38 protein-coding genes and 5 pseudogenes are annotated in these 43,571 nt (G+C 70.6%); 26 read left to right on the top strand and 17 right to left on the bottom strand.

Annotated elements, in window-relative coordinates:
- The coding region (locus MKK88_RS21005; RefSeq protein ID WP_244003122.1) for an aldo/keto reductase at positions 1–422 on the top strand (422 nt) is incomplete at its 5' end.
- A gap of 335 nt (positions 423–757) precedes the next feature.
- Here MKK88_RS21005 and MKK88_RS21000 read toward each other — a convergent pair.
- The 3 genes and pseudogenes from MKK88_RS21000 to MKK88_RS20990 all read right to left on the bottom strand — a co-directional run bounded on the left by MKK88_RS21000 (position 758) and on the right by MKK88_RS20990 (position 4,420).
- Positions 758–1,987 (bottom strand): ABC transporter substrate-binding protein, encoded by a 1,230-nt coding sequence (locus MKK88_RS21000; RefSeq protein WP_244003120.1) that lies wholly within the window; start codon positions 1,985–1,987, stop codon positions 758–760.
- Positions 1,988–2,258: 271 nt separating this feature from the next.
- On the bottom strand, positions 2,259–3,296 hold the full coding sequence (locus MKK88_RS20995) for a TerC family protein (protein ID WP_244003118.1): 1,038 nt from the start codon (positions 3,294–3,296) through the stop codon (positions 2,259–2,261).
- A 136-nt stretch (positions 3,297–3,432) separates the two neighbouring features.
- Positions 3,433–4,420 (bottom strand): annotated as a pseudogene (locus MKK88_RS20990) (GlxA family transcriptional regulator).
- 82 nt (positions 4,421–4,502) lie between these two features.
- Here MKK88_RS20990 and MKK88_RS20985 point away from each other — a divergent pair.
- A pseudogene (locus tag MKK88_RS20985) lies at positions 4,503–4,919 on the top strand (phosphohydrolase); the annotation flags it as partial.
- Positions 4,920–4,939: 20 nt separating this feature from the next.
- On the opposite strand, the gene MKK88_RS20980 reads toward MKK88_RS20985, so the two are convergent.
- Positions 4,940–6,454: an MDR family MFS transporter gene (locus MKK88_RS20980; RefSeq protein WP_409566688.1), complete on the bottom strand. Its 1,515-nt coding sequence runs from the start codon at positions 6,452–6,454 to the stop codon at positions 4,940–4,942.
- 346 nt (positions 6,455–6,800) lie between these two features.
- Here MKK88_RS20980 and MKK88_RS20975 point away from each other — a divergent pair, with 346 nt between their 5' ends.
- The gene (locus MKK88_RS20975) at positions 6,801–8,018 is read left to right on the top strand and encodes a TIGR03862 family flavoprotein (protein WP_244003128.1); all 1,218 of its coding nucleotides are present in this window, start codon (positions 6,801–6,803) and stop codon (positions 8,016–8,018) included.
- A gap of 191 nt (positions 8,019–8,209) precedes the next feature.
- Here MKK88_RS20975 and MKK88_RS20970 read toward each other — a convergent pair whose 3' ends face one another.
- A complete protein-coding gene (locus MKK88_RS20970; RefSeq protein WP_244003116.1) occupies positions 8,210–8,971 on the bottom strand; it encodes a collagen-like protein in 762 nt (253 codons plus the stop codon).
- Between the two features lie 232 nt (positions 8,972–9,203).
- On the opposite strand from MKK88_RS20970, the gene MKK88_RS20965 reads away from it, so the two are divergent.
- The 7 genes from MKK88_RS20965 to MKK88_RS20935 all read left to right on the top strand — a co-directional run bounded on the left by MKK88_RS20965 (position 9,204) and on the right by MKK88_RS20935 (position 17,875).
- Entirely contained in the window at positions 9,204–9,983 is a 780-nt protein-coding gene (locus MKK88_RS20965) for an ImuA family protein (protein ID WP_244003114.1), read from the top strand.
- On the top strand, positions 9,910–11,673 hold the full coding sequence (locus MKK88_RS20960; RefSeq protein WP_244003112.1) for a DNA polymerase Y family protein: 1,764 nt from the start codon (positions 9,910–9,912) through the stop codon (positions 11,671–11,673). The genes MKK88_RS20965 and MKK88_RS20960 overlap by 74 nt, the downstream gene beginning before the upstream one ends.
- Positions 11,670–14,948 carry an error-prone DNA polymerase gene (locus tag MKK88_RS20955; protein WP_244003110.1) on the top strand — a complete coding sequence of 1,093 codons (3,279 nt, stop codon included), beginning with the start codon at positions 11,670–11,672 and terminating at the stop codon, positions 14,946–14,948. Before MKK88_RS20960 ends, MKK88_RS20955 begins: the two co-directional genes overlap by 4 nt.
- A 180-nt stretch (positions 14,949–15,128) precedes the next feature.
- The gene (locus MKK88_RS20950; protein WP_244003108.1) at positions 15,129–16,247 is read left to right on the top strand and encodes a histidine kinase dimerization/phosphoacceptor domain -containing protein; all 1,119 of its coding nucleotides are present in this window, start codon (positions 15,129–15,131) and stop codon (positions 16,245–16,247) included.
- A complete protein-coding gene (locus MKK88_RS20945) occupies positions 16,244–16,726 on the top strand; it encodes a response regulator (protein WP_244003106.1) in 483 nt (160 codons plus the stop codon). The genes MKK88_RS20950 and MKK88_RS20945 overlap by 4 nt, the downstream gene beginning before the upstream one ends.
- Before the next feature lie 9 nt (positions 16,727–16,735).
- A complete protein-coding gene (locus MKK88_RS20940; RefSeq protein ID WP_244003104.1) occupies positions 16,736–17,197 on the top strand; it encodes a hypothetical protein in 462 nt (153 codons plus the stop codon).
- 63 nt (positions 17,198–17,260) lie between these two features.
- Positions 17,261–17,875, top strand: a complete 615-nt coding sequence (locus tag MKK88_RS20935; protein ID WP_244003102.1) for a Uma2 family endonuclease — start codon at positions 17,261–17,263, stop codon at positions 17,873–17,875.
- Here the strand turns inward: MKK88_RS20935 and fae are convergent, their stop codons facing one another.
- On the bottom strand, positions 17,876–18,415 hold the full coding sequence (gene fae / locus MKK88_RS20930; RefSeq protein ID WP_020092273.1) for a formaldehyde-activating enzyme: 540 nt from the start codon (positions 18,413–18,415) through the stop codon (positions 17,876–17,878).
- A 62-nt stretch (positions 18,416–18,477) separates the two neighbouring features.
- Positions 18,478–19,719, bottom strand: a complete 1,242-nt coding sequence (locus MKK88_RS20925; RefSeq protein ID WP_244003100.1) for an NRAMP family divalent metal transporter — start codon at positions 19,717–19,719, stop codon at positions 18,478–18,480.
- A gap of 93 nt (positions 19,720–19,812) precedes the next feature.
- On the opposite strand from MKK88_RS20925, the gene MKK88_RS20920 reads away from it, so the two are divergent.
- Entirely contained in the window at positions 19,813–20,028 is a 216-nt protein-coding gene (locus MKK88_RS20920) for a hypothetical protein (RefSeq protein ID WP_244003098.1), read from the top strand.
- Positions 20,029–20,035: 7 nt separating this feature from the next.
- Here the strand turns inward: MKK88_RS20920 and MKK88_RS20915 are convergent, their stop codons facing one another.
- On the bottom strand, positions 20,036–20,503 hold the full coding sequence (locus tag MKK88_RS20915) for a hypothetical protein (RefSeq protein ID WP_244003096.1): 468 nt from the start codon (positions 20,501–20,503) through the stop codon (positions 20,036–20,038).
- Positions 20,504–20,731: 228 nt separating this feature from the next.
- On the opposite strand from MKK88_RS20915, the gene lexA reads away from it, so the two are divergent.
- Positions 20,732–21,463, top strand: a complete 732-nt coding sequence (gene lexA / locus MKK88_RS20910; RefSeq protein ID WP_244003094.1) for a transcriptional repressor LexA — start codon at positions 20,732–20,734, stop codon at positions 21,461–21,463.
- On the opposite strand, the pseudogene MKK88_RS20905 reads toward lexA, so the two are convergent.
- Positions 21,457–22,872, bottom strand: a pseudogene (locus MKK88_RS20905) (ComEC/Rec2 family competence protein); the annotation flags it as partial. The gene lexA and the pseudogene MKK88_RS20905 sit on opposite strands and share 7 nt — an antisense overlap.
- A gap of 266 nt (positions 22,873–23,138) precedes the next feature.
- Positions 23,139–23,501 carry a hypothetical protein gene (locus MKK88_RS20900; RefSeq protein ID WP_244003092.1) on the bottom strand — a complete coding sequence of 121 codons (363 nt, stop codon included), beginning with the start codon at positions 23,499–23,501 and terminating at the stop codon, positions 23,139–23,141.
- Positions 23,502–23,580: 79 nt separating this feature from the next.
- Here MKK88_RS20900 and MKK88_RS20895 point away from each other — a divergent pair, with 79 nt between their 5' ends.
- From MKK88_RS20895 to MKK88_RS20885, 3 genes are read left to right on the top strand one after another with little or no spacing between them, the layout of a single operon-like run.
- Complete coding sequence (locus MKK88_RS20895) at positions 23,581–25,137, top strand: recombinase family protein (RefSeq protein WP_313902338.1); 1,557 nt, start codon at positions 23,581–23,583, stop codon at positions 25,135–25,137.
- Positions 25,134–26,036: a plasmid partitioning protein RepB C-terminal domain-containing protein gene (locus MKK88_RS20890; RefSeq protein WP_313902337.1), complete on the top strand. Its 903-nt coding sequence runs from the start codon at positions 25,134–25,136 to the stop codon at positions 26,034–26,036. Before MKK88_RS20895 ends, MKK88_RS20890 begins: the two co-directional genes overlap by 4 nt.
- Positions 26,033–26,941 carry a plasmid partitioning protein RepB C-terminal domain-containing protein gene (locus tag MKK88_RS20885; protein ID WP_244003088.1) on the top strand — a complete coding sequence of 303 codons (909 nt, stop codon included), beginning with the start codon at positions 26,033–26,035 and terminating at the stop codon, positions 26,939–26,941. Before MKK88_RS20890 ends, MKK88_RS20885 begins: the two co-directional genes overlap by 4 nt.
- 15 nt (positions 26,942–26,956) lie before the next feature.
- On the opposite strand, the pseudogene MKK88_RS20880 reads toward MKK88_RS20885, so the two are convergent.
- Positions 26,957–27,820: pseudogene (locus MKK88_RS20880) on the bottom strand (ComEC/Rec2 family competence protein); the annotation flags it as partial.
- A 180-nt stretch (positions 27,821–28,000) separates the two neighbouring features.
- Between MKK88_RS20880 and gltX the strand changes: the two are divergent.
- The 3 genes from gltX to MKK88_RS20865 all read left to right on the top strand — a co-directional run bounded on the left by gltX (position 28,001) and on the right by MKK88_RS20865 (position 31,912).
- A complete protein-coding gene (gltX, locus tag MKK88_RS20875; RefSeq protein ID WP_244003086.1) occupies positions 28,001–29,428 on the top strand; it encodes a glutamate--tRNA ligase in 1,428 nt (475 codons plus the stop codon).
- Positions 29,429–29,672: 244 nt separating this feature from the next.
- Positions 29,673–30,962 carry a citrate synthase gene (gene gltA / locus MKK88_RS20870; RefSeq protein WP_244003084.1) on the top strand — a complete coding sequence of 430 codons (1,290 nt, stop codon included), beginning with the start codon at positions 29,673–29,675 and terminating at the stop codon, positions 30,960–30,962.
- 20 nt (positions 30,963–30,982) lie between these two features.
- Complete coding sequence (locus MKK88_RS20865; protein ID WP_244003082.1) at positions 30,983–31,912, top strand: DNA-3-methyladenine glycosylase family protein; 930 nt, start codon at positions 30,983–30,985, stop codon at positions 31,910–31,912.
- A 479-nt stretch (positions 31,913–32,391) separates the two neighbouring features.
- Here the strand turns inward: MKK88_RS20865 and parC are convergent, their stop codons facing one another.
- Both parC and recO read right to left on the bottom strand, forming a co-directional pair.
- On the bottom strand, positions 32,392–34,638 hold the full coding sequence (gene parC / locus MKK88_RS20860; protein WP_244003080.1) for a DNA topoisomerase IV subunit A: 2,247 nt from the start codon (positions 34,636–34,638) through the stop codon (positions 32,392–32,394).
- Positions 34,639–34,821: 183 nt separating this feature from the next.
- Positions 34,822–35,541 carry a DNA repair protein RecO gene (gene recO / locus MKK88_RS20855; RefSeq protein WP_244003078.1) on the bottom strand — a complete coding sequence of 240 codons (720 nt, stop codon included), beginning with the start codon at positions 35,539–35,541 and terminating at the stop codon, positions 34,822–34,824.
- A 134-nt stretch (positions 35,542–35,675) separates the two neighbouring features.
- On the opposite strand from recO, the gene MKK88_RS20850 reads away from it, so the two are divergent.
- Complete coding sequence (locus MKK88_RS20850; protein ID WP_244003076.1) at positions 35,676–36,074, top strand: hypothetical protein; 399 nt, start codon at positions 35,676–35,678, stop codon at positions 36,072–36,074.
- A gap of 19 nt (positions 36,075–36,093) precedes the next feature.
- Positions 36,094–36,795 (top strand): gamma-glutamylcyclotransferase, encoded by a 702-nt coding sequence (locus MKK88_RS20845; protein WP_244003074.1) that lies wholly within the window; start codon positions 36,094–36,096, stop codon positions 36,793–36,795.
- A gap of 156 nt (positions 36,796–36,951) precedes the next feature.
- Here MKK88_RS20845 and MKK88_RS20840 read toward each other — a convergent pair whose 3' ends face one another.
- On the bottom strand, positions 36,952–37,095 hold the full coding sequence (locus MKK88_RS20840) for a hypothetical protein (protein WP_167627684.1): 144 nt from the start codon (positions 37,093–37,095) through the stop codon (positions 36,952–36,954).
- 174 nt (positions 37,096–37,269) lie between these two features.
- Here MKK88_RS20840 and MKK88_RS20835 point away from each other — a divergent pair, with 174 nt between their 5' ends.
- A complete protein-coding gene (locus MKK88_RS20835; RefSeq protein WP_244003072.1) occupies positions 37,270–37,893 on the top strand; it encodes a hypothetical protein in 624 nt (207 codons plus the stop codon).
- 24 nt (positions 37,894–37,917) lie between these two features.
- Here the strand turns inward: MKK88_RS20835 and MKK88_RS20830 are convergent, their stop codons facing one another.
- Positions 37,918–38,592, bottom strand: coding sequence for a substrate binding domain-containing protein (locus tag MKK88_RS20830; RefSeq protein ID WP_313902336.1), 675 nt, complete (start codon positions 38,590–38,592; stop codon positions 37,918–37,920).
- Between the two features lie 109 nt (positions 38,593–38,701).
- A pseudogene (locus MKK88_RS34120) lies at positions 38,702–38,776 on the bottom strand (LysR family transcriptional regulator); the annotation flags it as partial.
- Positions 38,777–38,934: 158 nt separating this feature from the next.
- Between MKK88_RS34120 and MKK88_RS20825 the strand changes: the two are divergent.
- The 5 genes from MKK88_RS20825 (at position 38,935) to MKK88_RS20805 (ending at position 42,251) form a co-directional block, all read left to right on the top strand.
- A complete protein-coding gene (locus tag MKK88_RS20825; protein ID WP_244003124.1) occupies positions 38,935–39,612 on the top strand; it encodes a L,D-transpeptidase in 678 nt (225 codons plus the stop codon).
- 300 nt (positions 39,613–39,912) lie between these two features.
- On the top strand, positions 39,913–40,368 hold the full coding sequence (locus MKK88_RS20820) for a Tfp pilus assembly protein FimT/FimU (protein WP_244003070.1): 456 nt from the start codon (positions 39,913–39,915) through the stop codon (positions 40,366–40,368).
- Complete coding sequence (locus MKK88_RS20815) at positions 40,365–40,763, top strand: prepilin-type N-terminal cleavage/methylation domain-containing protein (RefSeq protein WP_244003068.1); 399 nt, start codon at positions 40,365–40,367, stop codon at positions 40,761–40,763. The genes MKK88_RS20820 and MKK88_RS20815 overlap by 4 nt, the downstream gene beginning before the upstream one ends.
- Complete coding sequence (locus MKK88_RS20810; protein WP_244003066.1) at positions 40,756–41,364, top strand: prepilin-type N-terminal cleavage/methylation domain-containing protein; 609 nt, start codon at positions 40,756–40,758, stop codon at positions 41,362–41,364. Before MKK88_RS20815 ends, MKK88_RS20810 begins: the two co-directional genes overlap by 8 nt.
- On the top strand, positions 41,361–42,251 hold the full coding sequence (locus MKK88_RS20805; protein WP_244003064.1) for a general secretion pathway protein GspK: 891 nt from the start codon (positions 41,361–41,363) through the stop codon (positions 42,249–42,251). Before MKK88_RS20810 ends, MKK88_RS20805 begins: the two co-directional genes overlap by 4 nt.
- A 398-nt stretch (positions 42,252–42,649) precedes the next feature.
- Here the strand turns inward: MKK88_RS20805 and MKK88_RS20800 are convergent.
- Positions 42,650–43,571: RICIN domain-containing protein (locus tag MKK88_RS20800; protein WP_244003063.1), on the bottom strand; the 922-nt coding region annotated here is incomplete at its 5' end.

Genomic DNA, 43,571 nt, shown 5'->3' with positions numbered 1-43,571 from the left:
TGGCGGATCTCCAGCGCCAGGGGCTGATCCGCCGGATCGGCCTGAGCAACGCCACGCCGGGTCAGGTCGCCGAGGGGCGGCGGATCACCGACATCGTCTGCGTGCAGAACCAGTACAACCTCGCGCACCGGGGCGACGACGCGTTCATCGACGCGCTGGCCGCCGCCGGCACCGCCTACGTACCGTTCTTCCCGCTGGGCGGGTTCAGCCCGCTGCAATCGGACACCCTGTCGGAGGTCGCGGCTGGTCTCGGCGCGACGCCGATGCAGGTGGCGCTCGCGTGGCTGCTGCGCCGATCGCCCAACATCCTGCTGATCCCGGGGACATCCTCGCTCGGCCACCTTCGCGAAAACCTTGCGGCGGCCGAACTCCGGCTGCCGGACGACGCGATGGCGGCGTTGGATCGGATCGGGGCGGCCTGAACACCGCTGCGACCGGCGCCGTCCCCGCCCACCGGGGCTCCGGGCTGCACAGGTTTGTCGTCGCGACCGGCTCATCCGATCGCCCGGATGGTCGCGGGTCCCCTCTCCCGTGCGGGAGAGGGGCAGGGTGCGGGATGCGCGGCGGCCTGGGAGAGCTCGACGTGACCGCGCGTCGGGGCTGGCCTCGCTCCTGCTGGTTCTCGGCCCTCACCCCAACCCTACTCCCGCACGGGAGAGGGGGCGGGTTGCGCTTCGTCAGCAGCCGCAGGCCGGAAACGCCCCTTGCCTATAGCTGAAGGGGGCAGGAGAGTACGCGGCGCGAGCCCGGAGAAACCCTACTTGCCCGTCAGGCCGGCCAGCATCGGGCAGCCGCCCTCGCCCATCGGCCGGAACGCCTGCTCGGCGGGAATCGTCTCCAGCACCTTGTAGAGGTCCCACTCGCCCTTCGATTCGGCGGGCGTCTTGGCCTCGAACAGGTACATCGGGTGGATCTTGCGCCCGTCCGGCCGGATCGTGCCCTGGCCGAACAGTGGGTCGTCGGTGGGCAGCTCCTTCATCTTGGCCACCACCGCGGCGCCGTCCTTGGCGGAGTGGAGCGCGGCCACCGCCTTCAGGTAGTGCAGCGTGCTGGCATAGACGCCCGCCTGGTACGAGGTCGGCTTCTTGCCGGGCATCCGCGTCCCGAAGCGCTCCGCGAAGGCCCGGGTGCCAGCGTTGAGGTCCCAATAGAACGAGGCGGTGAAGTCGAGGCCCTGCGCCACCTCCAGGCCCAGCGAGTGGATGTCGGTGATGGCGATCAGCAGGGCCGCGAGTTTCTGCCCGCCCTGCCGGATGCCGAATTCGTGCGCCTGCTTGATGGCGTTGGCGGCATCCAACCCGGCATCGGCCAGCCCGATCACCTGGGCACCCGAGGCCTGAGCCTGCAGGAGGAACGAGGAGAAATCCGGGTTCGGGAAGGGCGTGCGCACGCCGCCGACGACCGTGCCGCCGTTCTTCTCCACCACCGCCTTGGTGTCGCGCTCAAGCGCCAGGCCGAAGGCGTAGTCGGCGGTGATGAAGTACCACGTCTTGCCGCCGCGCTTGAGCATCGCCTTGCCGGTACCGTTGGCGAGCGCCGCGGTGTCGTAGGTCCAGTGCACCGTGTTCGGGGTGCAGGCCGGGCCCGTGAGGTCGGCGGTGCCGCCGCCCGAGTTGATGAAGGCCTTGTTCTTCTCCTTGGTGATCTGCGCGATGGCGAGCGCCACCGAGGAGGTCGGCACGTCGAACACCGCGTCCACGCCGTCGCGGTCGTACCATTGCCGGGTGATGGAGGCGCCGACATCGGGCTTGTTCTGGTGGTCGGCGGCCACGACCTCGACCTTCAGCCCATGGGCCTCCGGCTTGAAGTCCTCGACCGCCATGCGGGCCGCCACCACCGAGCCCTCGCCGGTGGAGTCGAAGTAGACGCCGGAGCGGTCGTTCAGCACGCCGATCTTCACAGGCACGAGGTCGGCCGCGAGGGCCGCGCCGGCACCGAGCGCGCACAGGCTTCCAAGCAGCGCCGCGGCGCGGTGGCGAAGCGTCATGTCTCTCTCCCTGTCGATCTCGGAACGCGGCGCCGTTGATCGGCGCTCGCGGACTTCGGATGCAGCGTATCCGCGGGGGCTCGCGGCTGATACCGGCACGGGTGAGGAAGTGGGCGATCCGTCAGACGCCCGGGTTCTCACGCCCCCGCAGGGGCTTCGATGTACCCGGATCGGGGCTCGAAACCTCCGCGCGGCGAGACGCCCGCGGGGAGGCCGTTGTCCGTGCGTGGAGCGGCGATGCGTGACCGTTCGACCGCGGGCTGCCTGCCGGTCAGGCCCGGTGGGCCCGGGCCTCGTGCGGGGGCCGGGACTTGTCCGGGTTTGCCGGAGCCGGCACGTCGGTGCGGGTCCGCCAAAGGCTGTAGGCGACCCCCGCCGCCAGGAAGGTCAGCGTCACCACCAGCGAGACCCACGGCGGCACCGTGATGAGCCCGAACGTGTCGGCCACCACGATCTTGGCGCCGATGAAGATCAGGATGAGGGCGAGCGCCGTCTTGAGATAGGCGAAGCGGTCCACCATCGCGGCGAGGGCGAAGTAGAGGGCGCGCAGGCCCAGGATCGCGAAGATGTTGGAGGTGTAGACCACGAAGGTATCGGTGGTGATGGCGAAGATCGCCGGCACGCTGTCGACCGCGAAGATCACGTCGGCCCCGTTGACCAGCACCAGGGCGAGGGCCAGCGGCGTGAACCACAGGGCAACCTTGCCGGTCTTCGGATCGGTCTTGCGGATGGCGAAGCGCTGGCCGTGCAGGTCCGGCGTGACCCGGAAGGTCTTCTTGAACCAGCGCACCACGGCGCTGTTCTGGAAATCGCCCTCGTCCTCGTCCCCCGAGATCAGGATCTTCAGGCCGGCATAGATCAGGAAGGCGGCAAACAGCGACAGGACCCAATGCACCTGATGCACCAGGGCGGCGCCGAGTCCGATCATCAGGCCGCGCAGCAGCACCGCCGCCAGGATGCCCCAGAGCAGGACCCGGTGCTGGGCGGCCCGCGGAATCCCCAGAGCGGTGAGGATCATCGCGATGACGAAGACGTTGTCCATCGACAGCGACTTCTCGACCACGAGGCCGGTGACGTATTCCTCGCCGGCCTGGGGCCCGAGATACCACCAGATCCAGCCGCCGAAGGCGAGGCCGAGGCTGAGATAGAAGCCGGTGAGCAGGAGGCTCTCCCGGACGCCGATCTCGTGCTCCTTGTCCCGGTGCAGGAGGCCGAGGTCGAAGGCGAGCAGGCACGCGATCAGGACGTGGAAGCCGAGCCACATCCACAACGGCTTGCCGAGCCATTCGACGGTGAGAACGTCCATCATGCGGGGACCTGATGCTGATTCCGAATGGAAAGCATCGGCTCCGACATCACGGGCGCTGGGAAGCGCCCGCCAGAGGGGCCCGCAGCCGATGGGGCCGAGGTAAGCGGTGATCCGGGCGAATCAAGGGCAAGGCGCCTCAGCCGCGGGCATGCCGGCGCCGGTACTCCGCGGGCGTCGTGCCGGTTCGCCGCTGGAAGGCCCGCCGGAAGGTGTCGGCATCTTGGAACCCGCAGGCCCCCGCGACCTGCTTCAGGGCGACCACCCCCGTCTCGAGGCCGCGACGGCCGGCCTCGATCCGCACGGTCTCGACATAGGCGGCCGGGGTCAGGCCGATCTCGACCCGGAAGAGGCGCGCGAAGAGGCGCGCGCTCATCCCCGCCCGCTCTTCCCCGCCCGCTCATCCCCGCCCGCTCGGCAAGATGGTCGACGCTGTGATCCTCCGCCGGGTGGGCGGCGACCCAGCGCTGGACCTCCTGGAGGGCTGAGCGGCCGGACGGGGCGCTGACCCCGCGGCGGCTGAACTGCATCTGGCCGCCGCCGCGCTTGAAGAACATCACGAGCTGGGCCGCCACGCGGCGGGCGATCGCGGGCCCCTCGTCCTCCTCCACGAGCGCCAGAGCGAGGTCGAGCCCCGCCGTGACGCCGGCCGCGGTCCTGAGGGTCCCGTCGAACAGGCAGATCGCGTCAGGTTCGACCCGCGCCGCGGGGTAGCGCGCGGCCAGATTATCCGCGACGGCCCAATGCGTCGTCACCCGGCGGCCTTCCAGGAGGCCGGCCTGTCCGAGCAGGAACGCTCCGCTGCAGACAGAGCCGTAGCGCCGGCAGCGGGCCGCCGTTCGGCTGAGCCACGCGAGGAGATCGGGCCCGACCGCCGCCTCGTGGATCCGCGGGGCGCCGGCGACGAGGAGCGTGTCGAAGGCGACATCCGCAGGGGCGATCAGGTCCGGCAGCAGGCGACGGCCCGACAAGGTCGTGATCGGTCCGGCTTCCGTCCCGATCAGGGCGAGATCGTAGACCGTGCAGCCGCTCAGCGCGTTCGCCTCGGAGAAGACATCGAGCGGCCCGGCCACATCGAGAAGTTGGACATCGGGCAGGGCGAGCAGGGCGATCGATCGGGGCGCCATGGGACCTCCGTGGCCGACGCTGTCAGCACGTTGGCAGAAATCATCGCTTCACGACGATTGTTGCCAATCTCGCGGCCTCGTCCGCGACTTCCTCACGTCCCACGGGGTGCCGGAGGCGGACGTCTATACGGTGTGGACCGCCATCGCGCTGCACACCACGCCCGGCATCCCGGTTCACATGCATCCGGTGGTCGCGCTGGTGACGGCCGGCGTCGAGATGGACGTGCTGGGCCTGACCTATGGACAGTATTCCGACGCCGAGCGTGAGGCGGTCGTCTCGGCTTATCCCCGCACGCCGGACTTCAAGGAGGACATCGTCCTGGCCTTCTACGATGGCCTCCGGCTCAAGCCGGACACCACCTTCGGCAACGTGAAAGCCGACGTGATCGCCGACAAGGAGCCGGGCTTCCGCAGGGGGAACTTCTGCAGCGTGATCCGGGCTTCACGCTGGCCTGGCGGCACGCATGAGCCGGGCTGCGGCTGCGGGCTGCACGCTTGAGGTGCATCCGCTTTTGGGTCTCAGGCCGACGTTTCGGGGGCGCCACTCATCTTGGGCGTTCCCTGGCCACCGAGCGGTCGCTCCTCCATCAGCGCCAGGAACGCGAAGGCCGCCAGCAGCCCGAGGCAGGCGGCCCCGAACACGAACCGGAACGTCAGGGCGAGCTGCGCCGGGTCGGCGCCGCGGATCAGGCTCTCGACATCGTGCTTCCCGGCCCCACCCGCGACGCCGCCCAGAACGATCGTGCCGAAGGCCGCCACGATCAGCGCGCCGCCCAGCGACCGGAAGAAGTTCATGGAGGCCGTGGCGATGCCGAGCTGGTGGCGCGCCACCGCGTTCTGGATCGCGATGGTCGAGAGCGGCAGGATCGTCCCGATCCCCATGGAGAGCAGCGCGAACAGCACCTCCATCAGCCAGAACGGCAGCGCGTGGCCCCACCACGCGATGACGGCGCAGCAGGCGATGCTGACGCTCATCATGATGAGCGGCACGCGCTTGTAGTGCCGGAAATAGATCATCGACCGGCCCGATAGCGTTGCGCCCGTCACGGTGCCGACCATCAGCGGCACGAGCGCCACGCCGGACTCGCTCGCCGAGAGGCCGATCACCCCCTCGAGGAAGATCGGCACGTAGATGGTCAGCCCGATGAAGGTGCCCATGGCGAAGCAGGCGGCGAGCGTCGCGCTGTAGACCACTTGGTTGCGCAGCACCTCGATGGGGATCAGCGGCTCGGGCGCGGTGGCGAGGCGCGCCGCGAAGCCGCCGCCGAGCACGAGGGCCAGGGCGAGGAGGCCCAGAACCGGGGCCGAGCCCCAGGGATAGCGCACGCCGCCCCAGCTCAGGGCGAGCAGCAGGGTGATCGACCCTGAGACCATCAGGGCGGCCCCGGGCCAGTCGAGCCGGTGGCGACGGTCGTGGCGCGGCAGGCGCTTCAGGTTGGCGTTGGTCAGCAGGAAGGCGAGGACGCCGATCGGCAGGTTGATCCAGAAGATCAGCGACCAGTGCAGGTGCTGGGCGAAGAAGCCGCCGAGCAGCGGCCCAGCCACCGAGGCCGCCACGAACACGCCTGCGATCACCACCTGATAGCGCGCCCGCTCCTTGGGCGACATGATATCGGCCAGGATCGTCTGCGACAGCGCGATCAGCCCGCCCCCGCCGATCCCCTGGAGGCCCCGGGCCAATGCGAGGCCCACCATCGTGGGGGCGAGGGCGCAGGCGAGAGACCCGATCACGAAGGTCGTGATGGCGATCAGCAGCATGATCCGCCGCCCGTGGATGTCGGACAGCTTGCCGTAGAGCGGCGTCACCGCGGTGGAGGCCAGGAGATAGGCGGTGACGATCCAGGGGAGGTTGGCGGCATCACCCAGAGCCAGCCCGATGGTCGGCATGGCGGTCGCCACGATGGTCTGGTCGAGAGCCGCGAGCAGCATCGCGGTCATGAGGCCGTAGACGATCGCGCGGATCTCAGCCTGGCCGAGCTGGGCCTGTGGGGCGGGGATGCCCGGGGTCCCGGTGATGGCGGCGGGGCTGGCCACGTGTCTGAGCCTCTGAGCTTCGGGATGTTCGCGGCCGAGCCTGGCGCGTCGAACGCGGCAGCTTCGGGGACGGAGGAGAATTTTTTTCTGCGGGTCCGGGTTCCGTCGGAGGGGAGCCGCTTGCGCGGCGAGTCCCGTGCTGGGTCCCGGATCGGGTTCCGCTGCGCTGCCCCTGCCCGCGACGGGGCGGTGCAGCAGGAGCGCTGCCCTTTCCCGGGCCCATGCGGCGAAGGGGGAATGCGATCCGGACCCCAGCGCGAAACTCGCCGCGAAGCGGCTCGGCCCCAGCCTGCCCGCCGTGACCCCACCCTTGACAGGACCGGCCCGCCTGCCGCTCTCCCGGCAGATGCCGCAGGACAGGGACGAGATCGCCATCGTGGGCGGCGGGCCGGCCGGGCTCGCCGCGGCCGAGGTGCTGGGCGAGGCCGGCCGCGCCGTCACGGTCTACGAGCGGATGCCCTCGGTCGCCCGCAAGCTGCTGATCGCCGGGCGCGGCGGCCTCAACATCACCCACAGCGAGGCGCGTTCGGACTTCCTCGCCCGTTACCACCCACCGGGCTATCTCGATGCCGCCGTCGCGGCCTTCCCGCCCGAGGCCCTGCGGGACTGGTGCGCGGACCTCGGCGAGCCGACCTTCGTCGGATCGAGCGGGCGCGTCTTCCCGCGGAGCTTCAAGGCCTCGCCCCTGCTGCGGGGATGGCTCGCACGGCTTGACCGTCTCGGCGTCCGGATCCGGACCCAGCACCGGCTCACGGCCCTGGGCGCGGTGCTGAGGTTCGAGACTCCGGACGGATCCCGCGAGGTCAGGCCCCGGGCGACCCTGCTGGCGCTCGGCGGGGCGAGCTGGCCGCGGCTCGGCTCGGACGGGCGCTGGGTGCCGCTCCTCGAGGGTCTCGGCGTGGCGGTGGCGCCCCTGCGCCCGGCCAATGTCGGCTTTGCGGTGGCGTGGTCGGACCTGTTCCGGCAGCGTTTCGCCGGCGCGCCGCTGAAGCGTATCGCCCTCGCCTGCGACGGCGCCACGGTGCGGGGCGAGGCCGTGATCACGCAAGACGGCCTTGAGGGCGGGGCGGTCTACGCCCTGTCCCGTATCCTGCGCGAGGCGATTGCCGCCCGGGGCAGCGCCGAACTCGTCCTCGATCTGCGGCCCGACCTGACCCGGGACGCCCTCGCCCGCCGCCTGTCCGGCGCCCGGCCCGGCGATTCAGTCGCGACCCGGCTGCGCAAGGCGGTGGGACTCCCGCCCGTGGCGGCGGGCCTCCTGCGCGAGGCGGCCGGCGCCGCTCTCCCGGCCGATCCCGGGGCGCTCGCCGGGCTGATCAAGGCCGCGCCGCTGACCCTCATCGCCCCGGCGCCGATCGAGCGGGCGATCTCGACGGCGGGCGGGGTCCGGCTCGACGCCCTCGACGGGCGGTCGATGCTGCGCACCCATCCGGGCCTGTTCCTGGCCGGCGAGATGCTCGACTGGGAGGCCCCGACCGGTGGCTATCTGCTCCAGGGCAGCATCGCGGGCGGGCGGGCCGCCGCCGCCGGGATGCTCGACTGGCTGGCCGAGACCGTCGGCTGAGGTCGGCGACCTGCTCCGACGGCCGGGTCTTCGTTCAGGGGCCGAGCAGGGGTGGGATCCCCCCCTCGCCCCGCTTGCGGGAGAGGGGGGCTCACCTCCAACTCTGCTCGAACCGGGCCTGCGTGGACTAAGGCCGCGTGCAGAAGCCGACGATCCCCGCCGCCTCCGCCGGACAGGCGGCGCGGTCCCCGTCATAGGTCGGCGTGCCGGTCTTGAGGCAATGGGCGGTGACCAGCGTCTCCCCGGCCTCGCAGGTCACGGTGCAGCCGCCCGCACAGTCGGACTTGCGCACCGGCCTCACCCCGCGCACCCGCCCCGCCCGCCGGACCAGCCTGACCCCGCGGCCCCGGCGCGCCCTGGAGGCCTGAAGCCCCCTTCTCGCCCGGCTCGCCCTTCGGCCCGGATGCACCCTGCGGCCCGGCCGGACCCTGGGCGCCGGCCTCGCCCTTGGGACCCGTTTCGCCCTGGGGGCCGAGATCCCCCTTGGGACCCTGATCCCCCTTGGGGCCCGTTTCACCTTTGGCCCCCGGCTCACCAGGCGGCCCTGCGACACCCTGTGGTCCGGGCGGACCCGCAGGCCCCTCGGGGGCGCAGTTCGCCACCACGGCCTCGCGCTCGTCCGGCTCGGATTTCAGCGTCACCACGCAGGTCGCGGGCCGGTAGGGCAAGCGGAAGACGAACCGCCCGCGCCGGTCGGCCTGGATCGAGATGTCGTCGTCCAGCACCACGATGGCGCCGGGCTTGCGCACCGAGCCCGAGATCCGCAGGTCGCCGGCCTCGATGCGGGCGTCGTAGACCATGATGGGCTGGTTCGGGGTCTGAGGGGACCGGGCCTGCGCCCGGGCCGGACGCCCCGGGGCGGCGGGGGCCGGGCCACCCGGATCCGCCGGTTGCTGAGCGAGCGCCGCCCCCGACAGGGCGAGCAGGAGCGGGAGAGCGAGGGTCAGGCGCATGCGCGGTCCGTCTGGGCCGCGTCCGGCACGCGGCAGCCGACGTGTGGGCTCACCCTGCGATTGCGGTCAACCGTGACCGGTGAAACCGGCAGCGGGGGCCGATTCCACAGGCGTCCACATCCGTCCACAGGCCAAGCTGCTGCACGGACGCACGATTCCAAGGCCCCGCGGAAACCGTTTGATCGTGTTCCTGTTATGTTCCAATCGTCCGCCATGACCGGAGCCGACGGAGATGGGGCTGGACCCTGCGGACGAGACCGAGCCCGGACCGGCGCGCGGCGATCCCCGGGCGCGGCTGGACGCCCTGCGGGCGCAGCTCGCGCCGCCGATGGACGACCGGACCCCGCGCCCGGTCCTGCCGCTCGGCTTGGCCGAGTTGGACGCCCACCTGCCCGGCGGCGGCCTCGCCCTCGGGCCGCCGCACGAGATCGCGCCGGCCGGGTCCGCCGACATGATCGCGGCCCTCGGCTTCGCCCTCGCGCTCTGCGCCTGTCACCTGTCCCGGGTGTCCGGGGAGGCCCTGATCGCCGCCGCGCCCGGCCAGCCCCTGCCCTATGGGCACGGCGTCGCCGGCCTCGGCCTCGATCCCGGCCGCCTGCTGCTCCTCGAAGCCGGCAGCGACGGAGAGGTGTTTCGCGCCCTGGAGGCCGCCCTGCAGGCCCGCGCCCTGGCGGCCCTGATCGGGCTCGTGCGGGACGGTCTGCCGCTGAAGCCGGGCCGGCGCCTGCAGCTCGCCGCGGAGGGTGCGGACCCGCCGCTCCTGCTGCTCCTGCGGCCCGCGGAGGCCGGGATGCCCAACGGGGCCGCCACCCGCTGGCGGATCGGCGCCGCGCCGGCCTCCCGGGACCGGTTCGGCACCCTCGACCGGCCACGCTGGCGGGCGCGGCTCGAACGCTGCCGCAATGGGCGCGGCGGTGACTGGCTTCTGGAGTGGGACCATGCCGCGCATCGTCTGCATCTGCTTGAGCCACTGGCCGGTGACGCGGCTGCTTCGGGCCGGTCTCGCGCCTGAGGGCGGCCCGCTGGCGGTGGCGGCCGAGGGGCCGGGCGGCCTGCGGCTCCTGGCCCTCGATCTGGACGCCCAGGCGCTGGGCCTGCGGCCGGGCGAACCCCTCGGCCGGGTTCGGGCGCGGATCGCCGTGCCGCTCCGGGTCTATCCCGCGGACCCGGCGGCCGACCGGGACGCCCTGCTGCGCCTCTGCCGCTGGGCTTGCCGTTACGCGCCCCACGTGGCGCCGTTCGGGCCGGCCGAGGCTTCGGACGGGCTCTATATCGACGTCGCCGGGGCGAGCCACCTGTGCGGCGGTGAGGTGAGCCTCGTCGACGATCTGGCGGACCGTCTCGCGCGGGCCAACATCCCGGCGCGGGTCGCGCTGGCCGACACCCCCGGGGGCGCCTTCGCGCTGGCCCGCCACGGGAGCGCGGACCGGATCGTCGTGCCGCCGGGCGGGGCCGCCGGAGCGCTGCGGGGGCTGCCCGTGGAAGCCCTGCGGCTCGATCCCGGCACGGTCACGGGCCTGAAGCGGCTCGGCCTGCGCCGGATCGGCGCGCTCGACGCCCTCCCCCGCGGCCCCCTCGCCCGCCGCTTCGGCGCCGCGCTGCTGCTGCGCCTCGATCAGGCCCTGGCGCGCCGCCCCGAGCCGCTGGCACCCCTCACGGAGGCGGCCGACTATGCCGCCGCCCGCGGCTTCCTCGACCCGATCGGCCGGCAATCGGACATCGTCCGGACCGCCCGGGACCTGATGGCGGCGCTCGCCCCCCGGCTGGAGCGGGACGGGCTCGGCGCCTGCGCCCTGCGCCTTGCCCTGCACCGGGTCGACGGGGCCGTGCGGGCCCTCGACCTCGGCCTGTCCCGGCCCGAGCGCGATCCGGAGCGGGTCGCCGTCCTGGTTTCGCTGCGCCTCGACCGGCTGGGGCGTGCCCTCGATGCGGGCTTCGGCTTCGAGACGGTGGAACTCACGGTGACGGTGACCGGCGCCATGCCGGCCCGGCAGACGGATCTCGGCGCGGGTTCCACGGGCGACGGCGTCGGGTTCCTGGCGGACGCCCTGGCGCAGCGCCTCGGCCGGGCGCTGCTGCGGCTCGAACCGCGGGCGAGCCATCTGCCGGAGCGGGGTGAGCGGGGTGTTCTTTGGGTGGCCGGAGAGGGGCATGGATCGTCAGCCGATCAAGGCATCGGCCGGGTACGGGCGCGTCTTCCTCCCCCCTCTGCGGGGGAGGGTGGCACCCGAAGGGAGGCGGGGGAGGGGAGCGACGTTTCCGGATCTGGCGTGACCCTCATGACGGCCGGCGCTCCGTCCTGCACCGTCGCTCCCCTCTCCCCCCCTGCTGCGCAGGGTACCCTCCCCCGCGCAGGGGCGCGGGAGATGCCCGGGTCCGACAGCTCCCTCGCCTCCCCCTGGCCCGACCACCTCCCGCCCCGCCCCCTGGTGCTGTTCCCCCGGGGCGAGGCCGCTCTCGACGTGCTGTCCACCGTGCCCGAGGGGCCGCCCCGGCGCTTTCGCTGGCGGGCGCAGATCCACCGGGTCGCCCATGCCGAGGGGCCGGAGCGGATCGAATCCGAGTGGTGGCGCGAGCCCGGCGAGCCCCGCGACTATTACCGCGTCGAGTGCGAGGCCGGGCACCGGCTCTGGCTCTACCGCGACGGGCCGCACGCCCCCGGGCATCCGGCGGCGTGGTACGTCCACGGGCTGTTCGCGTGAGCAACATCGCTTACGCCGAACTCGCCGTCACCACGAACTTCTCCTTCCTGCACGGGGCCTCGCACCCGCAGGAATTCGTCGTGCAGGCGGCGTCCTACGGCGTGACGGCGATCGGCATCGCCGACCGCAACACCGTGGCCGGCGTGGTGCGGGCCCATGCGGCGGCCCGCGCGCTGGAGGGCACCGCGATCCGGATCCTGCCCGGGGTGCGCCTCGTCACCGAGGAGGGCTTCGAGGCCGTCACATACCCGATGGATCGGGACGCCTGGGGCCGCCTCTGCCGGCTGCTCACCCTCGGCAACCGCCGCGTCCGCAAGGGCGATTGCCGCTTCGCCTTCGCCGAGATGCTGGAGGCCGCCGAGGGGCAGATGTTCATCGCCATGCCGCCGACCCGGCGCCTGCCGGAGGGATTCCGGGCGCGGCTGGAGGCGCTGGCCGCCGCGGCGCCAGGCCGGACCTTCCTCGGGGCGAGCCACGCCCGCCGGGGCGATGAGCGCCGCCGTCTCGGGCTCCTCGCTGAGCTGGGCGCAGCCGCTGGCGCCCCGATGGTCGCGGTCTCGGATGCGCTCTACCACCATCCCGAGCGGCGCCCGCTCCAGGACGTGGTCACCTGCATCCGCGAAGGCTGCCGGATCGAGGAAGCCGGCTACCGCCTGGAGGCCAATGCCGAGCGCCACCTGAAGCCCGCCGCCGAGATGGCGCGTCTGTTCGCCGACCATCCGGAGGCGCTCGCCCGCACCATCGAGATCGCCGAGGCCTGCGACTTCAGCCTGTCGGAGCTGCACTACGAATATCCCGACGAGCCGGTGCCCCCCGGCCGCACGCCGCAGGCCTACCTGGAGGAGCTCACCTGGGAGCGGGCGCGCTGGCGCTATGCCGGGGATATTCCGCGCTCCGTCGAGGCGACGCTCCACGAGGAGCTGCGGCTCATCGCCAAGATGGACTACGCCCGCTACTTCCTGACCCTGTTCGACGTGGTCGCGTTCGCCCGCAGCAAGGGCATCCTCTGCCAGGGCCGGGGCTCGGCGGCCAATTCCGCCGTGTGCTTCTGTCTGGGCATCACCGCGGTCGACCCGTCGAAGCACCGGCTGCTCTTCGCCCGGTTCATCTCGGAGAACCGGGGCGAGCCCCCCGACATCGACGTCGATTTCGAGCATGAGCGCCGGGAGGAGGTGATCCAGTACCTCTATGCCCGCTACGGGCGGGAGCGCGCCGCCCTCTGCGCCACGGTGATCCACTACCGCCCGCGCATGGCGATCCGCGAGGTCGGCAAGGTCCTGGGGCTGACCGAGGACGTGACGGCGGCCATCGCCGACACGGTCTGGGGCTCCTGGGGCACCGGCATGCCGGACCCGCATGTCCGCGAGGCCGGGCTCGACCCCGCCAACCCGGCGATCCGGCAGGCGCTCGACCTCGCCCATCAGCTGATCGGCTTCCCCCGCCACCTGTCGCAGCATGTCGGCGGCTTCGTGCTGACCCGGGGCCGCCTCGACGAGACCGTGCCGGTGGGCAACGGCGCCATGGCGGACCGCACCTTCATCGAGTGGGACAAGGACGACATCGACGCGATCGGCCTGATGAAGGTCGACGTGCTGGCGCTCGGCATGCTGACCTGCCTCAAGCGCGGCCTCGATTTTCTGGAGCGGGATCACGGCACCTTCTACGCGACGCTCGCCGACCTGCCCCAGGAGGATCCCGGGACCTACGCCATGCTGGCCAAGGCCGATTCCGTCGGCGTCTTCCAGGTCGAGAGCCGGGCGCAGATGTCGATGCTGCCGCGCCTGAAGCCCAAGGAGTTCTACGACCTCGTGGTGCAGGTGGCGATCGTGCGCCCCGGACCGATCCAGGGCGACATGGTCCATCCCTACCTGCGGCGGCGGTCCGGGATCGACCCGGTGGAATACCCCGCCCCGCATCCGGACCACGGCCCGGCGGACGAGTTGAAGGAGGTCCTGCAGAAGACCTACGGCGTGCCCCTGTTCCAGGAGCACGCCATGCAGATCGCCATCACGGCGGCGGGCTTCAGCCCGGCCGAAGCCGACGGGTTGCGCCGGGCGATGGCGACCTTCCGCCATGTCGGCTCGATCGGGGGCTTCGCGGACAAGTTCGTGGGCGGCATGACCCGCCGGGGCTATCCGCAGGATTTCGCCGAGCGCTGCTTCGCGCAGATCCGCGGCTTCTCCACCTACGGCTTCCCGGAGAGCCACGCGGCGAGCTTCGCGCTCCTCGTCTACGCCTCGGCCTGGATGAAATGCCGGCACCCCGACGTCTTCCTGGCCGCGATCCTCAACGCCCAGCCCATGGGCTTCTACCAGCCGGCCCAGCTCGTGCGCGACGCCCGCGCCCACGGGGTCGAGGTGCGGGGTGTCTGCGTCAATGCCAGCGATTGGGATTGCACCCTGGAGCCGGCCGGGGATCCGAAGCGGCACGCCGTGCGGATCGGCCTGCGCGTCGTGCGCGGCCTGCCGGAGGCCGCGATGCGCCGGCTCGTGCGGCTGCGCGCCAACGGCTATGCCAGCATCGAGGGGCTTCAGGCGTCCCTCGCCCTGCCCCGCAACGCCCTGGAGCGGCTTGCGGAGGCCGACGCGTTCCGCTCGCTCGGCCTCGACCGGCGCGCCGCCCTGTGGATGGTTCGCACCCTGGAGGGGACGTCAGCCCGCAAGGCCGCCAAGGCCGACAGCTCCGAGCGCCGCGCCCATCTCCTCGACGCGCCCCTGCCGCTCTTCGCGTGGCACGCCGATGACGGCCTGTTCCGCCACGAGCCGGCGGCGGACCTGCCGGCCCTGGCCCAATCCGAGGTGGTGGCCGAGGATTATTCCGCCACCGGCCTGTCGCTGCAGGGGCACCCGGTCGCCTTCTTCCGGGGGCGGCTCGCCCGGATCGGCGCGATCCCGGCCCGGGCCCATTGCGATCCCGCCCTGCCCCAGGGCGCCCGGGTCACGGTGGCGGGGCTCGTGCTGATCCGCCAGCGGCCGGGCACCGCCAAGGGCGTGGTCTTCCTGACCCTGGAGGACGAGACCGGTATCGCCAACGTGATCGTCTGGAAGACGGTGTTCGAGGCCAACCGGCGCATCGCCATGCAGGCCCGGTTCCTGGCCGTGCGCGGCCGGATTCAGAGGGCGGACGGGGTGGTCCATCTCGTGGCGGAGGGGTTTCGCGATCTCACCGCATCGCTCCGCGACCTGCGCGAGGCCGGGATGAAGCTGCCGCCCGAGACGACGGATTTCGGCGTCGCTCAGGATCGGCGCGTGTATCGCAGCCGTGATTTCCATTGAGTCACGATCATAACCTCAAATTGCGGATGGTGCGGCGTTCTGTCTAGCTAAGTTCGGCATCAAAGCATGTCAGGTCCGAACTCTTGCCGTAGCTCACCCGTTAGGGTCGTGGGCTGCCGCAGCGCAGCCAGGATTCGATTGCCGGAGGTGACGAACGCCGGGCAGGAGAGAGCAGGTTCGATGGAACAGCCCGACGCTTGGCATCAGACAGACCGGCTCGACGCCGAACAGGGCAAGGGCGATCCCTTCGCCGCCGCGGTCCGCGCCACACGGATGCCGATGATCGTCACCAATCCACGGCTTCCCGACAACCCGATCGTCTTCGCCAACGACGCGTTCCTGCGCATGACCGGCTACGGCCGAGACGAGGTGATGGGCCGCAACTGCCGGCTGCTCCAGGGCAAGGAGACTGACCGCGGCGCCGTCGCGCTGATCCGCGAGGCGGTCGAGGCCAACACCGACATCGCGATCGACATCCTGAACTACCGCAAGGACGGGATGCCGTTCTGGAATGCGCTCTACCTGAGCCCGGTCGTCAACGAAGCCGGCGAGGTTCTGTTTTTCTTCGCCTCGCAGCTCGACGTGTCCGATCGGGTGGACGCGCATCTGCGGGTTCAGCAGGAGAAGGACCGGTTCGAGGCCGAGGTCGCCCACCGCACCCGCGACCTGACCGAGGCGCTCGCCACCCAGACCATGCTGGTCCACGAGGTCGATCACCGGGTCAAAAACAACCTCCAGATGATCGCGGCGCTGCTGTCCATGCAGACGCGGGCGATCACCGATCCGGCCGCCCGCACCGCCATGGAGGCGATGCTGACCCGGGTCGAGGCCCTGGGCACGGTCCATCGCCGGCTCTACCAGTCCAACAACGTCGAGCGGTTCGACGTGGCCGAGTTCGCCCGCGACCTCGCCACCGACCTCGTCCGCGGCTCCGGCGACCGGATCCGCCTGCACCTGGACCTGGAGGCGGTGGAGATCCCGGTCGCGAAGGCGCCCCCCGTGGCGCTGATGATGAACGAGCTGATCACCAACGCGCTCAAGCACGCCTTCCCGAACGACCGGCCCGGTCGGCTCTCCGTGACGGTGGCGCCGGACGCGGCCTACTTCACCATCAAGATCGCCGATGACGGCGTCGGCATGCCCGTCCAGGTGATGGAGCAGCGCTCCTTCGGGAAGCGGCTGATCGGCACGCTCTGCCGCCAGCTCAGCGCCAGCATCGCCTGGATGAACAACGATCCCGGTACGATCGTCAGCATACGCCTGCCACGCGAGATGGCCGGCGGCCTGGAGGCCTCGTGACCGAGCCGCTCAAGATTCTCGTCGTCGAGGATGAAGCCCTCATCCTGATGCAGATCGAGATGATGCTGGAAGAGGCCGGTCACTGCGTCGTGGGCACGGCCATGACCGCCCGGGAGGCCATCGCCCTCGTCCACGAGACCCGGCCCGAACTGGTTCTCATCGATCTGCGTCTCGGCGACGGCTCCTCGGGTCTCGATGTGGCGCAGGCCGTGCGCGATCTCGGCGGGATCACAGCCGCGTTCATGACCGCCGACGCCCAGGCGCTCAGCGAGGACATGGCGGGGGCCACCGCGGTGATCGCCAAGCCGTTCACCGGCACGGTGCTGGAGGAATCCCTGACCTATCTGGAGGATTGCGTGCGCCGTCCGCCGCCGGCCGAGTACGTCCCGCCGGGGATGCGCGTTGCTCCGGCCTGGCTCGCGAGTTTCGCCCAGATGCGGGCCAATCTGACCCCTCGACAGGGGCCGCGCGGAGGCTAGAGTGGCGCCATGCCGAGCTTGACCGTGCCGCGCCTCCTCGCCGCCCTCGCCTGTCTGCCGCTCCTGGCGACGGCAGCCCGAGCCGATACCTGCGACGACCTCGCCCGCCAGATCGCGGGGGCGATCGGCGGCAAGGTCGGCAAGCGCGCGGGCCCCAGCATCGACATCCGCCTCGCCGGGCCGATCAAGTTCGACGTGACCTGCCGGGCCGAGCCGATCGTGCAGGCGACCTCCGCCGAGCCCGCCCCCTCGGCGGCCTTCTTCCGCGACCTCTCTGTGGCCTCCGAGATCCTGATCGGCGAGCCGGCCTCGACCGTCGAGCCGATCATCGCCAACGCCTACCGGACCTCGCTGTCGGAGCGGCGCAAGTCGTTCATCCAGCAGAGCGGCTGGTCGGCCTCCTGCTACACCGACCCGGGCAGCACCACGATGCGCACCCTGTGCTCGGTGGGGCGCATCCCGCCGGGATAAGGTATTGACCGAGGGCGTGGCGGGCAGGATCCTTCATTCCTGTCGACTCGGCCCGGGCTGCCCATGACGACTCTCGAAACCCCGCCCGTCCACAGGACCGATCCCCATCGGGGATTCTGGGACTTCATCGAGACGCGCCCCGATGAGGAGAAGTGGGAGCTCATCCAGGGCCAGATCGTGATGCAGGCCCGGCCGAGCCTCATCCATCAGGTCATCGTCGTGAACCTTCAGCGCCTGCTGAACGAGGCTCTGGAACGGTCGAGCTCCTCGTGGATCGCCATCCACGATCCCGCCATTGATCTCAGGCCGTTCATCACGGGCCATACCTATGTCCCGGACGTCGCGGTCATCGACATGGCCACCATCGAGCCTGACCGGAACGTCGTCGACGGCTGTTATCTGGCCGCCGAGATCCTCTCGCCGAGCGACCACCGGACGCTGCCCGGCACGCGCCAGACGAAGATCGACGTCAAGCGCGCGGGCTACGAAGCCCTACCCCTGTGTGAGGCGGTACTCCTGATCGAGCAGAAGAGCCGCGCGCTGGCCCTTTCGGTACGCAGCGGGGAGACCTGGACCCGCACCCGCCTGACCGGGGACGACCATCTGGTCCTCCCCGGCTTCGGCCTCGATTGCGCCGTGGCCGACCTCTACGTCCACACACCCGTGCCGCGGGCCTGATCAGTACTCGATCACGCCGTCCAGCGCGTAGTGCTTGACGGTCTTCCGGTTGGCGATCAGCTCGTCCACCGTCGGCTCGCCCTTCAGGGCGCGGGCGATGGCGAGCTTCGTCGCCTCGTAGTTGGTCCGGTACAGGTCCTTCTGGTCGAGGTTGTCATCCTCGGCGCAGCGCTGATCGAGCCAGATCATGATGATCATGCACAGCTCGTCGAGCCCGTCCTTCGGCAGGATGCCCTCGATGATGCAGTCCACGATCGCGTCGCCCGTGGCCGCCTGGACCACGCCGCCGAGGAGCTCGGCATACTCGGCCGTGTGGATCGTGACCTTGGTGGTCATCATCGTGGCGGGGCGCACGAGCTGGTTGAGGTCGCGGACCACGAACATCCGGGTGTGGCCCTGGACCTGCCCCATCATCGACGCGAAGGCCTGGCCCACCGGCCCGCGGACGGAGCCGATCAGCACCTCCGGCATGGCGTCGGTGTACTGACCCTCGGCCGCCAGCACCGTGGCCTCGCCCGTGCGGAACCAGATCTCTTGCATGTTCGAACTCCACCTGATCGGAGCCCGCGGGAGACATCATCGCGCTGCCCGCGTCAATCGGCTCAGAGCAGGCCGACCGCGTCGAGCACGCCGACCAGCGCGAAGGCGATCGTGACGCCCGAGACCGCGTAGACGACCCACTTGTAGGCCCCGTCCACGCGCTTGCCCTCCGGCAGGGCCCGGGTGGCGAGCAGGATCAGCAGGCCGAGCGCCAGCGGCAACAGCAGGGCGTTCATCACCTCGACCGCGATGTTGAGCGCCACGAGATTCGGCACGAGCTGCACCGCCACGGCCCCCGCCACCACCACCAGCGCGAAGGCGCCGTAGAAGGCCGGGGCCTCCCGGGGCGACTGCTCCAGCGAGTGCGCTTTCCCGGTCACGTCGCCGAAACCCCAGGCCAGCGCCAGCGCCACGACGTTCAGCGCCACGAAGGCGGCCGCGATGATCCCGACGCCAAAGACCGCCTGCCCGAGCCAGGGCCCCAACGCCGGGGTGAAGGCGCCGGCGAGGTCGCCGACGGTCTCAAGCCCGTTCTTGGTCCCCTGCCCGGCCTTGCCGATCGTCGCGGCGGCCGCGATCAGGATCGCCCCCATCACGCATTGCGAGATCACGGCGCCCACGAGGGTGTCGAGTCGCGAGTTCCGCGCGTGGTCCCAACCCAGGCCTTTGTCGACGATCGCCGATTGCTGGTAGAAGATCATCCACGGCATGATCACCGCGCCGATATTGGCGGCGATCAGCACCCGGTACTGGCCATCGCCGAGCGGCATGTGGGCGAAGGACGTAACGATCTCGCCCACGTTCGGCCGCGCCGCGATGGCGAGCCCGATGAAGACCAGTTCGAACAGGCCGACCACGATCGCGACCCGCTCGACGCGCCGGTAGCTGCCGGTGAGGACCAGCCCGAGCAGCAGGAGCGCCGGCAGGCCGAGGCTCACGAGGCGCGGCACCCCGAACAGGTCGCCGATGCCGGCAATGCCGGAGAATTCCGTCACGATGGCGCCGATCCCCGCGACCACGAGGCCGCCATAGGAGATCCAGGCCCAGGCCGGCCCGTAATGCTCGCGGATGAGCTCGCCATGCCCCCGGCCGGTGGCGGTCCCGAGCCGCACCGTCAGCTCCTGGACGACGTAGAGAATCGGGATCAGCAGGATCTGCAGGAGCAGCAGCGAGTAGCCCCAGCGGGCGCCGCTCTGGGCCGCTGTGATCAGGCTGCCGACATCCGTGTCGGCCAGCATCACGACGAGGCCGGGCCCCGCGGTCTTGAGGAACGTCGCGAGGCGGGGCAGGGAAGCGCTGGGCACGGCTCGGGAACAGTCCCGGGCTCGGGCAGTTCCGGCGGGGGCCTGCGGCGTTTTCCCGGGTCGACGGAAGGCGCGGGCGAAAGGGGTTGAGCGATGGCGGAGAGCACGGAGCGGGGCCCCGGCTGGAGCCTTCAGGCGAGTGCCGTGCCCGAGGGGGTGCGGCTGGAACTCGCCCTGGCCGACCTCGGCGGCGGGCCGGTCACCGCCGCGATCGTGCTGGACCGGGCCGAGGCCCGCGCCTTCGCGCGCGCCCTGCTGGCGGCGGCTGGGGATGCCGCCGAGCGCACCTTCCCGAAGCCGGGCACCTGAAACGGGATCAGCGCTGGGCCGGACCGGGGTTGCGTCCCGGCAGGCGCGGCACCACCGTTCCGCGCTTCTCGATCGGCGCATCGCACGCGTAGGCGAATTCGGATTTCAGCGGATCGAACACGGTCTCGCCGGTGATCCGGCACTCCTCGCGCACGGTCTCGTCGAGATAGACGCGGGCGGCCGTGCGGAAGCGCGACACTCGGGTCGCCCCCGGCTCCGGGTCGATCCGGACCTCGCTCAGGTTGCAGCCGGCATATTCCCGCAGGGCATTGGAGACGATCAGCATCCGCCGCAGCTGGCGATTGTCGTAGACCTCGTAGGGCTCCTTGCAGCCGATCGTCACCACCTGCGGCGTGAGCGCCACGTAGTTGCGCGAGATGTAGGCGAACCCGGTCGTGCAGCCGGCAAGCGCACCGCCCAGGAGGACGGCGCCAAGGGAGAGCCGGAGGAGCCCCGGAGCCGCGCGCTGTCGCATCCTCGTCATCCCCAGCCCGACACCGATCCGCCGCCCGTCCCGGCGGGATACCGGGCGCATTGAAACGGCTGCGCTTGCGCCGTCAACGGGTTTGTGCTCCGCCTTGTCCCAGCCGCGATCAGCGTAGCCATAACGTGCTTGCGGAACACTTGCGGAACGTTTAACCTGTTCGCGATTTGTTTCAGAGGCCGCCCCGGGGCGGCCCGTCAAGCCGCGAGGCCCCCGTCGATGCTCACGCGCAAGCAGCTGGACCTCCTGCGGTTCATCCAGAGCCGCATGCAGGAATGCGGTGTTCCCCCCTCCTTCGACGAGATGAAGGATGCGCTCGACCTCAAATCGAAGTCGGGCATCCACCGGCTGATCACGGCCCTTGAGGAGCGCGGCTTCCTGCGGCGCCTGCCGAATCGGGCCCGGGCGATCGAGGTGATCCGCATCCCCGAAAGCCTCGCACAGCCGGCGGCACCCGTTCCGGAGCCGCGGCGGTTCACGCCGAGCGTGGTGGAGGGCGGCAAGTCCAAGCAGCCGGCGGTACCGCCGCCGATGCCGGCAAGCGCCCGGATGATCGACGAGGCCGGCCGGGCGGTCTCGATCCCCGTCATGGGCCGGATCGCGGCCGGTACGCCGGTCTCCGCGATCCAGAATCAGAGCCATGCGATCACCCTGTCGCCGGACTTCCTCGCGGGCGGCGAGCACTACGCCCTGGAGGTGCGCGGCGATTCGATGGTCGAGGCCGGGATCCTCGACGGCGACCTCGTGGTGATCCGCAAGCAGGACACGGCCAATACCGGCGACATCATCGTGGCGCTGATCGACGATGAGGAGGCGACGCTCAAGCGCCTGCGCCGGCGTGGCTCCTCGATCGCCCTGGAGGCTGCAAACCCGGCCTACGAAACCCGCGTCCTCGGGCCCGACCGGGTCCAGATCCAGGGTCGGCTCGTCAGCCTCGTGCGCCGCTACTGAAGCGGCTCGGCCGGGGCGTCGGTCGCGGCGTCCGCCGGGGCCTGACGTGCCTGGGTCGAGGCCATGCCGCCGGCTGCCGCGACGGGGGGATCCGCGTCCGGTGGGGATCCGGTGGGCACAGGCTCCGGACGCCAGGGGACGGATCGGCCGTCGCCCCGGGCTGCATGGAGCGTGAACCCGGTCGCGTCGGCTCGTAGGGCGACGGCGCCGTGCGCCGCCAGCACCCGCCGGTCGATCACCAGCGGCCCCGTGCAGGTCGGCGGCGCCGTGAGGCCCGTGATCAGCACGGCCGCCCGGGCGCAATCCTCCGGGAAGGCGCGCCGGTCGCGGACCAGGGCGACCGGCCGTCCATCCGGAAGCAGGGCGGTGCAGCCGAGCCGGTCACAGCGGCCGCCCGGCGCCGCTCCGGATCCGCGTTCAAGCCGCCGCCCGTCGCCGTCCGCCTTCAGCCACTGTTCCAAGACGAAGCCCGAGGGGCTGCCGAGGATGGCAAGGCGGCCGTCCGGCCCGCGCAAAGCGGCCCCCCAACCCTGGCGGTCGACGTAGAGGTCGTGACGCTCCGGCTGGACCAGCAGGCCGAGCCCGAGCAAGGCTGGCGGCAGGGCGATCCAGCGAAGCCGCGAGACCGGGAGCGTCGCCAGCAGCAGGGCCACCGTCAGGGCGGCGAGGGCCCCGGTGCCGAAGGCCGGCACCACCAGGCTCGCGCGCTCGAACCCGGCGATCCAATGCGAGATCGCCAGCATGCCGCCCACCGCCTGCCCCATCAGCCACCAGACCGGTCGATCGAGGGCAAAGGGATAGGCCAGGCAACCGATCACCGCCGAGGGCATCACCACCAGCGAGACGAGGGGCAGCGTCAGGGCATTGCCGACGAGTCCGAAGGGCTGGATCGTCTGGAAGTGGTAGGTGGCGAAGGGCGCGGTGGCGATCTGCGCCACCAGCGTCGTCGCCAGGGTGCCGGTGACCGCCGACAGGCCGCTCCCGACGAGACGCCCGATCCGCCCGGCCCCGGGGCGCACGAACAGGCGCCCGTCGATCAGGCGCGCGCAGGCGATCAGCCCGGCGACCGTGCCGAACGACATCTGGAAGCTCGGCCCCAGCAGCCCCTCCGGCTCGCGGGCCAGCGCGATCAGGGTGGCCAGCGCGAGGTTGCGCATCGACAGGGCCGGACGGTCGGCCAGGATCGCGCCCAGCATGATCAGCGTCATGATCAGGGAGCGCTCGGCGGCGATGTCCCAGCCGGAGAACGCGCAGTAGGCGCTCACCCCCACCATGGCGAAGCCGGCCGCGATCTTCTTGATCGGCCAGAACAGGGCGCAGTGGGGGATCAGGGCGAGCAGCGCCCGCACCAGCCAGAACACCACGCCGGCGGCCAGCACCATGTGGAGGCCCGAGATCGAGACGACATGGTTGCGAGTTGGCCGGCATGAAAAGTTGGAGGCAGTCTGGTGTCTTAGCTCGGCATCTTTGCATCCAGCGAAATGCTTCAGGCCCGTTTGCCCGGGCAACGTGAGCGTCGCACGAACGCTGCGTTCACGCTGCGAGCTATCGAACCTGCTGCTCGGACCAGGCAGCCCAACTTCAACACGACGGGCGTGGCGGCAAGTTGGAACTGTACGCTACGCCTGTCGGATGTTCGACCTACCGACGTTGGTCCGGCCAGGGCAAACGACGGTTAGCCTTTCGACTTATCGTCCGTTGTCATCGAGTCTAAGACCACAAGGGCTTCGCGAAGCCGCTCACGGGCTTCCTCCACCCGGGCGAACGCAATCCGGTCCCTTCGCCCGGCGGAGGCGAGAAATGCTTCCAGCATTTCAGGGCAATGTTGGACAAGGCTGCGGAAATGATGGCCCCGCGGGGCGCAGGTTCCGGAGAACCAATTCTTTACGGTCCGCTCGCCGGCTCCGGTCCATCGTGCAACCTGCTTGACCGATGCCGGTCGTTCGCCCAGCGCACCTTTAAGCACCGTAGATACCATCGCGGTAAACGAGACCTCGTCTTTGCCCCGAATGAACTTGCCCGTCTTTGGAAAGGACATTCCACGCTCCTGTGCCTAGCTACGCCAAGACGCAGATTTTGGCCGGTGTCCCGGCTGCAAGGTTGCTAGGGAGCGGGGCGTGGGTCTGGGTAGGACAAGGGGGAACTCAGGAGACGCGGCCGCCCCAGCGGTCGCCTACGTGCGCATGTCGACCGATCTCCAGCGGTACTCGACCGAGAACCAGCTGGACCGCATCCGCCGCTTCGCTGAGGCTCGGGGTTTCGAGATCGTGAGAACCTACGAGGATGCCGGGCGCAGCGGCCTCACCATGGATGGACGCGAGGCGCTGCAGCGGCTGATGGCTGACGTCACGTCTGGCGCCCCCGATTTTCAGGCCATCCTCGTCTACGACGTGAGCCGATGGGGACGCTTCCAGGACGCAGATGAGGGGGCCTACCACGAACATGTATGCCGCCGCGCTGGCATCACCGTGCACTACTGCGCTGAGCAGTTCGACAACGACGGCAGCATCGGCTCCACTTTGCTAAAGGCGGTGAAGCGCGTGATGGCTGGGGAGTACAGCCGGGAGCTGTCAGTCAAGGTCTTCGCTGGCCAGTGCAGACTGGTCCAGCGCGGCTATCGGCAGGGCGGGATGGCTGGCTACGGCCTGCGGCGGCTCCTCGTCGACGAGCATGGGGGTGTCAAGGCCGAACTCACTCAAGGTGAGCGGAAGAGCCTTCAGACTGATCGCGTCGTCCTCGTCCCCGGCCCGGACGAGGAGGTGGCAACGGTACGGCGCATGTACTGCTTGTTCACGTCTGGCGTAGGCGAGCGCGAGATCGCGGATGGGCTCAACCGCGACGGGATTGCGACAGACCTTGGTCGCGTTTGGACGAGGGGCTCAGTTCACCAGGTACTTACGAACGCAAAATACGTCGGCGACAACGTTTTCAACCGCGTGTCCTGCAAGCTGAGGCAGCGCCGGACCGTGAACGACCCCTCGCTGTGGGTTGTAGCGAAGGGCGCCTTCACGCCCCTGGTAGAAGCCCATGTCTTCGAACGCGCCAGGGCAATCGTCGAAGAACGATGCCGCCGGTTCGATGATGGGGAACTGCTGGCGCTGCTGACGGAACTGCTACGCGCCACGGGGGCCCTTTCGAGCCTCGTCATCGACGAGCGCGACGACATGCCATCGAGCAGCGTCTATAGGCGCCGCTTCGGGAGCCTGCTGCGGGCCTACCGGCTTGTTGGCTACGCACCGGACCGCGACTACCGCTATCTAGAGGTCAACCGTCGCCTGCGCTCCCTTCACCCCGAAGTAGTTGCGATGATCGTGGCGGGGCTGGAAGGCGCAGGGGGCGAGGTCCTCCGCGATCCAGCGACAGATCTGCTTACGTGCAACGGCGAGTTCACCGCCTCGGTTGTGATCGCTCGGTATCAAGAGACCGCCGCCGGCTCTGCGCGATGGCGGATACGCCTTGATGCTGGCATCGCCCCCGACGTCACCGTCGCCGTGCGCATGGGGCCGGAGAACAGCGCGCCACTCGACTACTACGTCCTACCGCGCATCGACATGACGGAGCCGCGCCTGCGCCTTGCGGAGTGGAACGGGCTCTCGCTCGACGGCTACCGGTTCGACGACCTCGGATTCTTTTTCTCGCTGGCCGCCAGGGCCACGCTTACGGAGGCGGCATGATGGAGGAAGTGGTCAGCAGGCGGGTCGCCATGATCCCGATCGACAGGATCACGGTGCTTAATCCTCGTGCGCGCGAGAAGCGCAAATTTAGGGAAATCGTCGAGAACATCGGCGCAGTGGGCTTGAAGCGCCCGATAACCGTTACTCGCATTTCGTCGGGTAACGGATCCGAAGCCTACGGTGTCGTCTGCGGCGAGGGGCGCCTTAAGGCTTGCGTCGCCCTCGGGCAGACAGAGGTCGCTGCAGTGATTGTAGAGGCCAGCGAGCAGGATTGTCTGGTTATGAGCTTGGTTGAGAACTGCGCCCGGCGACAGCACCGCCCCGCAGACCTCCTCCACGACGTCGGAACCATGCGCAAGCGCGGCTACTCTGACGCTCAGATTGCGGTCAAGATCGGATGCACGCAGCAGTGGGTCAACATGGTTGGTGGCCTGATCGAGCGGGGCGAGGAACGCCTCCTTGCCGCGGTCGAGAACGGCGTCCTACCATTGAGTGTCGCCGCAGAGATCGCGCGGACCGACGAAGAGGGTATGCAAGGCCTTCTCACGCAGGCCTACGCTGAGGGGAAGCTATCTGGTGGCAAGCTCGTCAAGGTGCGCCGCCTCCTTGATGCACGTAGCAGACGGGGGCGTAAGGCTGATGACAACCCCTATGGCAAGAAGCAGCAGCCTCGGCGTCCAACCTCGACCGCCGCACTGCTACGCGTCTTCCAGCAAGAGGCCGACCGTCAGCGGGTCTTCGTAAAAAAGGCCGAGGTTACGCAGTCCCGGCTAATGTTCGTGGTCGAGGCCCTGCGTCAGCTCAAGGAGGACGGAAACTTCGTAACCCTACTCTGCACCGAACACCTCGACAGCATGCCGGCCGACCTCGACGCCCGCGTCTCCAGGAGGCTGGCATGAGCGCGGTCGAGAAACGGAACTTTATCCTGGGGTTCGAGCCCGAGTTGCTCGTCCTGCCAGTCGCCGCGCTGATGCCAGTAAAGACGCTGCGGCCAACGTTGAAGGCAAGCCACAAGTACGCTCAGATAGCCCAATCCATCCGGGAGATCGGCCTAGTGGAGCCGCCAGTCATCGCTCGCGATCCCGCAACCCCGGGCCGTTACCTCCTCCTCGATGGCCACCTTCGGGTGGAAATCCTCAAGGATGAGGGCAGGACCGACGTCGAGTGCCTTGTGTCTACGGACGACGAGGCTCTGACCTACAACCGTAGCGTCAATCGGATCTCACCGATGATGCAGCGAGCCATGATCCTGCGAGCCTTGGAGCGGGGCGTGCCAGAGGCGAAGATCGCCGCTGCCATGTCTCTGGAGGCGGGCAGCGTAAAGCGGCGCGTGAAGATGCTCGACGGCATCTGCGCCGAGGCCGTTTCGCAGCTCAACGATCGGCACTGTCCACTCTCGGTGTTCGACATCCTTCGGAAGATGAAGCCATTGCGCCAGATGGCTGCCGCCGAGTTGATGGTCCAGCACAACAATTTTAGCGTGGCCTACGCGTCCGCCATACTAGCTGGCACCCCGCTAGCGGATCTCGTAGTCGGGTCGAAGCCGACACCCAAAAATGTGACCCCGGCCGCGATGGCGCGGCTGGAGCGGGAGCTGGACAACCTGCAATCAGCCGTAGGCGAAGTGCAGGAGTCGTTCAGTCGAGACAACCTGCACCTGACGGTCGCCAAAGGATACCTGAAGAAGCTACTCGCTAACCGTTCGGTGTATCGATTTCTGACAGACAGCTATCCAGAACTCCTGGAGCAGTTCCAGACAATTGCGGACGTAACGTCGACCCTACCGGCAGATGCAGCCGCTTGAGGCCATCCAAGATATTACCACGTGGTAGATGCCGGCGGCGCGCAGCGCGTCGTTGGTGGCCGGGCCGATCAGCCCGCGCTTGCCGGTCACCAGAGCGGCTGCGACCGCCCCGGCCTGGCCGCCCTCGGCCTCGGCGATCCGGCGGGTCAGGACGTTGCGGGCCTCGTCCAGCAGCACGGCGAGGCGCAGGCGCAGGGGCGGCGGTTCCGCAGAGGCACGCACCGTCACCGCGCCGAGGAGCGAGCCGACCGCGCCGATCCCCTGAAAATACGCGTCCCGGGCGAAATCGTAGCCGCCGGGCCGGGCTGCCTCCGGGGGCGGCAGCAGCCGGGCGGTCGCCGTTATGGTCTCGCCGGGCCGCGGGATCGGCGTCTTGCGGAACGAGACCCGCACCCGGGCCGGCCGCGCCTCAGGCCCGAGCCCGGCAAAGCTCTCCACCCGGATCACCAGCCTCGCGCCGACCTCGCGCTCGTCGAGCGCCTCGACCGTCCCGATGAGCGGCCCGATCGTGGTCCGGGCCAGGATCGGCGCGGCCACCTGCGAGACCCGCCACGTCGCCGCCGCGAAGCCGAGGAACGCAAAGCCCGCCGCGAGCGCCAGCCCCATCGCCACCGGCCGCGCCCCCAGGAACGGCACGGGCGCCAGGGTCAGGGCCGCCCCGATCAGCGGCGCAGCCAGGAGCGGTGTGCCGTCGGTGGCGCCGAAATAGACGAGGATCCCGGCCCCGAACGCCACTGCCAGCCAGGGGAACAGGCGTCGCTGCTCGGTCTCCCGGGCCAGTCCCTCGACCACCCAGTGACGGAGGGCCGGCAGCGCAGGCGCGCGCGGCGCGGCGAGCGCGAGGGCGCCCCCCGTCAGCCTCGCGCCGATCCGCCGCATTGCCCCTGCCCCGATCCGCGCGACCTGTCGTCGACGGTCGGGCGATTCCCCGGCCAATTCTTAACGCATCCGCGGCCCCGTGCTACAGGCGCCGCTTCGTGCTACGGGCGCCCTGTCGAGCCCGCTCAAGTCGCGCTCACGCTTCCGCGCTTTCCGCCTCGCCCCGAACATACCGGACCGATGTCCTCAGCCGTCGTCACGCGCTTCGCCCCCTCGCCCACCGGCTACCTGCATATCGGCGGGGCCCGCACGGCTTTGTTCAACTGGCTCTACGCCCGCCACACCGGCGGCAAGATGCTGCTGCGCATCGAGGATACCGATCGGGAGCGCTCCACCAAGGGCGCGATCGACGCGATCCTGGACGGCCTCAGCTGGCTCGACCTCGACTGGGACGGGGACGTGGTGTTCCAGTTCACCCGGGCCGAGCGGCATCGTGCGGTCGCCGAGGAGCTCCTGGCCGCCGGCCGTGCCTATCATTGCTACGCCACCGCCGAGGAGCTCACGCAGATGCGCGAGACCGCCCGCGCCGAGGGCCGCGCCCCGCGCTACGACGGCCGCTGGCGCGACCGCGACCCCTCCGAGGCGCCGGCCGGCGTCAAGCCGGTGATCCGCCTGCGGGCTCCCGTCGAGGGCGAGACCGTGGTGGAGGATGCCGTCCAGGGCCGGGTGACCTGGGCCAACAAGGACCTCGACGACCTCGTGCTGCTGCGCTCGGACGGCACGCCGACCTACATGCTGGCCGTGGTGGTGGACGACCACGACATGGGCGTCACCCAGGTGATCCGCGGCGACGATCACCTCACCAACGCGGCGCGGCAGACCCAGATCTTCGCGGCGCTCGGCTGGGAGGTGCCGACGATGGCCCATATCCCGCTGATCCACGGGGCCGACGGGGCGAAGCTCTCGAAGCGCCACGGGGCCCTCGGCGTCGAGGCCTATCGCGACCTTGGCTACCTGCCGGCGGCGTTGCGCAATTACCTCGTGCGGCTCGGCTGGAGCCATGGCGACCAGGAGGTGTTTTCCACCGAGGAGATGATCGCGGCCTTCGATCTCGGCTCGGTCGGGCGCTCGGCGGCGCGATTCGACTTCGCCAAGCTCGCCAACCTCAACGGCCTCTATATCCGCGGCAGCGCCGATGCCGACCTCGTGGCGGCGATCGAGACGATCCTGCCGCAGGTCGGTCCCGAGCGCGGCCTGTCGGCGCCGCTGCCGTCGGACCTGAAGGCCAAGCTCACCCAGGCCATGCCGGGCCTGAAGGAGCGGGCCAAGACCCTGATCGAGCTCCTCGACAGTGCCTATTATCTCTACGCCCAGCGCCCGCTCGGTCTCGACGACAAGGCCCGCGCCCTCCTCTCCGACGAGGGCCGCGCGCGTCTCGCCGGTGTGAAGCCGAGCCTGGAAGCGCTGACCGATTGGAGCGCGGCCTCGACCGAGGGCGCCGTGCGCCAGTATGCGGAGGAAGCGGGCTGCAAGCTCGGGCAGGTGGCCCAGCCCCTTCGGGCCGCGCTCACCGGCCGGACCACCTCCCCGCCCCTGTTCGACGTGATGGCGGTGCTCGGCCGGGACGAAACCCTGGCTCGACTCGGCGATCAGGTGCCGCAGGGCTGAGAGGCCGGCAGCGCGGGTGGAACTGCGGGCTCCGGCCCGGATTTCGCTTGGTGGACTTCGTTTGACGAATTCGCTTGGCGTCGGGGTCCTGTTGTCACCGATCCCGTTGCTGCTGCAGTGCCGTTTGGGTAACCCATGCCTGTGAGCACCCGCAGCATAATGCGGGTGCTTGAGGCCCCCGGGGCCGATTCGGCTCAGCCCGAGTCCGGCACCCGCCACGTCGCCAGAGAAGGGTCCACGATCCATGAGCGCACCCAGCACCATCACCGTGGATGGCAAGACGATCGAATTGCCGGTGAAATCCGGCACGATCGGGCCGGACGTCGTCGATATCGGCAAGCTCTACGCCCAGACCGGCGCCTTCACCTTCGATCCGGGCTTCACCTCGACGGCGAGCTGCGAATCGAAGATCACCTATATTGACGGCGACGAGGGCGTGCTGCTCTATCGCGGCTACCCGATCGAGCAGCTCGCCGAGAAGGGCGACTTCCTCGAGACATGCTACCTGATGCTGTTCGGCGCCCTGCCGACCGCCGCCCAGCGGGCCGATTTCGAGTACCGGGTCACGCGCCACACCATGGTGCACGACCAGATGAACCGGTTCTTCACCGGCTTCCGCCGCGACGCGCACCCGATGGCCGTGATGGTTGCCTCGGTCGGCGCCCTCTCGGCCTTCTACCACGACTCGACCGACATCACGGACGAGAGCCAGCGGATGATCGCCTCGATCCGCATGATCGCCAAGATGCCGACGCTGGCCGCGATGGCCTACAAGTACTCGATCGGCCAGCCCTTCGTGTATCCGAAGAACGACCTCGACTACACCTCGAACTTCCTGCGGATGTGTTACGCAGTTCCGTGTGAAGAGTACGAGGTCAACCCGGTCTTCGCCAAGGCGCTCGACAAGATCTTTATCCTGCATGCCGACCACGAGCAGAACGCCTCGACCTCGACCGTGAGGCTCGCCGGCTCCTCGGGTGCCAACCCGTTCGCCTGTATCGCCGCCGGCGTCGCCTGCCTTTGGGGGCCGGCCCATGGTGGCGCCAACGAGGCGGCGTTGAAGATGCTGATGGAGATCGGCACGCCGGAGAACGTCGGCAAGTACGTCGCCAAGGCGAAGGACAAGAATGATCCGTTCCGCCTGATGGGCTTCGGCCACCGGGTCTACAAGAACTACGATCCGCGCGCCCGGATCATGCAGAACACCACCCACCAGGTGCTCAAGGAGCTCGGCAAGACCGACGATCCGCTGCTCCATGTCGCCATGGAGCTGGAGCAGATCGCCCTCAAGGACGAGTACTTCATCGAGAAGAAGCTCTACCCGAACATCGACTTCTACTCGGGCATCACCCTCAAGGCGATGGGCTTCCCGACCGACATGTTCACGGTGCTGTTCGCGGTGGCCCGCACGGTCGGCTGGATCGCCCAGTGGGCCGAGATGATCGAGGATCCCTCGCAGAAGATCGGCCGCCCGCGTCAGCTCTATGTCGGGCCGGCCCAGCGCGACTACGTGGCGGTGGACCAGCGCGGCTGAGGCGGGACCTGTCCCGGGATGTGACCTACGGGGCGGCCGAGAGGCCGCCCTTCGTGTTTGCGGGGGCGATCGAACGCCGGCTGCTCTATAGGCCACCCTACGACTGGGCGGCGATCCGCGCCTTCCTGGCCAAGCGGGCAATTCGCGGGGTCGAGACGGTTGAGGCTGACGGCCCGGCCTACGCGCGCACCGTGAGCTTGGCGGGGCGCCAGGGCATCCTCACGGTCCAGCCTGGGGACGACGGCCTGCGTGTCGGGCTCCGCGGCATCGATTCGGCCGACGGTCCGGCCGTTACCGCGCGCCTGCGCCGGCTGTTCGATTGCGACGCCGACCCGGCCGCCATCGCGGCCTGCCTCGCGGGGGATCCGGTCCTGGCACCGCTCGTGACCGCGCGGCCGGGCCTGCGGCTGCCGGGGGCGTGGGATCCGTTCGAGACTGGCTGCCGGGCGATCCTCGGCCAGCAGGTCTCGGTGGCCGCCGCGATCGGGCTCGCGGGCAAGCTGGTCGCGGTCTTTGGGACGCCGCTCGCCGAGCCTGTCGGCGGCTTGACCCACATCTTCCCGGCACCGGAAGCTCTCGTCGAGGCGGATGTCGCGCTGGCCCTGAACATGCCCCGCGCCCGCGGCGCGGCGATCCGGGCGCTGGCGGCGGCCGCGCTCGCCGACCCGGACCTGTTCGCCCCGGCCGAATCGCTGGAGGACGCGGTACTGCGCTTCACGGCGATCCGCGGGATCGGGCCGTCGACGGCGCAGTACATCGCCATGCGGGCGCTCAAGCTGCCCGACGCCCTGCCGGTGGGCGATGTCGGGCTGCTGCGGGCGCTGGAGACGGGTACCGGTCGCCCCAGTCCTGCGGAGCTTCTGGCACGGGCCGAGGCGTGGCGGCCCTACCGGGCCTACGCGGCGCAGCACCTCTGGGCGGCGGACGAGGCGGCCGTGAAGGGACGATGATCGCCTTCCATGATGTCGGAGCTGGCGTCTTTGCGAGCGGAGCGAAACAATCCAGCAGCGTCACGCTCACGATGTCGCGCTGCCCTGGGTCACTCCGCTCCGCTCGTGATGACGGAGGAACCGATCCGCCGGCTCATCACCATGGCTGTTTACGAGCTTATGGATGGCGCCCTGCACTGGTCGTGCGGGATGCGCCGCGGATCTCATGCCCATGACGACAGCCGAGTTCCTCCTCCTGCCCGCTGTCCCAAGTGGCGGTGGCGTGCTGGCCTTCGGCGCGCTCTGGCTCGATCACCGCTCACACTGAGACAGGATTTGTCCCACCCGCGCCCTCATCCTGAGGTTCCGGAGCGTAGCGGAGGCCTCGAAGGAGGCCTCCAGCCGGCCACGCGATCCCTGGAACCCTCCTTCGAGGCCCACTGACGCGGTCACTTCAGGATGGGCGCGCGGGTTGGAAGCCCGTCACCCGCCCCTCTGTCTTACCGCCCGAACCGCTCGAATTTCGGGAAACTCCGCGCCATCATCAGCCCGACCTCGGCGCGGTGGCCGAGCCACTTCTCCAGCACCTGGGCGTTGGCGAGCCGGCCCTCCGGCGACCCGTCCTGCCAGGGCAGGCCGTCGGCCAGCTTGAACACGTGCGCGTCCAAGAGCCCGCCGCTGCGGCAGCGCTGGAGCCGGACGCCCTTGCCGCGGGCGAGTTCGGCCACCTCGGAGATCGGGAAGATCAGGAGCAGCTTTTCCGTATTCACCACGGCCACGTGATCGCCGTCCGCCGGCACCAGCACGGCCGCTTTGGCCTCGCCATCGAGGCCGAGCACGCTCTTGCCCTTGCGGGTGTTGGCCACCAGCGCATCGGCGGGCGCCACGAAGCCGCGCCCGTCCGAGCCCACGATCAGCAGCTTGGTCTCCGGCCGGTAGGGCAACGCCGCCACGATCTCGGTGCCGTCGTCGAGGTCGGCCATCAGCCGCACCGGGTCGCCGAAGCCGCGCCCGCCCGGTAGCTTCGAGGCCTCCAGGGTGAAGACCTTGCCGTTCGAGGCGAGCAGCAGGATCTTCTGGGTCGTCTCGGTCGGGAAGGCGATCTTCAGGGTGTCGTCGCCCTTGAACGTCACGCCCGAGAGGTCGGCCACGTGGCCCTTCAGCGCCCGGATCCAGCCCTTGGTGGAGACGATCACGGTGATCGGCTCGCGCTCGACCAGAGCCGCGGTGAAGTCGATGCCGCCGACATCCGGCGGGCTCGCCAGCGTGGTGCGGCGCTTGCCGAGCTTGGTCTCGGGCCCGAAGGTCTTCTTCACGGCGCGGATCTGCGCCTGGATCGCCTTCCACTGCGCCGGCTCGGAGGCCAGCAGCGCGTCGATCTCGGCCTTCTCGGCGGTGAGCGCCTCGAACTCGCGCTTCAGCTCCATCTCCTCCAGCTTGCGCAGGGAGCGCAGGCGGGTGTCGAGGATGGCGTTGGCCTGAAGCTCGGTCAGCTCGAACCGGGCCATCAGGGCGGCCTTCGGCTCGTCCTCCTCGCGGATGATGCGGATCACCTCGTCGAGGTCGAGATAGACGATGAGCAACCCGCCCAGGATCTCCAGGCGCCGGTCGATCTGGCCGAGGCGGTAACGCGAGCGGCGCTGCAGCACCACCCGGCGGTGGTCGACCCATTCGCGCAGACACTCGACGAGCCCGATCACCTTCGGCACGAGCCCGCCGACCAGGACGTTGAGGTTCAGCGGGATCCGCGCCTCCAGCTCGGTGAGCCGGAACAAGGATTCCATCAGGATCACCGGATCGACCGTGCGCGAGCGCGGCTCCAGCACGACGCGCACGTCCTCGGCCGATTCATCGCGCACGTCGGCGAGCAGCGGCAGCTTCTTCTCCTGCAGAAGCTCGGCCATCTTCTCGATCAGCCGGCCCTTCGGGATGCCGTAGGGGATCTCGGTGACGACGATGTTCCACGTGCCGCGGCCGAGATCCTCCTTGTGCCATCGGGCGCGGACCCGGAAGGCGCCGCGGCCGGTCCGGTAGGCCTCGGCGACCGATTCGGCCGAGTCGATCAGGATGCCGCCGGTCGGGAAATCCGGCCCCTGCACGAACTTGGCGAGCTGTCCCGAGGTCGCCTCGGGATGGTTGATCAGGTAGAGCGCCGCGTCGCACAGCTCGGCGGCGTTGTGCGGCGGGATCGAGGTCGCCATGCCGACCGCGATGCCCTGGCTGCCGTTGGCCAGCAGGTTCGGGAAGGCCGCCGGCAGGACGATCGGCTCCTCCTTCTCGCCGTTATAGGAGGGCCGGAAATCGACCGTGTCCTCGTCGATCCCGTCGAGGAGGAGGCGCGCGACCTCGGAGAGCCGCGCCTCGGTGTAGCGGTAGGCGGCCGGGCCGTCGCCGTCGATGTTGCCGAAATTGCCCTGGCCGTCGACCAGCGGGTAGCGCTGGGCGAAATCCTGGGAGAGCCGGACCAGCGCATCGTAGATCGCCTGATCGCCGTGGGGATGGAAATCGCCCATCACGTCGCCGACGATCTTGGCGCACTTCTTGTGCGCAGTGTTCGGGTCGAGGCGCAGCAGCCGCATGCCGTACAGGATCCGCCGATGCACGGGCTTCAGCCCGTCGCGGGCATCCGGCAGCGCCCGGTGCATGATCGTGGAGAGCGCATAGGCGAGGTAGCGCTCCTCCAGCGCGGATTTCAGCTCGACGCTCTCGATCCCGTCGCCGGACGGCGGCTCGAAGGGCTGGCCCATGACGGCTCCTCAACTTCTCATCGACTGTGCCGACCTGGCCACCTGGCCAGGGCAAGGCGGAGCGTGGAATCCCGATGCGCCGTCCGCTGCCTTACGCATCTGGCGGCGCGAGGGATCGGGATTCCGGGCTTCGCCTGCGGCCCTTGACCAGCGGTCGGCGGTACGCAGAACATAGCGCGAACATTACCCGGCCTCGCGGCCGAGCGCAACGAATCGCGCCCGCTCCTCGGACGGTTCGAGGCCGCGCGGCCCCCAGACGTGCCGGTCGAGGAAGTACCCCGTCAAGGTAAACCCTTGCGCAACGCCGTCCGGGCCGGGGGATCCGCCGGCATGCAGGAAGGTCGGCAGCGCCAGCAGGCGGTCCCGGTAGGGCTCCCCCGCCGAGGCGCTGACCGCCCGGCCGCTCTTTGGCGAGACATAGGCCAGCGCATCGTTGCCGCCGGTGGCCGCGCAGGCGGTGAGATCAAGGCCGAAGCCGAGTTCCGACAGGATCGCCAGCTCGAACCGCACCATCAGGGGCGGCGCGATGGCCGGATCGTCGAGATGTTCGACGAGGATCCCGGCGGCCGCGTAGAGCTCCGGATGCGGGTCGCGCTCGGGCAAGAGCCGCAGCAGAGCCGCCAAGTGGCCAATGCCGTAGAGGGCGAGGCTCGATCCGATCAGCCGCGAAACCTGCGATTCAAGGGGCTCCACCGCGAAGGCGCCGAGGCCCTCGTCGAGGCGCGCGCGCCACGTGAGTCGGACCCGGTTGCCGGGCTGGAGCACGGGCTGCATCCGGCGCGAGCGCCCGCCATGCACGAGGCCGAGATGGCGCCCGTGGGATTCGGTCATCGCCTCCAGGATCACGCTGCTCTCCCCGTGCCGGCGCAGGCCGAGCACCAGGGCGTCGTCGGTCCATTGCATCGAGACTCGGGTCGCGGGGGTGAGAGGGGCGCTGTGCGCGGCGGGCGCGGTCCGCTTATATAGGCCTTCGCGCCGTCCGGCGCCGCCCGCGCGCTGTCCAGCCTCAGGCAGCCTCGGCCGGGTAACGATGGCCGATGCCGTTTCGTGCCGCCCTCGCTGTTGTGCTCGTCCTCATCGCCGCCGGGGCACAGGCTGCCCCACGGAAGGCGGCCGGCGCGGACGATGCCCCCTCCCCGGCCCTCCTCCAGCGGATCGCCGCCCTGGCGCTGAAGCAGGTCGAGTTCGGTTCGGTCTCGCTGCTGCCGGTGCGGTTCGAGGGCAGCCGCATCGCCGGGCCGATCGCGGATGGCGGCCGGGTGATCTATTGCGTGTCGGGCCACCTGTACGGCCGCACCTTCGGCAAGCCCGAGAAGCCGAGGGTGGCCTTGCGCTATCGGGACGACAGGCTCACGGTGCTCGACGACGACGAGGTCTGCACCGGGCATCGCACCCGTCCGTTTCCCGAACTCGACGCCCTGGGCAACGCCCGGTAACGCGGTCGCGTTGAGGAGCATGCCCCCTGAGCATCCCGTTGCCCGCCCCCTCGATCTCAGCCTCGACCTGATCGCCCGCGCCCATTCGGTCCCGGTGCCCGACGACCCGAACGCCCTCGCCGTGCTGTCGGACTCGGAGCTGCGCCCGGGCCTGGAGGAGATCGTCGCCGGCCGCGAGGGCGGCGCCGTCTGGGTCTTCGCCTACGGTTCGCTGATGTGGAACCCAGAATTCCCGGTGGCCGAGCGCCGGATCGGGACGGTGCGCGGGTTCCATCGCCGCTTCTGCCTGCTCCAGCGGCGCTTTCGCGGGACGCCGGAGCGTCCGGGATTCGTCCTGGCACTCGACCGCGGCGGCCTGTGCCGGGGCGTCGCCTTCCGCCTGCCCGATGCGGAGATCCGCGAGGCGCTGATGCCGGTCTGGCGGCGGGAGATGCGCGGCCGGGGCTACGTCGCCCGCTGGCTGCCGGTGGCTACCGAGGCGGGCCCGGTTCCGGCGCTGACTTTCCTGGCCAACCGCGCCAGCGACCGCTACGCCGGCCGCCTCTCGGATGCCGAGATCGCAGACAAGATCGCCGCCGCCTGCGGCCACAAGGGACCGAGCGCCGAGTATCTGTTCCGGACCGTGGAGGCCTGCGAGCGCTTGGGCATCCGTGACCGCCACCTCTGGAGCCTCCAGGCCCTGGTGGCCGAGCGGCTCAGGGCCTGCGTGCCGGGGGCGTGACGGCGCCCCTATCGATAGCTTGGCCGTCTTTGCGCGTGGCGAAGCAATCCAGTGTCGCGCGACGATTTCCGATCCCGCGCTGCCCTGGGTCGCTTCGCTGCACCCGCGATGACGGATCGGATCGACCGGTGGCTTCGCCCCGAGACGCGACGCGGCTCACGCCCAGGCGCGCTTCATCACGATGGCAACGCGCCCGCCGGCATGCTCCGCATCCGGGTTGCGCGGCTCGCGGATCCCGGGGGCGCGGCCGGTCGTGACGTAGACCACCAAAGTGAGGACGAGCAGGATCTTCGTGCGCATCGCGAGGCTCAAGCTTGAGCAGGCGTGCATAGGATCGATCGGTTTTTACGGAGTTGCTGCAACGCACACGGGTGCTGCCGCGGCGCAGTTCGCGTGAACGTGGTGAAGGAAGGGTTGCGGCGGAGCCGCGATCGTCTATGCCGCCGGCCCGGGATCTCCACGGATGAGGACAGGATGCGGCTTCGGATCGGCGTGGGCTTGGGCGTCGTGATCATTGCGGCCGCTTCCCTCCTCGCGGGACCGCTGAGCCGCGGCGCGCGGCTGTCCGACATCCTGACCGGGCGGGTTTCCCTGCTGCCGGGTGGCGACCGGGCCCCCGGCGGCAGCGCGGACCTCACCGGCGCCGCCGACCTGGGGACGGACCAGCGATCGGCGACCCTGCACGTCGCCTGCGATCCGGGCGGCACCGGCCTGTCGGCGGCGTTGACCGTGCCGCGCTTCACCGAGCTGGCGCCGCGCTTCGATTTCGCCGGCCTCGAAGGCACCGGCAGCGAGGCGCCGCTCACCGGTATCCTGGTCTCCAGCGCCGGCAGTGTCCGCTCCGTGCGCATGCCGGTGCAGGGATCGGCGACCGGGGCGGATTCGGGCTTCACCCTGACGGTGACGGGGGGCCGCCGGGGCGAGGATCCCCTGCGCGGAGTCGCGCTCGCGCTGTTGCAGCCCGGAACCAGGCTCACCTGGACGCAGGCGAGTCCCCGCTCGGGCGACCCGGCCCTGACGGCTCTGTTCACGCCCTCGGACAGCGACGCCGCCGCACTGAAGGCGGCGCTCGCGGGCTGCCTTGGAGCGCCGTTCTGATCCCCCCGCGGGGGCTGCGTCGCGTCAGGCGGTCGGGCCGATGCCCTCCACGGCGCGGATGCGCGGCACGGCGAAGTCCGTGAAGGCCCGCACCGCCGGGCGCATGTGGCGCACGGACGGATAGACCAGATAGGCGTCCGTCGAGCGCAGCGCGTAGTCCGGCAGCACCCGGACCAGACGGCCGGCGGCCAGATCCTCGGCGACCAGCAGGTGCTGAACCGGCCCCATCAATCGGCCCTCCCGCAGGGTCGCCAGCAGGATCTCGGCATTGTTGGTCCGCAGGGCCGGGCGGACCGGCACGCTCACCGTCTCGTCGCCGCGCTGGAGGACGAGGACGCAACGGGCGTCGATGGCCGCATTGGTCACGACGAAGTTGCCCTCGGCCAGTTGTGCGGGCGTCTCGATCGCCCCGGCCCGGGCCAGGTAGGTGGGGGCGGCGACGAGGATGCGGCGCACCCAGCCCAGCCGGCGCATCACGAGATCCTGCCGGGCAGGTCGTCCGTAACGGAGCGCGAGGTCGTAATCCTCATCCACGAGGTCCACCACCCGGCTGTCGAGAACCAGGTCGACCGTCAGCCGGGGATGCTGGGCCTGGAACGCCGCCACGATCGGGTGCAGGTGCTTGGCGCCGATGCAGGCGGGGGCGTGCAGCCGCAGCCGCCCCTCGACAAGCCCGGAACCGGTGCGTGCGTCCTCCAAGGGCGGCGTCGATCGCGGCGAGCGCCGGCTGGCTGGCGGCGTAGAGCCTCTGGCCCTGTGGCGTCGGCCGTACCATCCGGGCGGAGCGCTCCAGCAGCCGCGCCCCGACATGGGCCTCCAGGTTGCGTAGATGCTTGCTCACCGCCGGCTGAGACACCGTGAGATCGCGGGCCGCCGCGGTCATCGAGCCGCGCTCGAGGGTCCGGATGAAGGCGCGCAGGGCCAGGGTGAGATCCATGGATGCCATCCGGTTATGGGTGCAATCACCCCATAGCCGATGGACCTTGTGGCAGCGTGACGGTTCTCTGCGCCGTCCCGAAGCGCCGCGAGATCCTTGCACCGATGACCCTGACCCGCCGCAGCCTGCTTGCCGGCACGCCCCTCCTCGTGGCCGGCTGCGTCACCCGCGAGCCGCCAGCCGTGGCCGATCTGCGCCCGCCGGTCGATCCCGCCTACACGGCCCTCTACGCCGCCCTCGACAGCGAGCCCTTCCCGGTGCCGGCGGTGGATCTGTCCGGCATCGATCCGCGCTTTCTGCGCCGGGAGGTCGCCTACGCCACGGCCGAGCCGCCCGGCACGATCGTGGTCGATCCGGCGGGGCGCCACGCCTATCTCGTACGGGCGGGCGGGCGCGCGATCCGCTACGGGGTCGGGGTCGGCCGGGAGGAGGCGTTCAACTTCCAGGGCGCGGCCACCATCGCCCGCAAGGCCGAATGGCCGCGCTGGACGCCGACGCCCGCGATGATCAAGCGCGAGCCAGACCGCTACGGCCCCTATGCCGGCGGCCTGCCGGGCGGGGCCGGCAACCCCCTCGGGCCGCGGGCGCTCTACCTCTACCGGGACGGGCGCGACACGCTCTACCGTCTGCACGGCACCACGGAGCCGCACACGATCGGCACGATGGTGTCCTCGGGCTGCGTCCGGTTCCTGAACCAGGACATCATCGACCTGTATGCGCGGGTGCCGGTGGGGAGCCGGGCCGTGGTGCTGGCTCCGATTGGGCGCGAGCGGGACGTTTGACGGCCGGACAGGGCGGTGTGTCGGTCTGGCCGCGCGACGCTCCATGCCCGGGCCAGGGTCGAGGCTTTTGGGGTTGCGGCGTCCAAGCCTGATCGACTGGTCTACGGGGCCCCGCGACGGCTTCCGGTATGAAGCCCGGTCGCGGAGGCGGCCTTGCGCCGTTCAGGCACCGCCGCGCGGCCAGCACCGGGTTGCCGAGAACCGGATCTTTACCGTGATCTGCCTATTTCGTCGCGGACGATGGCGTCCGCAGAGCCGCCGCGGGCGGCGACCGGAAAGGGACGCGTCGCGACGGTGCCGGTGGGACGACCGATCAGGAGCGCGGCGGCGACCGCGGGCTTCACCCTTGTCGAGATGCTGGTGACCCTGGCGATCCTCGGCCTCGCGGCCGGACTCGCCCTCCAGTTCGCCGGGGGCTTCGGCGCCGGGCGGCACGCCCAGCGCCTGTCGGAGGTGATCGCCGGAGAGATCGGCCTCCTCCGGGCAGAGGCGCTCCGGTCCGGGCTGACCACGCGCCTCGCCTTCGATGCCGACTCCGGCCGGTTCCTCAGCTCCCGGGCGGGCGCGGTCCAGATGCCGACCGCGCCGCTGCCGGTCCGCATCGAGACCACCGAGACCGGGGGCAAGCCCGCCGAGATCCGCTTCCGGCCGGATGGCGGCTCCAGCGGCGGCCGCATCATCCTCGGCCCGCCCGGAGGCGTGGTCCTGACGATCGGCACCCTGACCGCCCGCGTCGGCCGGGAGGCGGCCCGGTGAACGATCCGAAGCCCGGCCGGGAATCCGGCGGCGAGGACGGCTTCACGCTCGTCGAGGTGCTGGTGGCCTTCGCCATCGCCGCCCTCGGGATCCTTCTCGCCCTGCAGATCGCCGGCGAGGCCACGCTCGGCCTGCGCCGCGTCGCGGCCTTGCGCATTGAGGCCGATGAGGCCGAGGGCGTCTGCCTGCGGCGGATCGCGGACGGTGCGCTGGCGCCCGCCACCGTCGCGGGGCGCTTCTCCAACGGGCGGCCGTGGACGCTCACCGTCAGCGACAGCCGCCCGGCGCTCCCGGCGCACGGCGGGCCGCCGCTGTGGCGCATCCGGCTGACCCGCGGCGGGCCGGATGGCGCGACGCTGTACACCACCCTGGTCCCGGGCAAGCCCGATGCCTGACCACGGTCCCGAGACCGGCCGGGGGGGCTTTGCCCTGGTGGAGATGCTGGTCGCCCTGGCGCTGGCCGCCCTCGTGGCCCTGCTGCTGGTCGAGGCCGTGCGGGTTGCGGGCCGAACCGCCACCGCGGTTGCGGCGGCGGGCAAAGCCGACCACGTCCAGTCGGTCCGCGATCACCTGCGCCGGACCCTCGGGAGCCTCGCGAGCCGCCGTCTGGACGGTTCGCGGCCGGTCCTGCGGGGCGGGCCGGATTCCCTCTGGGCGGCGCTCGCCCCCGACCGGGCCCTCGAGCGGCCGGTGGAGCTCGCGATCTCCCTCACCGGCGCGCCGCGGCCCGACGGCCTTACCGACATCGTCGAGTCCCGGGTCCCGCTGGAGACCGGGCCGGACCGGACGGCGCGGTCCGAGATCCTGCTGGAGGGGGTCTCCGGCCTCGCCATCCGGTATCTCGGATCCCCCGCCGAGCGGATGCCCGCGACGTGGCTGACGGCGTGGACGCGGCCGGACCGCCGGCCCGACCTCGTGGAGATCCACATCGCCTTCGGACCGGCGGATCGGCGGCGCTGGGTCCCCCTGGTCATCACCCTCGGTGACCGCCCATGAGCCGCCGGGCCGACGACGAAGACGGCTTCGTGCTCGTCTCGGTGGTGATGGTGCTGGCCGCCGTCAGCGCGCTCCTGGCCGCGGCGATCCTCCAGATGCGGACGAGTGCGGTGCTGGCTCGGACGCGATCCGACCTGCTGCAGCTCCAGGGCCTGGCCGACGGGATCGCCCGGCTGATCGCCTACGACCTCGCCGTGGGGCGGACCTACCGGCTCGTGGGTTTGACGCTTCCGGAGGACGGGCGTGTCGTGGCCTGCCCGCTCTCGGAGCAGCGCACGGCCTTCCTGTCCATCGAGGATCAAGGCCTGCTGATCGACCTCAACCGGACTCCGCGGCCCGCCCTTGAGGAGGCGTTCCGCGCCCTCGGTGTGCCGGACCGGACGGCCCTCGCCCTCGGGGCGGAGATCGTCGATTACCGGGATCCCAACGACATCCCCGAGGCGAACGGCGGGGCAGAGCTGGCGCAGTACCAAGCCCGCGCGCTGCCGTACGGCCCGCGCAACGGCCCGTTTCTCAGCACGGACGAGATCGGGCGGCTCCCGTCGATGACCGCCGGGATCGCGGCCCGGCTCCAGCCGGCGCTGACGGTCTACAACGAGGCCGGCACGTTCGACCTCGCGGCCCTGGTGCGGCGATTGCAGCCGACGGCGGCCCCGGCGCGACCGGAGGGGCACCCGCGCATCCCGTCCCCGCGCCAGTATTTCCGCCTGTCCGTGACAGTGGTGCAGGGTACCACGCGGGCCGGCCGGAGGGGCGTCTACGCCCTCGGCGGCACGCGGACCGGAACCGATTTCCTGGTCTGGCAGCCGGGCGTCGCGGACCTTCCCGGGCCTGCGGCCGATCATCCGGCCTGCCCGGCCATTCGCGCCGCCCTCGCAGGGCCATAGGGGCCTCCGAGCGATGGAGTGTCGTTCGGGAGCCCGGACTGTTCCGGCCTCCGCGACCCCGCTCCACACCCGTCAAGCTGCGGGAGAGATCCAGGGGCATGGCTTTGCGCCGGATCCGCGCCGGCCCTTTTTCCGGGCGCGTCCAGCGTCAGCGGAATGCGACCCGGACGCCAGCCCCGACGTCGCGAAGCGGCCGTCTGGTTCGACCTGAGCCGCCAACGCGGCGCTCTGTGTGCTGGATGCCGGATCAGGTTCCGCTGGCGCTCCACCCGTCCGGGACAGGGCGCGCACCATGATTCCGGTGCTTGGCTCAACAGCTTGAAAGCGCTGGGCCATGCCCCTGGGTTCTTAGGTGCGGCCTCCCCGCCGAACCGGCCTCCGCTTCGGCGGGGGCGCCCTCAGAGCTTCGCGCCGTTCGCGCTGAAGGTCTGGTCGGCCGCGCCGTTGCAGGTCCAGCCCACGATACCGCTGCCCGCCGGCAGCGCGGCCCCGTACACGCTGATGCAAAAGCTGTTGTAGGCCGAGACCAGGGCGTTGCCCGTGCCCTGCGGGCTCAGCTTCCACGCTTGGTTGGTGCCACCGTGGCAGGTGTACTGGAAGACCTGCACGCCGGGATTGACCGGCTGACTGCCCAGGCTGAGGTCGAGGCACTTGCCGGAGGCCGCGTTGACGTAGCTCATGCCACCATTGCTCGCCGTCCCGCGCCACAGCTGCTCGACGGCGCCCGTGCAGGGCTGCTGGGTCACCGGGCCCATGTCGGACGTGTCGCCGGCCGCCACCGAGAGGCACAGGCCGGAATGCGCCGCGACGAGGGGCTGGCTGAGGCCGAGGAAGGTCTGGTCGGCCGCGCCGTTGCAGGTCCAGCCCACGATGCCGCTGCCGGCCGGCAGCGCGGCCCCGTACACGCTGACGCAGAAGCCGTTGTAGGCCGAGATCAGGGCGTTGCCCCCACCCTGCGGGTTCAGCTTCCACGACTGGTTGATGCCGCCGTTGCAGGTGTACTGGAAGACCTGCACGCCGGGATCGACCGGCAGTTTGCCCAGGCTGAGGTCGAGGCACTTGCCGGAGGCCGCGTTGACGTAGCGCGCGCCGCTGCTGCCCGGTGTCCGGCGCCACAGCTGCTCGGCGGCGCCCGTGCAGGGCTGCTGGGTCACCGGACCCATGTCGGTCCTGTCGCCGGCCGCCACCGAGAGGCACAGGCCGGAATGGGCCGCCTTCAGGAGGTCGCCGGTGGAGCCGCCCTGGCCCGTTCCGCCGGCCGTTCCCGTGCCGCCGGTGCCGGTGGTGCCGCCGCCGGTTCCGATGCCGCCAGTCCCGGTT

This window comes from Methylobacterium sp. E-005 (assembly GCF_022829725.1).
Taxonomy (GTDB): domain Bacteria; phylum Pseudomonadota; class Alphaproteobacteria; order Rhizobiales; family Beijerinckiaceae; genus Methylobacterium.
This window is presented reverse-complemented; position numbering and strand designations above follow the sequence as displayed.

Coding starts and splice junctions, on each gene's coding strand:
- MKK88_RS21000 (WP_244003120.1), bottom strand. CDS start 1,987: ATGACGCTTCGCCACCGCGCCGCGGCGCTGCTTGGAAGCCTGTGCGCG.
- MKK88_RS20995 (WP_244003118.1), bottom strand. CDS start 3,296: ATGATGGACGTTCTCACCGTCGAATGGCTCGGCAAGCCGTTGTGGATG.
- MKK88_RS20975 (WP_244003128.1), top strand. CDS start 6,801: ATGCCGCAGGACAGGGACGAGATCGCCATCGTGGGCGGCGGGCCGGCC.
- MKK88_RS20970 (WP_244003116.1), bottom strand. CDS start 8,971: ATGCGCCTGACCCTCGCTCTCCCGCTCCTGCTCGCCCTGTCGGGGGCG.
- MKK88_RS20965 (WP_244003114.1), top strand. CDS start 9,204: ATGGGGCTGGACCCTGCGGACGAGACCGAGCCCGGACCGGCGCGCGGC.
- MKK88_RS20960 (WP_244003112.1), top strand. CDS start 9,910: ATGCCGCGCATCGTCTGCATCTGCTTGAGCCACTGGCCGGTGACGCGG.
- MKK88_RS20950 (WP_244003108.1), top strand. CDS start 15,129: ATGGAACAGCCCGACGCTTGGCATCAGACAGACCGGCTCGACGCCGAA.
- MKK88_RS20940 (WP_244003104.1), top strand. CDS start 16,736: ATGCCGAGCTTGACCGTGCCGCGCCTCCTCGCCGCCCTCGCCTGTCTG.
- MKK88_RS20935 (WP_244003102.1), top strand. CDS start 17,261: ATGACGACTCTCGAAACCCCGCCCGTCCACAGGACCGATCCCCATCGG.
- fae (WP_020092273.1), bottom strand. CDS start 18,415: ATGCAAGAGATCTGGTTCCGCACGGGCGAGGCCACGGTGCTGGCGGCC.
- MKK88_RS20920 (WP_244003098.1), top strand. CDS start 19,813: ATGGCGGAGAGCACGGAGCGGGGCCCCGGCTGGAGCCTTCAGGCGAGT.
- MKK88_RS20915 (WP_244003096.1), bottom strand. CDS start 20,503: ATGCGACAGCGCGCGGCTCCGGGGCTCCTCCGGCTCTCCCTTGGCGCC.
- lexA (WP_244003094.1), top strand. CDS start 20,732: ATGCTCACGCGCAAGCAGCTGGACCTCCTGCGGTTCATCCAGAGCCGC.
- MKK88_RS20900 (WP_244003092.1), bottom strand. CDS start 23,501: ATGTCCTTTCCAAAGACGGGCAAGTTCATTCGGGGCAAAGACGAGGTC.
- MKK88_RS20890 (WP_313902337.1), top strand. CDS start 25,134: ATGATGGAGGAAGTGGTCAGCAGGCGGGTCGCCATGATCCCGATCGAC.
- MKK88_RS20885 (WP_244003088.1), top strand. CDS start 26,033: ATGAGCGCGGTCGAGAAACGGAACTTTATCCTGGGGTTCGAGCCCGAG.
- gltX (WP_244003086.1), top strand. CDS start 28,001: ATGTCCTCAGCCGTCGTCACGCGCTTCGCCCCCTCGCCCACCGGCTAC.
- gltA (WP_244003084.1), top strand. CDS start 29,673: ATGAGCGCACCCAGCACCATCACCGTGGATGGCAAGACGATCGAATTG.
- parC (WP_244003080.1), bottom strand. CDS start 34,638: ATGGGCCAGCCCTTCGAGCCGCCGTCCGGCGACGGGATCGAGAGCGTC.
- recO (WP_244003078.1), bottom strand. CDS start 35,541: ATGCAATGGACCGACGACGCCCTGGTGCTCGGCCTGCGCCGGCACGGG.
- MKK88_RS20850 (WP_244003076.1), top strand. CDS start 35,676: ATGCCGTTTCGTGCCGCCCTCGCTGTTGTGCTCGTCCTCATCGCCGCC.
- MKK88_RS20845 (WP_244003074.1), top strand. CDS start 36,094: ATGCCCCCTGAGCATCCCGTTGCCCGCCCCCTCGATCTCAGCCTCGAC.
- MKK88_RS20840 (WP_167627684.1), bottom strand. CDS start 37,095: ATGCGCACGAAGATCCTGCTCGTCCTCACTTTGGTGGTCTACGTCACG.
- MKK88_RS20835 (WP_244003072.1), top strand. CDS start 37,270: ATGCGGCTTCGGATCGGCGTGGGCTTGGGCGTCGTGATCATTGCGGCC.
- MKK88_RS20825 (WP_244003124.1), top strand. CDS start 38,935: ATGACCCTGACCCGCCGCAGCCTGCTTGCCGGCACGCCCCTCCTCGTG.
- MKK88_RS20810 (WP_244003066.1), top strand. CDS start 40,756: ATGCCTGACCACGGTCCCGAGACCGGCCGGGGGGGCTTTGCCCTGGTG.
- MKK88_RS20805 (WP_244003064.1), top strand. CDS start 41,361: ATGAGCCGCCGGGCCGACGACGAAGACGGCTTCGTGCTCGTCTCGGTG.